The sequence below is a fragment of the Streptomyces sp. NPDC040622 genome, from assembly GCF_055593965.1.
In genome coordinates, this window is record NZ_JBVIXD010000015.1 from 1,603 (window position 1) to 59,273 (window position 57,671).

Here is a 57,671-nt window from a genome sequence, read left to right on the forward strand (position 1 = left end):
CCATATCCAACCCAAGCACACCAACAACACACCCCACCCCCCCCCCCCCCCCCCCCCCCCCCCCCCCGCTCCCCCCACCCCCCCCCCCCCCCCCCCCCCCCCCCCTCCACCTGTCGGCGATGGCCGCGCGGTACACGGCGCGAGCCGTACGACGTGAACGGCCCCTCCCCGGCAAGGACGGTGTCGTCGCTACCCCGTCCGCGCAGGGCCCCGGCTCACTCGGAGGACGGCGGCGCGTAGAAGTTCGTGGTGGCCGTCGTCATCGCCTCGACGGTGTCGGCAGGCGTGCCGTAGGCCGCGTTGGCCTCTCCCCATGCCTCGCTGCTCGCGATCAGGAGCGGTCGCGCCGCGTCGGACTCGCTCCACGCCTGCGTCGCCTCGCGGTCGAACGCTTCGCCCTCGGCGAGGTACTTCCACAGGCTGACCAGGCCCAGGTCCCAGCCGACGCCGGTGGCACCGGGACCGTACGTGTTCCAGAACGTCGGGTCCACGATGGCCACGTGCTCCAGCTCGAAGAGGGTGCGCTCCTCCCCTTCGGGCGTCAGCCGCACCTCGACCTCGCTGAACTCGCCCTCCTTGGGTTCCCCGAAGATCCAGCTGACCCGGAGCAGCCGCGGTGGCTCGCAGCGCAGCACCTCACCGCCCGCGTTGCCGTCCAGCTGGTAGTGGCCGCCGAGCTTCAAGTCGCCCGTGACGGGCAGGAACCAGCGCCCGAGGCGCTCCGCGTCGGTGCACGCCTCCCAGACATCGTCGACGCCGGCGTCGAAGGTACGACGCATGACGATGCTGCGGCCCGTGCCCTTGGGGGTCGCCGTGTCCCGCACCTGGCGGTGCATGGCGTTGATCTGGTTGGCGATGTCAGCCACCGGAAGTCTCCTCGTTCTCGTCTCTGGCAGCGCGTCCCCGCGCACCGTGGTCACCGCCCCCTTGCCGGGTGCCGCTGTCCTGCCGCCGGGCCCTCTTGCCCCGGGCGAGTTCCGTGTCGAGCGCGTCGAGACGCTGCGTCCAGAAGCCGCGGAAGTGCTCGAGCCAGGCGTCCACCTCGCGCAGCGGTGCCGTGTCGACGGCGTACAGCCGGCGCGCACCCTCCGCACGTACGGAAGTGAAGCCGCTCTCGCGCAGGACGCGCAGGTGCTGAGACACGGCGGGCTGGGAGATCGAGAACTCCGCGCGGATCGCGGCAGTCACGGCCCCGGAGGTCTGTTCACCTTCGGCCAGCAGTTCCAGGATGCGACGCCGGACCGGATCGCTCAACACATCGAATGCGTGCACGACCTCATCATGACAGCAGCCACTTATATAAGGCAAGCTTTATAAGCTGGCCGAAGCACCACGCCTTCACGGCGGGATCGCGCCACGCCCTCATTATTTGGCATGCACACACAGTCGAGGCGCAGCATGATGGGCCCGCTGTAGCTGTCTGTGTCAGGGGGACGCATGGAAGCGGCTGAACTCGCGGCGAGAGCGATGGGAGTGCTCACGGCCGTGGCCACGGGGGCGGCTGGTGGTGTCGGGCAGGGTGCCGGGACCGCGGTCGGTGATTTGGTCCGCTCCCGCCTCGCCGGTACGGAACGGGGGCGCGCTGCGCTGCGCCGACTGGACGTCGACCACGGGAACACGGCTGCGCAGGCGGAGGCCGCGAATGCTCTTCGTGAAGAGATAGAGGCGGATCCGGAGCTGCACCGCCAACTCACGTTCCACCTGTACGCGCCGAACACCCACAACAGCGACACGGTGACCATCACGGGCAGCCGGGTCTCGCGCAGCCCGATCTCGCTCGGACCGCTGACGATCAACAACACGCCCCGAGCGTGGGTCGTCCTCGCCTTCACGGGCGTACTGCTGCTGGCCCTGATCGCCTTCGGCACGTACGGCGGCGTCCAGGCCTTCACCGACGACAGCCCGACCACCACCCGGTCCCAGCAGGACGAAGACACATCACCACGGCCCTCCGCGACGCAGGACGGCACGAGCGGGGACGACAGCGGCGGGCCGCCGGGCACGCGGACACTCACGCCCGCGGAGGCCGACGCCACCCTGCCGACCAAGGAGAGTCTGGCGGACGGCTGGACGGTCTACGACGACGAACAGCACGTGGAGTCCGACGACCGGCAGACGGGCTGCTACCCGGACGGGTCGTGGTTCGAGAACGACCCCGCGAAGGACCTGCCGAGGCAGGAGGGCTACCTCAACGCCTGGTTCCGCATCTATGCCTGCCCCTCGACCGCCCGCGCAACGGACCTGTTCGACGAGCTCAAGGCAGGGTTGCCCGACAAGAAGATGCCCTTGCCGCGACTCGGCGACGAGAGCGCAGGCCTCTACGGAGGCACCAAGGCCGACGGGCTGAGTGCCACCACCCTGGTTCGCGTAGGGACCGTCGTCATCAAGCTCGACTACAACCGATTCGGCTCACTCACGGCCCACGAGGGAGCCATCACCCGGCTGACACGCCACGCCACAGGGCGTCTCCAGCGCACTCTTGCGGGCACATGACGGACCGACACCCGACACCCGACACCCGGCCCCTGTACCTCGCCTTCCCTTCGACACGACCAGCCGGTGGTCTCACGTGCGTGCGTTCAGCCGCTGGGCAAGGCGGGCGACGAACCCGGCCACGCGACCTCGTCGATCGCCAGCCAGGGGGCGGCAGCCACCGCCGTGGGCGTGAGCCCGGTGAACTCCTTGACGTCACGGTGGAGATGGGGCTGGTCGACGTAGCCGCTCGCGATGGCCGCGCCGACGGCGGTGTGGCCCGCCGAGAGGAGGCGGGCGGCATGGTCGAAGCGCACCAGCCGGGCCGCGCGTTTGGGCGTGATGCCGAGCTGGGACCTGAAGCGGGCCCACAGGCGTTTGCGGCTCCAGCCGACCTCGTCCGCCAGGCCGTCGACGCGTACCCGTCCCCGACTGCCGAGTGTCCGCCGCCAGATGTGGGCGACCTCCGGATCGACCGGTGGGCGCGGGCCCGTCCCCCGCAGCCGCCGGGTGAGGATGTCCGTCGCCGTCGTGAACCGTTCGTCCCATGACCCGGCGGCGCGCAGACGGTCCTCGGCCTGCTCGGCATCGCGGCCCCAGACATCCTCCAGGGACACCACCGCTCCGCAGAGATCGACCGATGCCCCGAGCAACGCTGCCGCCACGACCGGCTCAAGGCGGATCTGGAGGATCTCGTCCACCGGACCACTTGCCCGCAGCTCGCCCGGCAGGAGCCCGACGACGATGCTGCCGCGCCCGCGCCGGCCCTGGGCCTCATGGGTCATGCCTTCTCCGTCGCTGAGGTCGACGACCAGGGTGACGGAGGGGTGCGCGATCATCGCGATGTCCGCGGTCGTCGGAACGCGTGGACGAAAACCAGCCATGCTGATACCCGGAACCCGATCTGCCGGACGCGGGACCGCGACATCCCACGACGTCCAGTCGAGGGTGCCGGTCGGCGCCCCGGCCTGCGTGCCGGTCTGCGTGCCGGTCTGCGTGCCGGTCTGCGTCCCGATCGAGGGCATGCGGCCAGCCTAGCCTTCAGCGGAGCCCTGGCGCAGGCCGGCGTCGTCCGTCGCCGTGAAGCCGAGCAGCAGCTCGCCCGTCGCATCGGGCGCTTCGAGCAGGGGGAAGTGGCCCACGCCGGGCAGGAGTTCGACCCTGGCGTTCGGCGCCCTGTCGTACTGCTGCGCCGACGACGGCTCCCAGCGGGGGTCGGCGGCGCCGAAGATCACCAGCACCGGGACCTCAAGGGCGGCGAGACGCTCGGGCACGCTCCGCTCGGCGACGTACTCGGTGAACCGGCGGGTCATCGTGCGGAACGACCGGTAGGTGATGCCCCGTACCCCGGCGACCAGTTCGTCGGGGACATCCACCGGGCGTACGGTCGTCGCCCTGATCCCCTTGCGGATCCACGCGTCCGAGCGCACCGACCAGAGCAGCGGGCCGAGTGGCGGGCCCAGCAGCGCCCGGAGGACGGCTGGTTGCGGAAGAAGCGCGTCGAGGCTCGGTCCCGTACTGATCAGCGCGAGCGACCTCACCAGGTCGGGACGCCGCTCGGCGAGTGCGGTGATGACGTAACCGCCGCTGGAGTGCCCGACCGCCGCGACCCGCCGGAGGCCGAGGTCGTCGAGCATCGCCGCCACCCGATCCGCCTGCGCGGCCACGTCGTACGACGGTGCGGGCGGGGACTGACCACAGCCGGGGAGGTCGATCCGGATGGTCCGATGGTGTTCGGCGAGCGCGGGGACCATCGGACTCCAGGAGCCGCCCGTCGCACCGGATCCATGGACGAGCAGCAGGGGTGGCGCGTCCCGCGCACCCTCGTGGACCACGTGCATTCCGTGCGATCGCTCAACGTCGTATGTGCCCATGCGGGAATGATGCAGAGGCCGCCGACGGCCTGTCTTGTACGTATGTCCGCCTGTCTTGTACGTACGTCCGCGCGCGGGCAGCGTGCGGCACCCTCCCCCAACTCCGCTCGCCTCTCCCCGACTTGACGCCCGCATGGGTGGACGAACTCGCTGCGAACGGATCCGGTCAATGGCCTGAAGTCGCTCAACCAGCTTCACGGCGATCAACCTCCGTGTGTACCGCCCGGTCCCACCCGTCGATCACCTCGATCACCATCGACGAGAGGGACAGCCACATGACGAACCGCACGAAGAGATTCGGCGCGACGGGTGCCGTTGCGGTAGCGGCCATCGCGGCAGCGTCGCTCACAGCCCCCGCCGCGGCGGACCCCGCCCCGACCGCCTCCCCCGAGAGACACCACCACCGCTCGACCCAGCAGGCCATGGATGACGTCGTGAGAGAGGGCGTGCCCGGGGTGACCGGCCAGGCGGTGGACACGTACGGGACCTGGAACGGCACTTCGGGCGTCGGAAACCTGAAGACCGGGAAGCCGCGCGGCACCCAGGACCGCTACCGCGTCGCCAGTGTCAGCAAGACCTTCATCTCGACCGTGCTGCTCCAACTGGAGGCGGAGGGGGAGATCGGGCTCGACGACACCGTCGAGCAGTGGCTGCCCGGGGTCGTCCAGGGCCACGGCCACGACGGCAGCGCGATCACCGTACGCCAACTCCTCAACCACACGAGCGGCATCCGCAACTGGATCGTGGATCCGGAGATCCAACGAACCGTGTTCAGCGAGCAGTTCCTCAAGCACCGCTACGAGACCTGGACCCCGGAGCAGCAGGTGCGCGTCGCCATGCGTGACAAGCCGGCCTTCGAGCCGGGCAAGGGCTGGAACTACTCCGACACCAACTACATCGTGGCCGGAATGATCATCAAAAAGGTCACCGGCCACACGTACGGGCACGAGATCCGCCGACGCATCATCGAGCCGCTCGGTCTGAGCGCCACGAGCGTGCCCGGTACCGACTCACGTCTGCCGCGGCCGAGCAGCCGGGCCTATACGAAGTTTCAGGACGCGGAGGGGAAGAGGACCTATGACATCACCACGTACAACCCGTCCGTCGCGGGCGCGGCAGGGGAAATGATCTCCGACTCCGCGGATCTGAACCGCTTCTTCACGGCACTGCTGGGCGGCGAGCTGCTGCCGAAGAAGCAGTTGGACGAGATGCTGACGACGGTCCCGATGGTCGAGGGGAATCCGGATCTCCGCTACGGTCTCGCCCTCCGCCCGTTCAAGCTGACCTGCGGCAAGGAGGTCTGGGCGCACGGCGGCAGTTTCCACGGGACGGTGGCCGTCGCGGCGACGACCCGCGACGCCGACCACTCACTGGCGTTCAACTTCAACGGTGACTGGACGGGCGACTTCGAAGCGGTTCTCGACGCGGAGTTCTGCGAAAACTGACCGTGGGCCGCCTGTGGTCAGGCCTTTCCCGATGCCGTGGATGCCAGGCGTGGTGCCGGCGGCAGAGGCGCGTGCGGCAGTCAGGCTTCCAGGACCTGGACCTGGACCTGGACCTGGATCGGGATCAGGACCTGGATCGCCGGGCTCACGAAGCGTCGGGGCCCTGCCCTGGGTGGCGGTCGACCTGACGTGGATCCCTTGTCAGCCATGAGCAGCTCGCAGATCTTCTCGATCACCGGACAAGTGGCGGGCCCACCACCGGCGGATGCCGGCGGAGTCGCGCTGGCGCCGTAGCCGAGGAGCGGTGCGGCGGGCGAACCCCTGCTGGAAACCGACGCCCCTCTTATGGGTGAGTGTCCCGCCTGGGCCAGCGGGCAGACGCCGGGGATGAAGAAGCTCACTTCCTTCGAGGACACGATGGAACAGTGGATGGCGTCCCTCTGGGACAGCGTCCGGCCGCCCCGGCAGCAGCGCGGGGCAGTCGTGTCCATACTCTGCCGCGAGTGCGACGAGCGGGCTCTCATCCTGGAACGCGGCCGAACGGTGGCCCCCAACGCCTTCACCGTGGAGCTGCCGCCCCAGAGCCATACACAACTGGCGCCCAGGAGCGTCGAGTTGGGGCACTATCTGGCACATGAGGTGCACCGGCACGCCGCCGAGCAGGGATACACCTTCGCCGGGCCGGTGGAGGTGGACCTCTGCCTGACGACGGAGCCGGTCGCCGGCCGGTTCCACGTACGGAGCCAGATCTGCCCAGCCCCGCGCCACCCTGCCTGAAGACCGGCTCCCCATAGGTTCGGATGAGCCCCACCGCTTACATGCCCCCTGTCACCAGCTCTCCTGGGCGAGGTCGGGCCCGAGGATATGCCCATGGGGATGCCCGGGATCATGGGTGAGGTGGGCCGCGAGCCGGCGATCGCCGGTTCGGCGGGGCCCACGGGTGTCAGCACGAGTGCCTGCTGGCCACCCCTGCGCGGGTCACACCGAAGTGTCGGTGACTGCGCCGTCGTCCACTTCCAGTCGTCGGGTGACGCGCACAGCATTCACCAGCCTTCGGTCGTGGGTGACCAGGAGCAGGGTGCCGGTGTAGGAATCCAGGGCGGCTTCGAGCTGTTCGATGGCCGCCAGGTCGAGGTGGTTGGTGGGCTCGTCCAGCACCAGCAGGTTCACTCCCCGGCCCTGTAGCAGCGCGAGCGCGGCACGGGTCCGCTCGCCCGGGGACAGAGAGGTTGCCGGTCGCAGGACATGGTCGGCGCCCAGGCCGAACTTCGCCAGCAGGGTGCGGACGTCGGCGGGCTCCGCCTGACGGACGGCGGCCCGGAAGGTGTCGAGGAGCGATTCGGCTCCGTGGAACAGCGCCCGGGCCTGGTCGATCTCGCCGATGACCACCCCGGAGCCGAGCGCCTGTCGGCCTGCGGTGAGCGGGATACGACCGAGGAGGGCACCCAGCAGCGTCGACTTCCCCGAGCCGTTCGCGCCGGTGATCGCGACGCGGTCGGCCCAGTCGATCTGCAACGAGAGGGGCCCGAGCGTGAACTCGCCGCGCCGGATGGTGGCTTCGCCCAGCGTGGCCACGACCGCCCCGGAGCGGGGCGCGGCGGCGATGTTCATACGCAGCTGCCACTCCTTGCGCGGCTCCTCCACCTCCTCCAGCCGCTCGATGAGCCGTTCGGCCTGTTTGGCCTTGGCTGCCAGGTTCTCGCTGTTCTCCATCCGGCCGCTGCGGGCGAACTTGTTGTTGTCCCGGCCGCGGCGCTGAGCGGTGCGCACCCCTTTCTCGGCCCAGGAACGGTGCATGTTCGCCCGGTCCTGCAAGGCGGCCTTGCGCTCGGCGTACTCCTCGTACTGCTCGCGGGCCTGGCGTCGGGCGCGTTCCGCTTCCTCCACGTAGGCGGCGTAGCCGCCACCGAAGTGGCGCACCTGTTGCTGGGCGCGGTCGAGTTCGAGGACCTGGGTGACGGTTCGACTGAGGAACTCGCGGTCATGGCTGACCACGACGGCGCCCGCGCGCAGTCCGTGCACGAACTGCTCCAGCTGTTCCAGCCCGGCCAGGTCCAGGTCGTTGGTGGGCTCGTCGAGCAGGAAGACGTCGAAGCGCGACAGCAACAGCGAGGCCAGTTGCGCGCGGGCGGCCTGCCCGCCCGACAGTGACGTCATGTCCTGCTCCAGGCGAATGCCCAGACCGAGCGTGGCGGCGACGTGCTCGGCGCGCTCCTCCATGTCAGCACCGCCCAGGCTCAGCCAGCGCTCCAGACTCGTGTCGTAGGCCTCGTCGGCCCCGGCGACGCCGTCGGCCAGGGCCTGGGAGGCGGCGTCCAGGGCACGCTGGGCGGCGGCGACACCGGTACGGCGCGCGAGGAAGCCGTACACGCTCTCCTCCGGGAGACGGTCCGGTTCCTGGGGCAGATACCCGACGGTCGCGCCGGCCGGGGCCACGTGGACGTGGCCGTCCTCCGGTCGGTCGAGTCCGGCCAGGACCCGGAGCAGGGTGGACTTGCCCGCCCCGTTGGCCCCGACGAGCCCGATCACCTCCCCTGGCGGCACGACCAAGTCGAGGCCGGTGAACAGGGGAAGGTCGCCGCGGCCCGCGGCGAGATTCTTGGCGGTGAGGGTTGCGGTCATGGGGTCGCCTACCGGAAGAGGTCGGTCACCTGCGGTGACAAGAGTGCGAGGGAAGCACGCGCTCGGCATCGCGACGACAGGCGGGAGTGCGACACACCCGGCAGGAATGCGGGCTCGGACACAGAGGGCATCACCCGGCATCGAGGAGGGGCCGGGGAGAAGCGCAGAGGTCGCATGCACAACCGCCACCGTCGGCATGGCCGAGCGCGGCGGGGCAGCACGGGGACACCGTGCTGGCAGCAGGGGCACGAACCTCAGATGCGCAAAATCCACCTCAATCGGCGACAACAAGACCACCGTCAACGCTACACGCCTTCCGCACCACCAGGCCATTCCTTTTTCCGACCACGCCGGGCCGGACGCGCGCACAGCGCATGTACCCATGACCCAGGCATGACCGACGAACCCTGCCGCTCCCCAGGTTCGAACCGCGCCGAGCCAAACACTAACTGATAGCAAAATGGATTGACCCTTAAAGACTAACGGTTAGTGTTACCGTTGTCGCATGAAGAGCGCGAGGCTCGCCGAGTCCGACGGTCCTGCACCGGGTTCGCCGTCTTCCGTCGTCGGCTGGTCCCACCGCCACACCGGACGGCAGGAGGAGGAACGATGCGCACCGTGATCGTGGGAGCGGGCCTGGTGGGGCTCACCGCCGCGGCTTCGCTGCGGCAGACAGGGCACGAGGTCATCGTGCTGGAACACGCCCCGCAGGTGCGGGCTGCCGGGGCCGGCATCGGTCTCTGGCTCAACGCGCTGCGGGAGTTGGACACCCTCGGCGTCGGTGACGACGTCCGGCGCATGGGCAAGACCGTCGACGCCCGGTTCTTCGACGCCGCCGGACACCCGATACGCACGGCCGGCTACGACCCGGCCGCCCACCAGTTCCTGATGGTGCCGAGGCCGCACCTGAACAACCTCCTCGCCGACACCCTCGGCAGGGACCGGGTCCGCCTGGGAACACACGTCACCGGCTTCACCGAACACGACACACACGTGGAAGTGCACATCGCCGACGGTGCGCCACTGCGGGCGGATCTGCTGATCGGAGCGGACGGTGTGCACTCCGACGTGCGCGCCGCCCTGGTGCCCGGCAGTGCGGCGGTCGCGCATGCAGGCAACTACGCCTGGCGGGCCGTGGTGCCCTCCGGGGGCGAACGGCCGGAGGGCACGTTCGTCACGATCGGCTCCGCGCGGACCCGAGGCGGCTACACGCGGGTCGCGCAGGGCCAGACCATGTGGTGGGTCGGCCAGTTCGACGCCGGTGAACTGGTCGGCGGCAAGAGAGACCGGGCCCTGCGTCGGGCCCGCAACGTGGCCGAGTCCGGTTGGCACGACGACCTTCTGGAGATGATCGCCACGACGCCGGAGGAGTCCATCCTGGAGAACCAGATCATGCTCGTCCCCGAGCTGCCACGCTGGACCAGCGACCGGGTCGCGCTCATCGGGGACGCCGCGCATGGCCTGTCCCCGCACATCGCGGCGGGCGGCAGCCTGGGCATCGAGGACGTCGGAGTGCTGCGCGCCGAACTGGCGGGCGGGTCCGACACAGCCACCGCCCTCGCCCGCTACGAGAGCGCCCGACGTTCCCGGTTCGAGCAGGTGCGCGAGCACTCCGCCGCGGTCGAGCACGCCGACGGGGCCGCCGAATCGGCCGCACGCTACGCCGCCTTCACCCACTGGATGACCACCACCGTGCCCACCACCTGAGCGCGGCCCAGGGTCCTGCGCCGGAGCTCCGTCGGCAGCAGCGGGCAAGCGGGGGCGAGGGGGCGAGGCTCTCTTGGGCTGACTTGGTTGAGATGAAGGGCATGGCGTCTTGGCCGAACCACCGCTCCATCTGGTGGATGGGCGGGCACCTCCTTGTCGGCCCGGATCAGGAACTTCTCGAACTCCGCGGCTCTATCCACGCGGCCAGTAGCCGAAGTGCCTCTTCGGAGCTGGAGCCTTCCTCGGCGGTGTAGACGCTCAGCCGCTGGTCCGGGTCGGCGGGCAGGGTGAGGGACTCGTAGTTGAGGGTGAGCGGGCCGACGACCGGGTGCTGGAAGTGCTTGCTGCCGTGCGTGTGCCGATGCACGTCCTGGTCGGCCCACCAGCCGCGGAAGTCCTCATCCGTGATGGAGAGTTCGCCGACGAGTTCGGCCAGGAGCGGGTCGTGGGGATGGCGTCCGGCATCGCGCCTGAGCGAGGCGACGATGTCCCGGGCATGGGTTTCCCAGTGGGTGTACAGCGAGCGGGCGCCCTCGTCGCGGAACATGAACCGCACCAGGTTCCGCTCGCGGTGCGGCAGCGCGTCGAAGTCGGTGAGCAGGGCACGTGCCATGTGGTTGGACGCCAGTACGTCCAGGCGCCGACCCAGCACAAGGGCGGGGGTGTGCTCAAGGATTCGGAGCAGGTCGCGCAGGCCCGGGCGGACCGGCTGCGGACGTGTCGCCGTCCGCCGGGGCCTGTCCGCGGCGGGCTTGGCGAGCTGGAACAGATGGGTGCGTTCGACGGTGTCCAGGCGGAGCGCGCGGGAGATGGCGTCCAGCACGGTCTCGGAGACGTTCAGCCGGCGTCCGCGTTCCAGGCGTACGTAGTAGTCGACGCTCACGCCCGCCAGTTGCGCGATCTCTTCGCGGCGCAGCCCCGGCACTCGCCGGGAGCCGCCGTCGTCGGACAGGCCCGCCTGGCGCGGGGTGATCCGTGCGCGCCGGGAGCGCAGGAACTCACCGAGAGCTGTGTTGCGGTCCATGCCGTTCACGATAAGGCCCACGATCCCCGCATTGGCCGGCGAAGGGGGGACTGGCAGTCCCCCGGTCCGGCGGTCCCCGGGGCGAAGCAGACCCCCCGGAAGCCGGTCAGCGGCCTGTTCCGGTGCTGAAGTGGAACGTGTCGAGACCGGCCCGGGGCGCAGCCGCACCGGCCGGCCTCTGTCCGCACCGTACGAAGGAGAACTCCTGTGTCCGACACCAAGACAATCCTGAACACATTCTTGATCACCGGCGTCAGCACCGGCCTGGGCCGCGCACTCGCCCGCACGGCGTCGGCCGCGGGCCACCGGGTGGTGGGCACGGTACGAACACCCGCCGCCGCACGGGCCTTTGAGGCACTCCCCGGCGACGTGCACGCCCGCATCCTGGACGTGACCGACCACGACGCGGTGGACAGGGTCGTGGAGGAGACCGAGCGTGACCTGGGACCGGTCGACGTGCTCGTCGCCAACGCCGGGTACGGCCATGACGGCCTCTTCGAGGAGTCGTCGATGGACGACCTCCGCCGTCAGTTCGAGGTGAACGTCTACGGAACCGTGGCGGTGATCAAGGCCGTGCTGCCCCACATGCGGAAGCGCCGTTCGGGCCACATCATCGCCGTCACCTCGATGGGCGGGCTGATCACCATGCCGGGCCTCAGCTTCTACCACGGCAGCAAGTTCGCGGTGGAGGGCATCCTCGAGACGCTCGGCAAGGAGGTCGCCGATCTCGGCATCCATGTCACCGCTGTCGAGCCGGGCAGTTTCCGGACCGACTGGGCCGGCCGCTCGATGGTTCGGGCGCCCCGTGCGATCGCCGACTACGACGAGCTGTTCGAACCGCTGCGCGCCCGCCGCACTCGGGGCAACGGACACCAGCCGGGCGACCCGGACAAGGCCGCGGCCGCGGTGCTGCGCATGGTGGCGGCCGACCGGCCGCCGGCGCGCCTGCTGCTCGGCCCCGACGCACTGCGGCTCGTGCGGGCCGGACGCGACGCCTTCGAGCGCGACATGCTGGCATGGGCCGAGCTGTCGGCCTCCACCGACTTCGACGACGTCAGCCGGACCGCCTGACGTCACTCGCGTGTCTCAGTGCTGTTCCGGCGCGGGCCGGACCTGTCTACTTGCGCACGTGGAAGCGCAGCATGGTGACCCCGCCCGACTGGACGTTGCTGAACGGTTCCAGGTCGATCCGGCCGAGGCCCGGCGGCGCGAAGCGGACGCCATCGCCGAGCAGCACCGGCAGCACGTACACCAGGATTTCGTCGACGAGGCCGCGCTGCAGGCACTGTGCGGCCACGTCGGCGCCGAGGATCTCCAGGTTCTTGTCGCCGGCGGCACGGCGTGCCGTGGCCACGGCTTCCTCGATGTCGCAGGTGAGGAAGGTGACGTTGGGTTCCGGCTCGTCGGGCGGGCGGTGGGTGAGGACGAACAGCGCCCCACCGTCGTAGTCGGTGTTCTCGTCGGGCATGCGCTTGCCGACCTCGTGCGTACCCCGGCCGATGAGCATGGCGCCCGTGGCCGCCATGACCTCCGGAAACGTCGCCGATGTCATGTGTTCGAAGACCCAGTCCATCGTGTGGCCGGGACCGGCGATGAACCCATCGAGGGACATCACCCTGTTCACGACCACTTTGCCGGTACTCACATCCGTCATGCGTCTTCTCCAAGCAGGTGGAGGGCCGGGATCGCATCATAGGTCGGTGAGCAACATATTCTCCGGTGGTGGACACGACCTGGACCTGTCCAATGGCGCCACGGCGGTGTTCATCGACGTGCTGATGCTGGCCGTGTCCGGTCTCGCCTCCGAGGACTGGGACTTCCGCTTCGCGGCGCTGCTGACCCTGCAGGACCAGGACGTCATGGGGCGCGGTGCCGTGGGGTTCGACCTGGCGGAGTTCGACTGGGGTGCGTCGGAGCGGGAACGCGCCCGTGCGAAGGACTTCGTGCTGCGTGCCACGGCGCTTGCGGGGAGCGGACATCGCTGGGCCGAGCTGGGCTACCACCCGCCCCGCGTGCATGACTACCTGCACCGCTTCACGGCCATGGTGGAGTCCTGCACCCCGCCCGCCGACAGCAGCGCCGCACGCGGCTTCCCCGGCCCGGACGAGGCCGCAAGGGCCTCGTGCGTGCGCCACCGCGTCCTCAGCGCGCTCCCCCTCTGGGACGGATGCTTCCTCTGCAATCGGCCGCACCACTAGCCGAGCCCGACACCGTCGACACCGCGTTCCCCGACGACGCCCCCGCCCCAGCCGGCACGCTCGGCGTACGCGACTATCAGACGCCTACTGGCGGGACCCCGCCCTCCTCGAGCAGATCGTGCTGCTGCGACCGCTGCCCCGCCCCCAACGCGCACTACGAGTACAGCGTGACCATCGCCTGCATCCAAGCTTCCGCCCAGACACCGACGACGCCCTCACCGCGTACGACATCGCTGACCGGCTCCGCTCCCTGCACCCACCCCACTGGTCCGCAGCCGACATGTGAAGGCCACGACCGAGCCGTCAGCCGAGGACACTTGCTGCGCGTGCAGGGCGGTCGTCTGACGGACGAGTGGAGGGGTTCCGCGAAGGCAAGGGAGTCGTCGGCGGTCCCGCCTTACACGAACGCGCCGAAGCTGCCCTCGCCCTCCCCCGAACGGCAAGGCGATCGCCGGCCCTCCACACCCCTAGGCTGCTGCCCGATCTCGTCAGGCGTCGGCGAGGAGGGGGTCGTACGGGGTGCCCGTGCGGCGGCCCGCCATGAAAGAGAGGAAGTCGCCCACGAAGGCGCTTCTGCCATGGGCGCCGTCGGTGGTGGTGAGGTCGCGGTGGAAGGCGGTGCGGAAGAGGGTTCGGTACTCGTCCGCGTCGATGCTTCCCTTGCCGTCCTTGTCAGTGGCGTCGAAGAGGACCTCTGCGACACGGATGAGCGCGGGTCCGGCGAGGGAGGGTACGGCGATGGCGTACTCCTCGGCGCTGACGCGGCCGTCGCCGTCCGTGTCGAGGGCGGCCTGGAGTTCGCGCCACCATGCCGCGAAGGCGTCGTAGAGCCGTGTCTCCTCGGGTTCGTCCAGGTCGAGACGGGTGGAGAGCTCGCGTGCCATGGCGGCGAGGTCGGGCCAGTCGGTGTGGCCGTCGCCTGTCTGGTCCAGCACTCGGCGGAAGAACTCTTCCGCCGAGCGTCGGTTCTCTTCTGTGCGCGCCGAAGGGGCCGGGCCGGGGTGAGTGTCGCCGCTCAGTGGTGTGAGGAGGCGGAGCAGGGCCGATGCCCTCTTCATGCGGGCGCGCAGGGCGGTTGCGGTGCGGGCGCGAGGGTCGTCGCTGTCGGGCGGGAGGGAGATGGCTTCGATGATGGTTTCGGGATTGATCCAGCCGTCGGGCAGGAATCGGGTGAGCCCGGCGGCCAGGTAGGCGCCCTGCATGAGGGTCGGGGCGCCGGGCATCTCGGGCAGGCCGGCCCGGCGCCGGTAGGCCTCGGGGAGCGAGGCGACGGTGATCGCGCCGATGAGCGGACCGACGACCGCGCGGCCGGCCGCCCACAGTGTCGGTGCGCCGTCGAGCAGCGCCGGGGCGGGCAGGTGGTCGAAGAGCCGGTAGAGGATGACGCGGGCCGCCTCGGTGTTCTCCAGCTCGTTCTCGACGACCCGGTCGAAGTACTGCCAGAAGTCGTTCAGGTCCTCGGGGAGTTCCGTGGCGTCACCGTCGAGCGCGGCAAGGAACTGGCGGTACTCGACGTACATCCGCTCCATCGTGTCCTGGTCGAGCGGCTGGCCGCTCAGCCGGCACATGGTGACGGCGCTCTCAAAGAGTGTGGCGACCACCCAGGCCCGGGTCGCGCGGTCCATCGCGTCGTAGGCACGGCCGCGGAGGTCGGAGCCGCTCATGCGGGCGTGCAGCCGGTTGAGTCGGGCGGCCTCCCGTTCGCGTACCGCAGGATCGGCGTCGAACATGCGACGCATGCTGAGGAAGGTGTTGCGCAGTCGGCGCCAGGGGTGAGCAACGAAGGTGGAGTTGTCGAGGAGGGCGGCGCCGACCTGCGGGTGAGCGGCCTCCAACACGGTGGCGCGGATAATGGCCAGGGCCCAGCGCGGGTCGTCGAAGAAGGCGTTGAACTGTGATTTCGGTCCGAACAGGAAGGCCTCATCGGCCGTTCCCGTGGTGTCGGTGGTCATGACGGGTCTCCGTTCGTCCGGGCGGGCACGCCGCCGAAGCGGCGGTCGCGACGCCGGTAGGTGTGCAGGCAGGCAAGGAAATCGGGAGCCCGGAAGTCCGGCCAGAGCATCTCGGGGAAGACCCACTCGGCATAGGCGACCTGCCAGAGCATGAAGTTGGAGATGCGCTGCTCACCAGAGGTGCGGATGACCAGATCCACATCGGGGGTGTCGGGGAAGGGCAGGTGGTCCGCGAAGAGCCGCTCGGTCACGTCGTCGGCGGGCGTCCCGCTGCGGATCAGCGACCTCGCGGCCTCGACGATGTCCCGACGCCCGCCGTGGTCGAAGGCGACGGTCAGCGTCATCCCCCGGTTCTCGGCGGTCAACACCGCCAAGTCGTCAAAGTCCTGGGCCAGTTCACGGGGAATGCGCGGGTCGGCTACCCCGAGGAAGCGACAGCGGATACCCCGGGCGAGCAGCAGCGCTGCATGCTTGCGCACGACTCGGCGCACCAGACGCATCAGGAAATCGACCTCGATGCCAGGACGGTTCCAGTTCTCGGTGGAGAAGGCGTACAGGCTGAGCCACTCCACGCCGGCGGCCCGGGCCGCCTCGATGACATCGATGACGGTGGCCTCCGCGGCCCGGTGACCCGCCGTACGCGGAAGCGAATGCCGCTGCGCCCAGCGGCCGTTGCCGTCCATCACGCAGGCCACGTGCCGCGGCCCCGCTCGCGTCACCCCCTCGTCCCGCCGCTCCCCACCGGGTCCGCCAAGAAACTGTCGCCCGATCAGTCGGTCCTCCGTCACCACACGTGAGTGCGGCACGCCGTGGTCCGTCACGCCCGGCCCCGCCCCGTCCGGAGCGGCACGACCGGCCGAACCGCGCTCGGTCACGCCCGCCCTGCCTTGCCCACGCCCCACCGGCGTGTTCCCTTCCGGGAGTCTGGCAGCGCGGAAGGCCTCTGACCGGCCGAACGAGTGACCCTCACCCTTGACTCGTACGATCGAATCCGTCCGAGTGCTGGAGAGGCGGTCCAGGCCATGTATCGAAAGTGACTCTTGATCGGCCGAGCCGAATGATCACGGACTGGGGCGCTCGCGCGGCGGATTCACCACCAAGCTGCACCTGGCGGTCGAACAGGGCCAGAAGCCCATGTCGATCGTGGTGACGGCCGGGCAGCGCGGCGACTCGCCGCAGTTCGAACTCGTGCGGGGAAAGGTCCGCGTGCCCCGCGTCGGGCCGGGTCGGCCACGCGTCCGCCCTGACCGTGTCCGGACCGACAGAGCTCATGCCTCCCGCAGGAACCGCGCCCACCTGCGCCGGAGAGGGATCCGATGCACCATTCCCGACCAGGCCGACCAAGCCGACCAGGCACGCAACCGCCAGAAGCTCGGCTCCCGCAGTGGTCGGCCGCCGCGTTTCGAACCGGCCGACTACCGCGAGCGCCATGCTGTCGAGTGCGGGATCAACCGCCTCAAGAGACATCGCGCGGTCGCCACGAGATACGACAAGCTCGCCGTCCGCTATGAGGCGCTCGTGCTGGTCGCGGCTGTCGGAGAGTGGCTGCGACCAGCACCTTCGCGACGCTTGGGAGCCCATCCTTCGCCGGGCACCTCCCACCCTGACCAGGGTTCTACCCGCAGCGCGGACGTGGCGTTCGCTGAAGGGCGGCTCACGCTTGCCGGCTCAGGCGAGGTGCTTGCTGAAGAACGCGACCAGCTTGGCGACGGCGGGAGTCACGTACTGGTCGCGGTCGTACAGATCGACGTGGGTGGCGCCGTCGACGAGGAACAGCTCGGCGTTGCCGGGGCTGTCGGCGACGGCCTTCTCCGAGAACCCGCGAGTCACCGCCTCGGTGCCGGCAATCATGAGCAGCGGACGAGGCGCGATCTTGGCGACGTCGCCGAAGGAATCGAACTGGTCGAGAAGGTCCGCGCTGCGCACAACCATGTCACCCGTGGAGCGCGGGTGCCTGCCGCGGGGCGTCTTGTAGTAGTCGACGAACTCGGCCGTCGGGGCGGGGGTCTCGGCATCGGCCTTCTCCGGCAGCACGGCAAACGTTGCCGCGGGCTCGCCGGCGGCCTCGGCGCTGCGAAGGTTTCCGGCGTTCGCCACCATCTGCTGCCAGCCCTCGGGGTCAGCGTCGCGGAAGAAGCTGGGGACGTCGGTCCCGGACACGCCGGCCACAGCCTTCATCCGGTGGTCGGTCTGGGCGGCGTAGGGCACGTAGGCGCCGGAGCCGCACACGCCCATCACGCCGATACGATCGGAGTCGACCTCAGGACGGGTGGTGAGGTAGGAGACTGCCGCGCGGAAGTCCTCGGCGCGCTGGAAGGGATCCTCCAAGCCGCGCGGCATGCCCTCGGACTCGCCTTGGAAAGCGGCGTCGAAGGTCAGGACGGCGAACCCTTCCCTGACCAGGAGTGTGGCGTACGCCGCCGGTGCCTGCTCCTTGACTCCGGTCGTGGGGTGGCCGACGACGATCGCGGCGAGCGGGCCGTCCATGCCGTCGGGGAGGTAGAGGTGGCCGGCGAGCTGCAGGCCGTTGGTCGGGAAGCGGACGTCAGTCCTCATTTTCTGCTCCTGCGGGATCGTGAGGGCCGACGATCTGCGGGCCCGTGTCCACTGTCCGGCCGACGGTCCGGCGCAGGAAGGTCGCGTTGCTTCCTAGGAAGGATCTTTCCCAGGCAGAGCCTCTCCCCCGGTGCCATGCTGGAGGAGTGACTGGTTCCGCGCATCTTCGTGAGCTTGGTGAGTTCCTCAAGCATCGCCGTGGCGAGCTCACACCGGCGCAGGTGGGGCTTCCCGAGCGCACGCACACCCAGCGGCGTGTGCGGGGGCTGCGCCGCGAGGAGGTGGCTGAGCTTGCCGCGATCAGTACCGACTACTACGTACGCATCGAGCAGGGCCGACTGGCACCGTCACCGCCGGTGCTTGAGTCTCTCTCACGGGGGCTGCGGCTGGACGGCGACCAGCGGACGTACGTGGAAGGGCTGGTCGACCAGGCTGCCCGGGGAGGGCACCGCAAGACACCGCGTCGGTCCCCTCGCCCCAAAGTGCACCCGCACCTGACCCGGTTGCTCGGCCAGCTCACCAGTACCCCCGCCATCGTTTTTGGCCCACGCCTTGACATCCTCGCGTGGAACCCACTGGCAGCACAGCTGCTGTGCGACTTCGCGGCTGTGCCCGAGTCCGAGCGCAACTACGTCCGCATGGTCTTCACCGACCCGGTGATGCGCGAAATCTATCCGGAGTGGGAAGACGTGGCCCGCACATGTGTCGAGGTCCTGCGGATGGAAGCCGGAACGAATCCGACCGATCCAGCCCTTACAGCTCTTGTGGGCGAGTTGGCCGTGGCCGATCAGCAATTCCGGGTCTGGTGGGCCGAGCACCGCGTCGCGCACCAGGACTTCGGCAGCAAACGCATTACCCACTCCCTCGTCGGCGAACTCGCCCTCGACTGGGACACCTTCCGCTACGCCGGTGCACCAGAACAGCAACTCGTGCTCTGGTCGGCCGAACCCGGCACCTCAGACGCGGAACGACTGGCCGATCTGGCACACGCCACGGCCCAGAGTCCGCAACCTTCGTGAGCACCATCGCGACTGATCTCTTCGAGGAGCAGCGGACCATCACCACTCCGGCCGCTCGCTGTGCCTGCACTCGCCAACGCCCTCGCCATGAGCCTCATCGTGGCCACCCCGCCGACTGGGAATCCGCCGCCTGAGGTCTGATGGGCGACGTTCAGACCGGCCCGCTCGATCTCGCCGTACCCGCGGTGAGTTTCCATGAGCATGAGGTGGATGAACTGGGCGTGCCAGCCCCTGGCCCGTTAGGACTTCAGGCGCCCGCGGAGCTGGAAGGCGAAGGAGAACGGGCGATTGTTGAGTGCTGCGCCCAGGGTGTGGCCGCGGCCCTGAGGCATCAGGCGTCACGTCCCCGCTCGCTCTTGACCCTGACCTCGCCGTGCGGTCAGTGGGTTGCCCACGCCGTGGAAGGGAGGAAGCTCACCGGTGCGTCGAGGGCGTGTGCGGGGAGGAACACCGGTCGGTGAGCAGCCGGTCGCCTGCCCGCTGGACACAGATCACCACGCCGAGGCTCCGTGATCCGGGCTGACCGAGGTTCGCGTAGAACAGCTCAGAGAAGGGCTCGCGGATTCCGGCACGGTCGACGATCCACTGCTCGAGGTCCGAGGGCGTCCGGCCGACCAACGCGACACCGTCCGCGTAGATCTGAGGTCCTTTCAGAGCGTCGGCCGCTATTCCCCGAAGCCGCTCTTCCAGGCCGTAGTAGAACGTCAGCCCCAGCTCCCAGCACTCCCCCTTGACCGTGCCGTACCGACTCGGGGACAGGGCCGCACGTGTGTGACGCTGGGGGTTGCGCACGAGGCCCTCCAACTCGGCGGTGACTTCCTCGGGCCGCATCCCGAAACGCAGCGGTCCCACACCCTCGAACGGTTCCAGCGGCCAACGCCGCCGCCCGCTGTCCGGAAGCACATCCCACACACCCCACCGGTCGAACATTCACTCAATCCTTCATTCAAGATGCCTGCCCCACCAGCCGGCCTTCCGCATCCCGCTCCGCGGGAGTACGAGCCGGACCGGACACCGTGGTGGGCTCCATCCTCAAACAACAGAGGCAGCACGCCCCCTCGCCCTGCCCCGCGGCTCGAGAACCTCATGTGATCCGGGCGCGAGGCAAAGTTCACGGTGCGGAGAGAGGGGCGGGACAACGACGGCGACGCCCCCTACCAGCAGCCAAAGCCTTCAAGGCGCTGGCTGTCGGGAGGGACCGGCCAGGAGACGGTCCCTCCCGGTCGTTCACTTCGGCCGCCGGTCAGGAGGTGTGGCGGTGGCGCCTTCGGGCGACGGTTGCCAGCGTTGCGCCCAAGGCGATCGAGGCACCGCCGGCCCCGAGCAGCAAGCCGGTGGCGGAATCGCTGCCCGTTTCGGCCAAGGCGGCGTTCGAGACGGTCCGGTCGGCAGCGTGATCGGCTGCGTCGGGCCGCCCGGCGACCGGCCTGACCTCGCCGCCCCCGGCCCCTGAAGCGCCGGGCTTGCCGACGCTGGTGGCGGTAGCGGTGCCGGTGGGCTTACCCGCGGTCGGAAGCTCTTGCCGGTCGTCGTGCGGAGCAGGCTTGTTGTCCGGGGCCTGCGGCTCGCTGCCGAGCTCGCCCGTGACCGGCGGCTCGCTCTCCTCGACCACGATGTCGAAGTCGTAGCCCATCGCCACCGACACGCTGCGGGTGTCGTCCTCGTCGAGATATATGCCGAGCGCCTGGGCGTCGCCGTCACCTATCGGCATGCCGCCATCGACCTTCATCCGCAACTTGATGTCGGTGTGCTCGCCGGGCGCCAACCCGGCGAGCGTGGTGAGGTAACTGAGGTCCGGATCGACCGTCTTCCAGACACCAGCGTCCTCGTCGTACCACTGCAGGGTCAGCAGCTGCCACCTGTCGCGACCACGGTGATCGATGGCCGCCAATTGGGTGTAGACCTCGACCGACCTAATCGCCTGGGCAGAGGAATTGATGGCGCGGAAGGTGAAATTCTTCCAGCCGGAGCCGGGCACGACCTTGCTGGGCAGACCGTGCAACGTAGTGCTCAGTGCCGCCGCGCCCAACTCCCCGGCATCGGCTGGGACGTTGTCGGACTCCCGAGCGGGCCTGGCGGCAGACTGGGCCGAGGTGACGGACTCGGCGGTCCCGGTCGGCTCGATGGTGTCGTCCGGGGCGGTGGCGGAGGAGGACGGCTGGGTTCCGCTGCCCGGCTCCTCTCCTGCGGTCGTGTCCACGGTGCCGGGGGCTCCGGGCTGCGTGGTGGGGGCGCCGGCCGGCACCGGCCCGGCAGCGCCCGGCGTCGGCTCGGCAGGAACTCCGGCCGGAGGCGGCGTCGCCGGGCCTGTTCTTGCCTCGGGTGCCGCAGGCGCCTGGGGCGATGCCGTGGCACCGGGGCCGACCGGAGCGTCGGCTGACGGCTCTCTTTGCCCGGTCGGGGGCTCCGGGTTCCCGGGCTCCGGAGCGGGCTCCGGTATGGAGAGGGCCGGCGGGCTGACCTCTGCCGCCGCCGCGGGCGCAGCAGCCAAGAGGGCCGGGGCGGCCACCGAGACGGCAGCCAGGACTGCCATGCGTATGTGCTTCAACGGGAAACCAAATCTGTCGCTATGAGCTTGTGTGACCCATCTTTCGCTGTTGTCAAAGTTTCCACTACCTTGCATGACCTTATGGACTCATAAGCTGCGCTTCTGAGCATCGAGGTCGCACGCGGTCCTGCCATCCCGCAGCGGCCGGTCAGCCGATCGTCAGCACCGCATTGCCGCGGACGGCGCGGCCGCGCAAGTCGGTGATGACCTCCCCAGTGCGGGTCCAGTCGCGGACGGTGCCGATCTCGGGATGCAGGCGGCCGGTGGCGACGAGACGTACGAGCGCGGTGAGGTCCTCGCCGTAGCTGGTGTCCGAGGTGGTGTAGTCGAAGTGGGCGATACGGCCCTGGTTCGGGCCACCGAAGAAGTCGAAGAAGTCAAGAGTGACGGGCATGCGGCTGGCCTGTCCGAACCACACCAGCAGCCCGCAGGGAGCCAGCTTCGACAGCGCGGCGGGCAAACTGTCACCACCGACCGACTCCAGCACCACGTCATACGGACCCTCGGCATCCGTTACGGAGGTGACCAGTGCGGCGGCGCCCAGCTGCAGCAGCCGCGCGCCGCGCTCGGCCGTGGCGGTGACCGCGGTGACGGCCGCCCCCGAGGCGGCGGCCAGCTCTGTGACGTAGTGGCCCACCCCGCCGCTGGCGCCCGTGATCAGCAGTCGTCGGCCGGCCAGCGGTCCGGAGGCGCGCAGCAGCCGCAACGCGGTGATGCCGGCGAGGGGGAGGGCGGCAGCCGTGACCGCGTCGACGTTGTCGGGGAGCTCGGCCAGGCTGTGGGTGGGCACGGCGACACGCTCGGCCCAGCCGTAGGCGGGCGGGTGGGCGACCACGCGGGTGCCCACGGCAGGGCCGGAGCCGTCGTCCGCGGCCCGTACGACCGTGCCGGCGACGTCCTTGCCCGGCCGCCAGCCGGCCCAGGTGCGGTCGAGGCCGCCGTCGAGCTGGAAGGTCTCGCCGCGGTTGACCGAGTACGCCTCGACCGCGAGGACGGTTTCGTCAGCGGCGGGTTCGGGCTCGGCGGCCTCGCCGAGGAGCACGGGCTTTTCGCTGTCGGCGGGCGAGCCGGGGAGTATCGCCTTCATGGCTTCCTGCTTCCTTTCGGTGCTGTGGATGGTGCTGTGCGGTGGGCGGTTCAGTGCTGTGCGGTGGGCGGTTCAGTGCTGTGCGGTGGGCGGTTCAGTGCTGTGGACGGGTCGGCGCTGTGGCAGGCGGGGTTCAGGCGAAGACGACGGTCTTGGCGTGCAGGGTGTCGAGGTACTCGCGCACCGATGCGATCTTGCCGTCGCGGACGGTGAAGATCGCCAAGCAGTGCTGGTCGTAGTGGCCCCCGGATCTGGCCTGGGCGCGGGTGTTCCACTCGGCCAGGACTCGGTCGCCCTCGGCGATCAGCCCGTCGAAGCCGAACTCCATGGTCTCCGGGAGCAGTCGGGCCACCATCCGCGGCACGAACACGTCGAGGATCTGCTCCGGCCCGGTCCACGTACCCGACAACGGAAGGTCGCCGGCGAGGGTCCAGGTCGACTCCGGGGTGAAGAAGCCGCGCAGGGCGTCGATGTCGCCGCCCGTCAAGGTGTCCATGTAGCTCTGGACGACTGCCTTGCTGTCTTCGGTGATCTGGTTGTCGCTCATGTTCTTGGCCCTTCGCCCGGTGTTCCTGCTGACACCCAGGACACTAGGAATCACCCGCCTCCGGAGGGAAAGACCTGTCCTCGCCCATCCCAGAACCGTTCGGCATAACTGCACTTCAGCGCCGGCCCTAAGATGCCCCGCATGCCAGAACTTCGTCGCCTCCGCTACTTCCTCGCCGTCGCCGAGGAACGGAATTTCACCCGCGCCGCCGCCCGCCTGCTCATAGCCCAGCCCGCCCTCAGCCGCCAGATACGGGAACTGGAGAAGGAATTGGGCGTGCGGCTGCTGGAGCGCACCACGCAGTACGTGGTGCCCACCGAGGCCGGGCGGCTGCTGATGGAGCGCGGCCGGTCACTGGTCGACGACGCGGACCTGCTGTGGCGCGACATCCGTGGCTTCGCGGCCGGTGCGCAGGGCGGCCTGACCTTCGGCTACAGCGCCAGCACCGGATACGAGACCGCTCCCGTCCTCCTTGAGGGCCTCGCCGAGACGCACCCCGGCCTCACCGTCACCACCCAGCTCCTTGCCACGACCGAGATCGTCACCGGCGTCACCGACGGCACGCTGGACGCGGGCCTGCTGCGCTGTTCGCCGCCCACCCCTCAACTCGTACGCACCCTGGTACGACTGGAGCCGCAGGGCGTGCTCATGCACCAGGACCATCCGCTGGCCGCCCAGGACGAGGTGGCGGCGGCCGCTCTCGCCGACGAGACGGTGTTGCTGCACACCCGGGAGTCCAACCCCGGCCACTACGACGCGATCACGGCGATCCTCGACCGCGCCGGCATCAGCCCGCGACTCCGCTTCCGCCGCGTCTTCGACGCCGCCCACACCCCGGTGGCCCAGGGCCAGGCCGTGTCCATCGTCGGCGCCTCCAGCCTCCCGGGCCTCCCGACCGGCCTGGCCTGGCGTCCGCTCACCCCGGCGGCGGCGATCGAGATCCACCTGCTCACCCGCGGCGACACAGGACGCCCGGTTGTCGCCCAACTGCTGCGTGCCACCTCCCGGACCGCCCGCGCCCAGGGCTGGCTCCACTCCCCGTCCTGACCGTCCGCGAACCGGCGGAGGCCGACCAGAGGGGCGGCCACCGACCGGTGTTACTGCCGCTCGGCACAGGTGGCCTGCGGTGAGCGGTCCACCCCAACGCGCCTTCGCCAGCGGCGTCACCGCTCCATGTTCGAGACCACGCTGCGCGGCCTTGCCGCCGATGCGGTCGCCACCGCAGTCCCCCACTGTGGACGGTGCTTGGGCAACAAGGGAGCCACGCCACGGGCAAACTCCGTTCCGCCGGGCCGTCGTCACCGCGGGACTCACGGGACTCAAGGGAGCGAGGACCCGCTGAAGGACGGTCGACGTGGGATCGGCCAAGATGGGCCTGACAAGCGGTCCAGGGCCGGTGGGCATCGGGGCATCGGGGCATCGGGGCACGCGAAGTCCGCTCGGCCGAACAGACTCAGTCACTCGCGCCGAGAGTCCGCGCAAGCGCGTCGAGCGTCACGTCGACGATGGCGCGCAGCCGCTCCGTGCCTGTTCCGGCTCTGCTCATGACGGCGAGGGACTGGTTCACGGCCGCAAGGTGGGTCGCGAAGGACTCGGCAGCTTCGTGGTGCATCCGGCCCGCCTTCAGCGCGGCGCTCAGCCGGGTGTGCTGAAAGCCGATCGCCTCCCGTGCACGGGCCGCGACGCTCGCGCTCAGCACTGGGGTCGCCATGACGGTTTGGGCCACCAGGCACCCGTCGGGCAGACCGGGGTCCGCGATGCGTTCCAGGGTGATGTCGAAGAACGCCCGCGCGGCTGCCAAGGGCCGGTCGGCGGCGCAGGACAACGCGGCGTCGTACTTGTCTCCGTACCGCGTGGTGTAGCGCTCCAGGCAGCGCAGGAAGAGCGTGTCCTTGTCGCCGAGGGAGGAGTAGATGGAGCTGCGGTTGAGCCCGGTCGCCCGGGACAGGTCGTCCACCGACGTGTCCGCGTAGCCGGCCCGCCAGAACTGGATCATCGCGGCATCGAGCGCCGTGGCAACGTCGAACTGCTTCTTGCCTGCCATGCCGGAGCTCCTTTCTCGCTCTGCCGTCGTAGTGGATACCATCATTCCATCTTGAACCATTCGGTTCAAGATGAGCTAGGGTGAAGTCGTGAGCTTGGCCGGACAACCCTGCGAGCTCACAGCGCAGTGACACACGCATCCGGCTCTGGCCCGCTCACCAGCGTTGTCGTGTCTCAGGTCGCCAGGACACGAGTCTCCAGCGCCGCCCTCGCCACTCTCACCGTGCCCACCGCGCCCACCGCGCCCGTGAGCCTGGCCCTCGGCCTGCGCAGTGAATCAACCGGCGCACCAGACACCTTCAACAGACCGTCAACACACCTCAACACCGGTGGAGGACAACCATGAATGGCCCCGCAAGCGCCCCCCGCGACTCCGGCAACCCGGTCCACGACCTGCCGCTGCCCGGCCTGTCCGGTTTCGCCCACCGTTGGGTCGACGCGGGCGGCGTACGGCTTCACGCGGTTGAAGGCGGTCAGCCGGGCGGTCCAGCCATCGTGCTGCTCGCCGGGTTCCCTCAGACCTGGTGGGCATGGCGCAAGGTGATGACGAACCTGGCCGACCGATTCCACGTCATCGCGATCGATCTGCCGGGCCAGGGCCACTCCGAACGCCCGGACATCAGCTACGACACGCACACAGCCGCTGCGACCGTCCACGCCGCGGCCAAGGCCCTAGGAGTCTCGGCATACTGGCTGGTCGCCCATGACATCGGCGCATGGGTCGCCTTTTCGCTCGCCCTGAAGTACCCGAGCCGGCTGCGGGGCCTGGCACTGCTCGACGCCGGCATCCCGGGCATCACACTCCCTGACACCATCCCGACCGACCCCGAACAGGCGTGGAAAACCTGGCACTTCGCCTTCCACCTCGTGCCCGGCCTGCCCGAGACGCTGCTCGCCGGTCGCGAACGTGAGTACGTCGGATGGTTCCTGAAGGCGAAGAGCCTCTCCCCCGACACCTTCGACGACGCCGAGATTGAGCAATACGCCGCGTCCGTCGCCGCCGACGGCGGTCTCCGCGCGTCCCTGGCCTACTACCGGGACGCCGCCGAGTCGGCGCGGAAGAACCACGAAGCGCTCGCACAACAGCGCCTGACGGTCCCGGTTCTCGGGATCTCCAGCAGCCACGGCTCCATCCCCGACATGGCAGCTTCCATCAGGCCGTGGGCCGACCACACCACCGGGATCGTCGTGCCCGACGCGGGACACTTCATCCCTGATGAGCAGCCCGATGCCGTCGCCGCCGCGCTGACCGACTTCATCGCCGAAGACGGTGGAGACGATCCTGCCGGTCGGTATGCGTCTGCGCCCTCGCGCGGGCTCCCGCGCCGGCCTTCGTGAAGGCTTTCTGCACGTGACGCAACTGCTCGCCTGCGAAGTCCGGGCCCTCTCCCACGTCCATGCGGGGGCGCACCACGCCGTTCGTGACACTTCTCCTTCAGCAACTCCACGACGTACTCGCTCCCTTGGGCGTCGCGGACGGCGTGGCCCGACGCCTGTTCGCCGCCGACGGCCGGTACGCGGGCATGCAGGAGTCAGCACCCGGGAGCTGCAGGTGCTCGCCGCACTGACCGACGGCCCCAGCAGTCGGGAGGGAGAATTCGAGCCCTCCCGCCGACGGCGCCGGGCGGGTCATACGGCGCACCCCCGAGCCTGCCCCTCGTCCGGCCAGTGTGCCGCCTTCAGGGCGTCGGGGAGCACCTCGTCGGCGACGTCGCGGAACTGCGAGCCGTCGTCGACCGTCGCGTCCTTGCCGCCGTCGTGGATGCTCCGCATCGCCCGCTCCACCCACTCCGGTTCCAGGCGCGGCCAGTCCGCCGCGAGACGCCGCAGGAACATCAGGCGGAAGCGCCGTCGGGTCTCGTGGTCGTTGGGGGCGAAACTGTTGAGGGCCGTCTGCAGGCAGGTGTCGAAGGCCGCGGTCAACTCCCGTTCGGTGCAGTCCTGGTCAATGCGCAACCACAGGGCGATCATCGCGTGGACCGCCGATACGGGCGGCTCGTCACCGTCGTCGAAGAAGGTGGTGACCGCCGTGTCCCACGGGCCCGCCAGCGGTTCGAGGCCATGGGCGAAGATGTCGTCGAGAACATCGCACAGGAAGTGGGACTGCACCCGCAGCCACGAGTTCTGGTGCGCGATCCAGGAGAACCAGCCGCCCTCCCGCCGCGCGCTGTGCCGGAAGTGGTTGTCCGCGTCACGGTCGTACGTCCAGTGGGCGTCCAGTGGCCCGGGGTCGGGCTCCGGGTCGGGCCGCAGCGACAGTCTGATCTCCCGTCGGCCGCCGTCCCAGACACGTTCGAGCGCCAGCGTGGCGACCAGCCCCTCCCACGCCTCCTCGGGGCACTGCGAACGCCACAGCAGCGCGGTGGCCCGCCACGCCGATATGACGTCGTGCTCCTGCGGGAACAGCTCGCGACCGGTAAGTTCTCCCGCCGTCGCGACGGCGAGCACCAGCAGGTTCACGGAGTACCTGGCAGGGCCCGAGGTCACCGGGAGCCTGCTCGGCACGTAGTCGTCGTACCGGGTGTCGTGCCGTGCCTGCCCGACGTGCCGGAACAGGTCGAGCAGTACGTCGCGCACGCCGTGCCGACGCGACTCGGGCAGGGCGCGCAGCCGTTCGCAGGCGAAGGAGACGGTGGTGCCGCGGGTGGTCAGGGGCATGAAGGAGAGCAGGGCGTGCAGGAACGCGTCGTCGATCACGGCGGGCCGGGTGCGGCGCGCAGAGGAGCTCGACGCGGCCACCAGATCGTCCAGTTCCTGCGTGACGAGCCGGGCGACCAGGTACTCCCCGAAGGTGGCGTGCAGGAATTCGTAGGTGCGCAGGCGCAGGCCCTCGCGGTTCGCCCGCGACTCGTGGACGAAGTAGAACCGGCCGAGCACGATGTCCGCCGCGCCCAGCGTGGCCCGCAGACCGGGTGCGGCGCGGGCCCGGTGGGCGTCCGGGGCGAGCGCGGACAGGTCCGCGTCGAGTTCGGCCACGCCGATCCATTGCCGTCCGCGGTTGAACATGGCGAACGCGACCAGCGACAGCTGGGCGAGCTGGCGTTCCACCGCCGCGTCGAGCTCTTCCTCGGCCAGGCCCGCGGCGCTCTTGCGGACCTCCCGGGCGGCGAAGCTGGTGAGCAGCTGTTCGTAGAGCTCCCCCTCCCCCAGCGACGCGTCGCGCCGTTGCAACGCGTTGCCGTCGGCGTCGTAGAGCGCGAGCATCAACAGCAACAGCGGCTGGGATGCCAGGGCCCGGTACCGCAGGGCCACTTCGGGCTCCAGAGGGCGCAGATCGCGGGCGGCGAAGCCGGTGGCGTTGGTGGCGTTCCACATCCGCAGCCACCAGGTGACCTGGGCGTCGCTGAACGGTTCCAGGCACAGGGCGAGCATGTCCTCCGCGGGCCGGGCCCGGTCGGCGACGGCGGTGCGGCTGGTGAGGACGACCACGGCGGGCCGCCCCTGGGCCGCCTCGCGCCGCTGGAAGTCGCCGGCCTTCTGCAGATAGTCGCTCTGGCCGACGCCCGTCGCCTGGAGCAGTTCGTCGAAGCCGTCGAGCAGGACGACCGGGAGCGCCCCCGCCCCGCGCCGCACCAGCTCGGGCCAGGTCACGGCCTCTCCGGTGGTCGACCGCACGGCCTGCTCGATCTGAGTCTGCAGATCCGCCTCGGCGGCCGCGTCACGCAGTTCCACGCGTACGACGAGGAAGTCCGCGGGCGGCAGTCGTGCCGCGAGGACGTGGGTGAAGACGGACTTGCCCGACCCCGGCTGGCCGAGGACGACCAGCGGGGCACGGACGGCCCGCGGCGAGGTGAGGTGGCCGAGCAGGAAGTGGTCGAGATCCTCACGGACCCGCTGTTGGGCCCACCACGCCTCCTCGCCGAACCGGTCGGCGGGGCCGACTTCGGCCACCCGGAAGTCCGGGCTCACGTACGCCGTGCCGAGCGCCGGGAGGCTCAGTCCGTCCAGGACGTCCCGCGAGGTGAGGATGGGCCGGTCGAGGGCCGCTGAGTGGGCGCGGGCCAGCCCGGCGAGCCAGGGGTCGGGCGTCCGGTGCGCGGCAAGCTCGGAGAGCGCCCGGCCCAGCTCGTCGAGGCCGGCCCGCAGCGACCGGAGCTGGGTCCGCGTAGCCTGGTGGTCGATCAGGTTCGCCCAGAAGGCGACCTCCGGGAAGTCCAGGGCGAGCTGCCGGAACAGCTCTTCGTACCGGGCGCAGGCCCGGCCCGGCAGACCGTTGGACAGCGTGTGTTCCAAGCGGTGCCTGCGGGTGTCGTCGAGCCCGTCCCAGACGGCGAGCCCGGCCACGAAGCGGGTGACCTCGCCCGACAGCCGCCGGTAGAAGCCTCCGAGCGTCGTGAGGGTCTCCTCGTACGACCGGTGGGCTGACGGTATCGGTACGTCCGACCGCAGCAGGGCGTCGGCCAAGGCGTGCAGGCGCCGGGAGTCGGACCGCTCCCCCGTGGCCAGCGCCGCCTGTTCGGCGCGGCTCAACTCCAGGTCCCGTACCGTGCAGGCGAGTTCGGCCTCGGCCAGCACCTCGAAGTAGGCGGAGAGCACCACCACCGCGTGGGCGGCCGCCAGCCGTTCGCCGCGCTCGAATCGGGAGAGGCCGCGCGCCCGTGCGCCGAGGCCGTGCACGAGGCCGACGCCGAGCCGGGAGAGCTCGCCTCTGACGTCGAACAGGCCGGCGGCGAACCCCGCCCCGGTGGCCGTCGACGCGAGCAGCAGCCCTCCGGTCAGCCGGTCGAGCGCGGCGACGGTGGCGTCCTCGCGGCCCCCGAGCAGCCGGACGGCGTCCTGATAACTGAGCCCCACGCGTCTGCCCCCCCCCGGCGCCGGTACCGACCTCACCGACCAGTCTCCTGGACGGGCCCCTTGATCCCCACCCCCGAACCGCCATCGGCACCTTCGGCCGCCGACGTGGCGCTGAGGGTGAACTGCGCTGTCGCGAACGGCTGAAGTGCGGGAGGCCGACACCGCGCCGTCCGTGGTGCGGTCCCCGACGTGCGCTCGCGGAGCCCACCGCAGCTCAACAAGCCCGGGCAGCCTCAGGTTTCGTCGAGCCGCGCCAACTCGATGGCGTACAAACGGCGCTTGTCGGGCGGAGTACCGCCCTTGGGATCCACACCGCGATCAGCACACACGGCGAACACGAGGTCACCGAGACAAAAGGTCTCCAACAGGTGCTTCTCGGGCAGCGTGAGGACCGGACCCTTGCGGCCCGTACTGGGATCGATCCGCACAAGCTTCGCGCCCTGACCGTTGACCTTGGCGATCAAGGGAGCATCAGGTTGCGCGCTACGGCCACCCCTGTCGAAGCGAGGGCTGAACAGTCCTTTGTGGCGCCAGCGTTCGGTGCCGGTACGGGGGTCCAGGCCCAGCAGGGTGTTCGTCTTGGTCTTCGGGTCCCACTGGTTGACCACCACGATGTCGCCATGGACGAAGGGGTAGCCGTTGGATGTGGACCACAGCTTCTTGCCGTCGGCGGATGACCAGGCGCCCTCCGTGCCGAGCAGCAGTTTGTGCTCGGGCACGACCTGGACCTCGCCGAGGTCCTTGTACGTAGAGACGGTGTTGCCGTCGGAGGCGTCCAGGACGGTCAGGCCTGAGCTGCTGGTGAAGAAGAGGCGGCCGTCCACTTCGCCGGCGAAGGAGGGGCCCCCGCTCGGATTGGCGGCCTCTGCGTACGTCCAGACCCACTGTTCCTTGCCGGCCACCTTGTCCAGCGCGGTCCATGGACCTTTCCAGTCTCGAACCAGCAACAGCCCTTCGGCCGACTCCAGCGCGGTGACCTGGGCACCGTCACCTTCCAGAGGGTAGCGCCAGCGCACCTCCCCGGTGGCGTGGTGCAGTGAGTAGACGTAGGGCCCCATGCCGACGTAGACCGTTTCGGGGGCCAGCTCCGGGAAGGCGCCTCCCGTCACGTCGTCGTCCCCGAGCGGATCGAACACCCAACGGCTGTCCCCGGTTTCCGGTTCCAGACAGCGCAGTTCCCCATGGTTGGCGGTGACGTACAAGGTGTCCTTCGTCATCGGGTACGTCCCGTCGATGTCGTCCGCGCCGCGCCAGCGCTCCTTGCCCGTTCGTGCGTCGTACGCGACCAGTTCGGTCTCGTTGTCGCCGACCAGCAGGACGGAGCCCGCCAGCGCGTCCGGGGTGTACGTCGTGGGCTTGCGCCAGCGGTACTTCACATCGCCTCCGCCGCCGCCCTTTTCCGTGTCGGAGGGCCCGCCGCCCTGGTTGCCGCCTCTGTCCAGGACCTTGGGCACCACGACGATCGCCGTCGTGGACACCGCGACCACCCCGACCGCGCCGAACAGCACAGTGCGCCGGCTGACCGGTCGTCCGGGCTCCGGCACGGGCGGCAGCGCGGCAGGGGCCGGGCCCCGCACGGCCGTCTCCTCCGCCCCCAGTTCACGCGCGATCGCCCCGAGTCGCGCCGCGGTCTCCGCCGCCGAGTCGGGTCTGTCGTGCGGGGACTTGGCCAGGAGAGCGGACACCAGCCGATCCAGCTCGGCGGGCAGCCCCGCTCTGCGCGTGGAGGGTGGCGGCGGAACCTCCGAGGCGTGCGCGACGATCTGCGCCAGCACCTCACGATCACCGAACGGCGTGTCCCCGGTGATCAGTTGGTACAGCAGGCAGCCCAGCGAGTACAGATCGGAGGCCGCACCCACCTCCTCCCCCCGCGCCTGTTCCGGGGACATCCAGGGAGCGCTGCCCAATACCCCGCCCGCCTGACTGAGTCGGTCGAGGCCGAGGTCGCGATGGAACCAGGCGATTCCGAAGTCGAGTACGCGCACCGTGCCGTCCGGACCGAGCACGGCGTTGGCGGGCTTGATGTCACGGTGGACGATCCCCGCCGCATGCGCCGCCTCCAAGGCGAAGCAGATCTGCCGGGCCCAGTCCAGGGCACGCGCCGGCGCGGGCAGGCCTTCGGCGGTCAGGACGCGATCCAGGGCGCGGCCGGGAGCGAGGGCCATCACGATGAAGAGCGTGTCGCCGTCCCGCCCGAAGTCATGGACGGTGACGACGTGTTGATTGTCGGACAGGCCGGCCGCGGCCCGCGCCTCTCGTTCCAGGCGGGCCGCCGCCTGCTCGGTGACGCCGGGTCCGGCGACGGTCTTGACGGCGACCTCGCGGTGCAGCACCAAGTCCTCGGCCCGCCACACGACGCCCATCCCACCCGCACCCAGCCGCTCGACCAACCGGTAGCGCCCGGACAGCACGGTATATGTCACTGAACCCTCCCCAACGCTCCGCGACCCCCTGTGCAGGTACGCGCTGTACGCGGTCACTGGTTCCGCCAGGTGAAGGCTACGACTTCCTGAACGATCGGTGGCCCTCAACTCCGAGATGGCACCGCGTAGTTGCGAAGGTCGGGGTGCGCAGCAGGAATGCCGACGCGGTGGCCCCAGCCGGCGGGCAGCTCACCCTGACCGGTGGAGCCGTGACGGCCCTCATACGTCTTGCCGCAAGCCGTTGTAATGTTTATTGTTACGACGAGGTTGGAGGGTCGAGAGATGCGAGGTCCGAGGTGAGCGCCAACAGCAGGCTGACCATCGCAGCACATGCCCTCACATGGATAGGGCTGTATCAGCGGCGCGGCCACGAGGTCGCCACCTCCGAGCAGATCGCGACGAGCGTCAACACCAATCCCGTGGTGATCCGTCGCCTCCTGGCAGAGCTGCGCAAGGCCGGCCTCGTCGACTCGCGGCGAGGTACAGGAGCAGGCTGGACGCTCTCCCGGGACCTGGTGTCGATCACCCTGCTCGACGTCCATGAGGCGATCGCCGCCGGGCCGATCTTCGCTCTGCACCGCTCGACGCCCGACCCCGAGTGCGTCGTGGGACACGGCATTGGACCGGCTCTCACCTCTGTCTACGACGAGGTCGAGGCCACCCTGCGCAGGGAGTTGGCGAAGACCACGCTGGAGGACGTCCTGCGGGACGTACTCAAATCCGCCTAGGCCCCACCCGGCCTCAGTGGTGGCACGTCTCTGCGGCCGTCAATGTAACCAAAATAGTTACCTCGAGGATTCGGAGAACCCCATGGGACAGCTGGACGGCAAGACCGCCCTGGTGACCGGCGGCTCCACCGGCATCGGCCTGGCCATCGCGCACAGGTTCGCCGTCGAGGGAGCGACGGTCTACCTGACCGGCCGCCGCGAGGCCGAACTGAACACCGCTGTCGCGCAGGTCGGCGGCCGCGGGATCGGCATCCAGAGCGATGTGTCGCGGCTCGACGACCTCGACCGGCTCTTCACCGAGATCACCAAGCGCAGCGGCAGCCTCGACATCGTCGTCGCCAACGCCGGCGTCGGGGACTACAGTCCGCTCGGCGAGATCACCGAGGAGGAGTACGAACAGACCACCTCCATCAACCTCAAGGGCACGATCTTCACCGTCCAAAAGGCCCTCCCCCTGCTGTCGGCCGGCGCCTCGGTGACTCTGCTCTCCTCCAGCGCGGCCCTGCGCGCCGCCCCGGGCCTTGGTGTCTACGCCGCCACCAAGGCCGCGATCCGCAGCCTCGCCCGCACCTGGGCCGCCGAACTCGCCGGCCGCGGGATCCGGGTCAACGCCCTCACTCCCGGCCCCGTCGAGACCCCCGGCGGTGACGAGCTGCGGGCCGCGTTCCCGCCGGGCGATCAGCACGCCGTGGCCGAGCCCGCCGCACCGACCCCGCTCGGCCGCGTCGGTCGTCCCGACGAGGTCGCTGCCACCGCCCTCTACCTGGCCGGAGACCACAGCTCCTTCACCACCGGCGCGGAACTGCTCGTCGACGGCGGAGCCACCCAGCTCTAAAGGTGCCGTGAGGCGAATAGCGGCGTACTGACGGACTGCCCTGGACCGGGCCGCCGCACCCGAAGGGAGGAAGTCGCGCCATACCGCACCACGCTGTGGCCGCACTTCGTTCCCGGCCACAGCGAAATCGCGCTGGAGCGGATCATCGTCGACGGCGGTGACATACCGCTGCTCACCTCTACGAGGACACACTGCCCGTCGACCAAGCGTTCAACATCGGCTGAGGCCGTGCACAGCCGGGCCTCCGCCAGGGAAAACGGACGAGGGCGGAGGGCCGAACGTCACCGTGACGAAGAGGCCGTCCGGGCCGCGATGAACGGTGGCGCGATACTGTCGGCGCGTATTCGGTTTTTGATACGCGGACGATATGTGCCCGCTCGTAATATCGAGAGCATGCGTGTATTGATCGTCGAGGACGAGCCCTATATGGCGGAAGCCATCCGCGATGGCCTGCGCCTGGAAGCAATCGCGGCCGACCTCGCGGGCGACGGCGACACCGCCCTGGAAATGCTGGGCGTCAACAGCTACGACATCGCCGTCCTCGACCGCGACATCCCCGGACCTTCCGGTGACGAGATCGCCAAGCGCATCGTGGCCTCGGGCAGCGGCATGCCGATCCTCATGCTGACCGCGGCCGACCGCCTCGACGACAAGGCGTCCGGCTTCGAACTCGGCGCCGACGACTACCTCACGAAACCGTTCGACCTGCGAGAACTCGTCCTCAGGCTCCGGGCGCTCGACCGCAGGCGTGCCCACAGTCGGCCTCCTGTCCATGAGATCGCGGGGCTGCGGCTGGACCCGTTCCGACGCGAGGTCTACCGAGACGGCCGTTACGTCGCGCTGACCCGCAAGCAGTTCGCCGTACTCGAGGTCCTCATCGCCGCCGGCGGTGGTGTCGTCAGCGCCGAGGAACTTCTTGAGCGCGCCTGGGACGAGAACGCCGACCCGTTCACCAACGCCGTCCGCATCACCGTCTCGGCGCTGCGCAAGCGGCTCGGCGAACCGTGGATCATCGCCACCGTGCCCGGCGTCGGCTATCGCATCGGAGGCGACAGTGGATAGGTCCCCCGGCCTCAGCGTGCGCCTCAAACTCACCCTCAGCTACGCCGGATTCCTCATGCTCGCCGGTGCCTTGCTGCTTGCCGCCGTGAGCTGGTGGCTCCTGCGAGAGGGGTGGTTGCAAACCAACGAAGAAGGGTCATGGAGAGCAACTCCCGGCACCACCTTCGTGCGCGGTTTCGCTCCCATCGCGGCCGCGGTCATGGTGTTCCTCCTGGTGTTCGGCCTCCTCGGAGGATGGGTCCTCGCCGGCCGTATGCTCGCCCCCCTGACCCGGATCACGGACGCCACCCGTACCGCCGCGACAGGTTCTCTCGCGCACCGTATCCGGCTGCCAGGACGCCAGGACGAATTCCGCGAACTCGCCGACGCCTTCGACGCGATGCTCGAACGGCTCGAAGCACACGTGACCGAGCAGCAGAGATTCGCGGCCAACGCCTCGCACGAACTCCGCACCCCACTGGCGATCTCGAAGTCACTTCTCGACGTGGCCCGCACCGATCCCTCGCACGACACCGGCGAAGTCCTCGACCGCCTCCAAGCCGTCAATACCCGGGCGATCGACCTCACTGAAGCATTGCTCCTGCTCAGCCGAGCCGGCCAGCGTTCCTTCACCCGAGAACCGGTCGACCTGTCCCTCATGGCGGAAGAAGCCACCGAAACGCTGCTCCCCCTCGCGGAAAAGAACGGTGTCACCGTCGAGACCCGCGGCGACATCACACCCACGAGCGGATCGCCGGCACTCCTGCTGCAACTGACCATGAACCTCGTGCACAACGCGATCGTCCACAATCAGGCCGAAGAGGGCATGGTGTGGGTGACCACCAGCGCCCACCCCGGCACCGTGATGCTCACGGTCGAGAACACCGGCGCGAAACTGACTCCGCACCTGGTCTCGACGCTCACCGAACCGTTCCAGAGGGGCACCGAGCGCATCCACGCCGATCAGGCGGGCGTCGGCCTCGGCTTGGCCATCGTCACCACCATCACGCGCGCACACGACGGCACCCTCACCCTCACCCCGCGCGACACCGGCGGCCTGCGTATCACGGTGCAACTGCCCGCGCTGACACATCAGCAGCCGTGATACGGACCCGCCACCGGCTGGAGGACGACGCACTCAGCAATGCGTGTCGGGGGCACACGAGCTGAGGCCACGGGCCACCGCGGCAACGTATCGGCAGCGTATCGAAAACCGCATACGGGCCGGCAACACCCGCTTTCCTTGAATGGAGGCATGACCTACAGCGAACCAGTGGGAATCACCGCTTTCGGATGCGGGCCGGACGAAGCCGAACGGTTCCGGGAACTGGCGCCCCGATGCGGAGTGACGCCCACGATCACAGAATCCGCGGTATCGGAGGAGACCGCCCATCTGGCCTCGGGAAACCGGTGCATCAGCGTCGGACACAAGACCCGGATCACCCCTGCGACACTGCATGCGCTGAGCCGGGTCGGCGTCTCCTACATCTCCACGAGAAGCATCGGGTACGACCACATCGACGTGGACAGCGCAGCCCGCGTCGGGATTTCCGTCGGGAACGTCCGCTATTCCCCCGACAGCGTCGCCGACTACACGGTGATGATGCTGCTGATGGCGGTGCGCCACGCCAAGCACACCGTCCGCCGCGCCGATGTGCACGACTACCGTCTGCACGACGTGCGGGGGAAAGAGCTGCGCGACCTGACCGTCGGCGTGGTCGGAACGGGGCGCATCGGCACGGCCGTCATGGAGAGACTCCACGCCTTCGGATGCCGGATATTGGCGTACGGAAATCGCGCCGCTGAACCCGGCGATCCCGGCGCCCCCGGCGACGAGGTGTCGCTCGATGAACTGCTGAGGTCGAGCGACGTCGTCACGCTCCACGCGCCGCTCAACGCCGAGACGCACCACCTTCTCGACCGTGAGCGGATCCGGCGGATGAAACCCGGCGCGTTCGTGGTCAACACCGGGCGCGGTGCCCTCATCGACTCGACCGCGCTGGTCGCGGCACTGGAGGACGGACGCCTGGGTGGTGTCGCCCTCGACGTCGTCGAGGGCGAGGAAGGCGTGTTCTACACCGACCGACGGAACGCGCCCATCGACAGCAAGCCACTCCTGCGGCTGCAGGAGATGCCGAACGCGTTCATCAGTCCACACACCGCGTACTACACGGACCGTGCCCTGACCGACACGGTCGAGAACTCGCTCACCAACTGCCTGGAATTCGAAAGCAGGAATCAGTATGCCTAAGGCCAAGCTTCAGGTCGGCATCCTCTTCGGCGGCTGCTCGGAGGAACACCTCATATCCATCAAGTCCGCGCAGGAGATCGCGCGGAACCTCGATCCGGACACGTACGAGCCGTACTTCATCGGAATCACGCGCAGCGGCGCCTGGATACTCTGCGAGGGCCCCACCGCGGACTGGGAGAGCAACGCGCACCGGCCCGCCGTGCTGTCCCCGGACCGAGGCGTGCACGGCCTGCTCGTCCTCGATCAGGGCAAGTACGAGACGATCGGCCTGGATGTCGTGCTGCCCGTCCTGCACGGAAAGCTCGGGGAGGACGGCGCCGTCCAGGGCCTGCTCGAGCTGTCCGGCATCCCGTACGTGGGCTGCGACGTCCAGAGTTCCGCGCTGGGCATGGACAAGTCCCTCGCCTATGCCGTCGCCGCCGGCGTCGGCATCGCCACGCCGAACTTCCGCACGGTAGCGGCGGGCGACGACATCGACGCCGCACAGCTCACCTATCCCGTCTTCGTGAAGCCGGCCCGCTCGGGATCGTCCTTCGGGGTCAACAAGGTGGCGCATGCGGAGGAACTGCCGGCCGCGCTGGACATCGCCCGGCGGTACGACACGAAAGTCCTGGTCGAGGAGGCAGTCGTCGGCAGCGAGGTCGGCTGCGCGATCCTGGGCGGGGGAACGGACCTGACCGCGGGAGAGGTCGACCGCATCGCCCTGTCCCACGGATTCTTCCGAATCCACCAGGAGGACGAACCCGAGACCGGCTCCGACAATTCGACGCCGATCGTCCCTGCCGACATTCCGGCCGAGTCCCGGGCACGCGTCCAGGAAACGGCGAAGGCCGTCTACCGCGCCCTGGGCTGCAGCGGGCTCGCCCGCGTGGACCTGTTCCTCAAGGACGACGGGCAGGTCGTACTCAACGAGGTCAACACCTTCCCCGGCATGACTTCCTACAGCCGCTATCCGCGGATGATGGCCGCCGCCGGGGTTCCGTTGTCCGCGGTGATCGACCGCCTGGTGGCCGGAGCACTTTGCCAGCCCCTGACCCCGACGGAGCCGGCCGATGCGTAACGACTTCGTCTTCATGGACGAGTTCATGCCCGGGGTCCGCTGGGACGCCAAATACGCCACCTGGGACAATTTCACCGGAAAGCCGGTCGCCGGATATCTGGCCAACCGCATCGTCGGCACCAGGGCCCTGTGTGCGGCGTTGCAGACCGCACGAGAAGAGGCGTCCGCGCACGGCTTCGGCCTGCTCCTCTGGGACGGCTACCGCCCGCAACGCGCCGTGGACTCTTTCCTGCACTGGTCGCAGCAGCCGGAGGACGGCCGCACCAAGCACCGCCACTATCCCCATATCGACCGGCCCGAGATGTTCGAGAACGGATATGTGGCCGCCAGGTCGGGCCACAGCCGCGGCAGTACCGTCGACCTGACGCTGTACCACCTGGAAAGCGGTGATCTCGCCGCCATGGGGAGCGACCACGATCTGATGGACTCGGTCTCGCACCACGGAGCGGAAGGAATCTCGCAGGTCGAGGCGGACAACCGCAGGTGTCTTCGCTCCATCATGGAGACCAGCGGATTCAGCTCCTACGCCTGCGAATGGTGGCATTACACGCTCACGAACGAGCCTTACCCGGACACCTACTTCGACTTTCCCATCACACAGGTGAGCCTGGGATGAAGACGGCGAGGCTCCGGCGGTCCGGCCGGAGCCTCGGCCCGCCACCCGGACGCCGAGCGGCGCGGGCGAGCGGCGAGCCTCACCAGAGCCGGCCCACCACGTATCGCCGGCGTATCGAGAACCGCATACGCGGCGGCAACACCCCGCCTCCTTCACTGGTGCCATGACTCACAACCAGCCGCCCCTCACCCCGCTTCCCGTCCCCCTCCCCCTCTCCCTCGCCGATATCGCCGCGCTCGTCGGCGGCCGGGTCACGGGTGACGCGACCGTCACGGTGAGAGCGCCGGCCGTACTCGACAGCCGGCACGGCGAACCGGGCGGCCTCTTCGTCGCCATGGCCGGTGAGCACGTCGACGGCCACGACTACGCCGGCCGCACCCGTGCGACCGCCGTGCTGGGCTCGCGGCCGACGCCGTTGCCCACCGTCGTCGTCGACGACGTACCGGCCGCACTGCAGACACTCGCCGCCCACGCCGTGGCCCAGCTGCGCGAGCGGCTGACCGTCGTCGCGGTGACGGGCTCGCAGGGCAAGACCAGCACCAAGGACCTGCTGTCCGTGGTCCTTTCGGGCGCCGGGCCGACCGTCGCCACACACGGTTCGTACAACAACGAACTCGGCGTGCCCCTGACCATGCTACGCGCCGACGCGCACACCCGCTTCCTCGCCCTCGAAATGGGCGCCCGCCACCTCGGCGACATAGCCCACCTCACCGGTCTGGTCGCACCCGACATCGCGGTCGTGCTCAACGTCGGCCAGGCCCACATCGGGGAGTTCGGCTCGCGCGCGGCCATCGCACGGACCAAGGGTGAACTCGTGCGCGGCCTCGCACCCGGGGGCACCGCCGTCCTCAACGCCGACGATCCCCGCGTCGTCGCGATGCGCGCGCTGACCGACGGGCCGGTCCTGACCTTCGGCCGCGCCGAACACGCCGACGTGCGCGTCCAGGACCTGGTCCTGGACCACATGGGCCGGCCGGCCTTCACGCTGCGCACCTGCGACGCCTCGGCCCGTGCAGCGCTACCGTTCGTGGGCGCCCACCAGGCACTCAACGCGGCGGCCGCCGCCGCGGCGGGACTCGCGGCCGGCATCCCCCTGACCACCTCGGCGGTGGCCCTCAGCACCGCCTCCCTGTCCAGGTGGCGCATGGAGCTCCGCACCCTGGCCTGCGGCGCGACGCTGCTCAACGACTCCTACAACGCCAACCCCGACTCCGCCCGGGCCGCCCTGGACGCACTCGCAGCCATCGCGGGCCGCCGTCGTATCGCCGTACTCGGTGCGATGCTCGAACTCGGTGCCGACAGCGAGGCCGAACACCGGGCGGTGGGCGCGTACGCGGCCGCGCGCGCCGACCTGGTGGCTGTCATCGGGGCTACCGCCCGTCCCGTAGCCGACGCAGCGGGCGAACGGGCGATCACGTTCACCGACAACCAGGCGGCCGTCGCCCGGCTGCGCGAGATCCTGACCGACGGCGACATCGTCCTCGTCAAAGCGTCGCGCGGCGCCCGCCTCGACGAGGTGGCCGCCGCGCTCCGGTGACCGGGCGGGACGGACTCAGCGCTCGCGCCGCCGCATGTACAGGTCGAACGCGCGGTACACCAGCGGTCGCAGCGGCAGATCCCACTCCCCCACGTACCGCACCGCCCGCCCTCCGGTGCCGGCCTTGAACCGGATCAGGCCCACATGCGGATCGGCGGCGTCGAGCGTCGGCGTGATGCCCCGCAGGTCGTACACGTCGCAGCCCACCGCCAGGGCATCACGGATCATGGCCCACTGGCACGCGTGGGAACCGCGCACCTCACGCTTGGCCGTCGACGAGGCGCCGTACACGTACCAGGCGTGCACACCGACCCGTACCAGGATCGCGGCGGCCACCAACTCGCCCTCGTGGCGCGCGAGATAGAGCACGATCCGCCCGGGGTCCTCGGCACTCAACTCCGCGAACATCGTCTCGAAGTACGCCGACGGCCGCGGCCTGAACCGGTCGCGTGCCGCGGTGTGCACATAGAGCTCGTGGAACGCCGCGAGGTCCGACGCGGCACCGACCGTGACCTCGACCCCCGCCTTCGCGGCCTTCTTGATGTTGCGGCGCCACTGCTGGTTCATGGCCTTCAGGACGTCGTCCTCGGACCGCCCCGCCAGTGGCACCTCGTACGTGAACTGCGGCTGCCCGGCCCCGAACCCGTCCTGCGGGCTCTGCGGCAGCCAGCCGGACGCCCGGAGCCGTCGGCTCACTTCGGCTCCGACCGGATCCACCTGCCCGTCGGGCAGTCCGGTGAGCCGCCGCACCCCCGGATCGGCCACGCCATCCTTGACCCGCGCCGCACCCCAGGTGTGCGTCCGCACCGGCGGACACAGCCGGATCGCGAACGCGCCGCGGGCCTTGAGATGGGACGCCAACGGGTCGAGCCACGCACCGATGTCCCCGGTCCAGTCGATGTCAGGACCCCACGGCAGATACGCGAGCGTGTACCGCGAAAGACCCGGTACCGGCCGGTGAAGGACAAGCCCCGCCCCCACGAGCCGACCGCCCTCGAACCATCCGAGCGACTCCCTGCGCCACTCCGTCTTCACCCGCCCCCACGCCGGGGTCTGCGCGAAGTTCACCGACCGCCGCGCCCGCACGAAGGCCAGGTGCTCGGCGTCGCTGATCGGCGCGACGGTCAGCTTCAGAGGGAAGGACATGGGTGCCGGTTCGGGGTATGACATGACGTCAGTCAATGCGGCCCTGTGTTCCCGGCGCGTATCCGATTTTCGATACGCCGACGATATGCTGACCGCTCGGGCACTCCGCGCCGCCACGGAGTCGACACTGCCGGCCCCGGTGCGCCGCCGCGGGAGCTCTTCCGCGAACACCGCCACCGGCACCGGCCGGTGGCGACAGGATGGCCGCATGAACCAAGAGGACGCGGGAGCGGGCGGACGGCCCGTGGTGGTGAGAGTGCCGGTCGAACCGGTGGAGGCCGCGGTGGAAGCCGATGCGCTCGATGCCGTTCAGCAGAACAGCGGCCTGGGCGTGCGCGGCCCCGTCTTCGGAGTGGCCGCCCAGGGAGCGGCGGACGGACCGTGCTGGCGCGTGGTGGCCGAGGTGACCGACGGCTGCGCCCAGCAGGCCCGCGACGCGCTGAACTCGCTGCTGTGGCACCGGGCCAAGGACGACGCCCGGGACGGGCCGCAGCGGCGAGCGCTGCTCGCCGCGGTCGCCCGCCTGGAACGTGAGCGCGTCGACGAGCTCACGGTCCTCGGCACCCGCTACCGGGTCGTGCGGGCCGAGGAGTACGTCGCCCTGGACGAGAGCGGCGACATCGAGCTGCCGCGCCCCACCGACCCGGAGCCCCTTGCCCCCGACTGGACCAGCGGCGCCACGGGCCCCCGGCCCGACGAAGGGCTGGTCCTGGATCCGGACGCCCCCCTCACTCCCGCCCTGGCCGTCGAACGTCTGTCGCTGCGCGACCTGGCGTACAAAGGCACCACCCGGTTCCCCGCCGCCGTGCTGCACGACTCCCAGCGGGCCCTGGAGACCCACCCCGACGTCCTGTTGCTGCCCGCGACGTTCGCCGTCGTGAAACGTGACAGCGCCGACACCGCCTGGACGCCCGGCAGCACCTTGCTCGCCACCGCCCACGACGCCCGCAGGAGCCTGGACTTCTGCCTGGTCTGGATGGTGCCGCGCCAACGCGGCCTCCTGCCCATGTACGGCCGGCACGAGATGGACGCGCGCACCGTGGTCGCCGAGGGCACTGACCCCGCCGTCCCCGAACTCGTCGCGTACGCCGCGGCCGCGGACCGCCTCCGCGCCGGGCGGCTCAACCAGGTCGAGGTGAACGGTGCCGTGTCCCGGATCGGCCGCATCCGCCGCCTGCTGCGCTGGGGGCCCGACGGCCCGGAGGGCCCCCGCCCCTCCGACGTCGACAGCCACGCCCCCGGCCAAATCCATCCCCGTCTCGATGAGGACGGCGTCATTCACTTCGACGACGAAGAATCCGATTCCCCCGAGTAGGGCGTCCGTGCATCTCGGGCATCAACTGGCCTTCGGCACAGGTGCGATTGGGCTGCCCTCGCGGACCCGTACGACACTCCGTGCAGGCATCAAAAGCCAGCCCCGGCCCCGGTCAGGCCGCCTTGGCGTCGTCACCGGCCAGGAAGGGATGCAACAGCGTGAGCAGGGCGCGCGGGCGGTGAAGCGGAATGATGTGGCCGCAGTCTTCGATGACGTGTCCGGTGAGATCGTCGGTGACCGGGCGGAGCTGGCGTTCCAGCGCAGCACCGACGGGCCGGGCACCCACCGCCATCGTCGGCATCGTCAGGCGGGCGGCGGCGACCGCCTGCTCGATCTGTACCGCGCTCTCGGGCAGCGCCCGGTAGTACGAGAACGCGCGGCTCAACGCCTGGCGGCCGGTGTACGCGCGGACGAAGGCGTCCCGGAGGGCCGGGCGCACTCCGTCGCCGAGCGTGCCGGCGCGCAGGAACCAGTCGACGTAGGCGGCCTCGTGGCCCTCCAGCACGGTCTCGGCAAGGCCGGGGGCGGCGGAATGGAAGCCGAACCACCACGGCGGCCCGTCGGCGAGGACGTCCTCGGCACCAGGCAGCGTGCCGAGAAGGGCCTCCATGACGACCAAGCGCCGGACGAGACCGGGGCGGCGCAGGGCGAGGAGGAGGGCCGGCGCGGTTCCCGCGTCGATGCCCACCACCACGGCCGAGGACACGTCGAGCGCGGTGAGAAGCGCCGCGGCGTCCTCGGCCAGGGTGCCCGCGTCGTACCCGGAGGTGGCCCGGCTGCTCGCGCCGAACCCTCGCAGGTCCGGCGCGATGACGCGGTAGCGGCCGGACAGGTCGGCCATCACGTCCGTCCACAGCTCCCAGGTGTGCGGGAAGCCGTGCAGCAGCAGTACGGCCGGACCCGATCCGCCGAGAGCGACGTTCAGTTCGACACCGTTGACGGGGACGCGCCGCAGTTCGGGCATGGAGGGGCTCCAGGTGCGTGGTGAGGAATAGTGACCAGGTCACGGTAGGGAACTATCCTGGTCCGTCCAAGACGGCACTTTCCCTTCAGGTGGTGAGCCCTGAGTGACCACATCGAGGCCCGACGGACCCGGCCGACGGCCCGGTGAACGGGGTGATCTGCTGGATCCGCGCTGCCCGGTCCGCCAGTTGCTGGACCGTATCGGCACCAAATGGACGTCGATGGCGGTCAAGGTGCTGGCCGAAGAGGCTCCGGACGAGCTCCGTTTCGCGGAACTTCGGCGCCGTATCCCTGGCATTTCGCAGAAGATGCTGTCCGTCACCCTGCAGAGCCTGGTCCGCGACGGCCTGGTCGCGCGCCGAGTGGAACCCACGGTGCCGCCCGCCGTCCACTACCGGCTCACCGAGCTCGGCCTGTCCCTGGAAAGACCGCTCGCCGCCCTGCGGGCCTGGGCCGAGACACACATGCCGGAGATCGACCGCAGCAACCAGCTCGCCGACGAGTCACTCCCCGGCTAGGGCGTGGGTCGACTGCGCTGGTCGCGCGATTCCCGCCACGGGTGCCGGTGAGGCCGAGGAAGGCTTCGTGGACGTCGTCGTGCCGACCGCAGCGGATGCGCAGGCGGCGGAGGCAGTGCAGTCAGGTGATCGTCCGCTCGACGACCCGACGGAAGTTGCCCCAGAACCGGAAGTCCTGGGCGAGGCCGACACCTCGCACTTCACACGTCGACAATTGGCCCGAGCGTGTCCAACCAGACATCGAAGACGAAACGCGTGTCGTTGGGACCGCCCTCCAACCACCACGTGCTCACTGTCGCAATGCCGTCAGCAATCTCTTCGATCGTGCACTGGATGCTGGTCGGGCACGGATAGGGCGAGCTCGGCAGGAGCTCTCCGTCGAAGTAGGCGGTCTTGCCGACCAGTTGGTGAGGACGGTCGTAAGCGTCGGCGAACTCCACCAGGATCAAGCCCGGTTGGGGATCGTCGGTGAGCCAGCAGACAGCGGTGGCAGGCAGTTCGCAACCATCGCCCGTGCCCAGATTTGATCCCATGGCCGGACATTACCAATTGGGTGTCGCACGGGGCCATAGGTGCGACGGCGCCCCGGTCCACCACCACGACCTTGCAAGGCCCAGGGCGGCAACTCCGGCCGTCGCGCCGGGCCATGTGAGAGGTCTCGATCGCGTGCAGCAGGCTGTCGCGAGCATCCTTCTCCTGTCCGTCCTTGGCATGGATCTCGATGAGGACGGTCATGGTGTCCTGGCTGTCCGGTGCTGTCTCACTCATCATCCGGTCGTTGCAGGACCGGAGAGGGGTGCGGTGAGTCAGAGTGAGACGTGAAGACACACTCGACGCAGGCGCACCTGCGGTGGCACCGCCAGACCACCGGCAGCGAGCAGCGGAGCGCCGCGCCCATCCGCCCCGGCAACCTCCACAGGGCTGCACCACCACCTCGCCGTCATTGGTGGAGCGCCGGGAGGGCTCGGCACCGCCGTGGTGATGGTGTTTCCAGTCGGGCGCAAGGCACGTTCTGTCAGTACCGGACGTTAGATTCCGCTCCCAAGGGCCGTCATCAAGGCGGCCACCCGTACGGGAGGGCGCTCGAATGAACCGGGGAACTGTGAACAACGGGCTGGGCTGGATAGCCGATGCCTACAGCACGAGCTTCACCCTCACACTCAGCGAAAGCCTCTCGCCGTCCGAACTGCTGCACCGCATCGGCGCCCAAGAGCGCCACATTGTTCCGCTCACGCGCTCGGCAGCGTACGAACTGCTGCTGAGGGATGAGGAGGACCACATCAGTGATCTCGACTTCCTGGACTGGGAAGACGAAGCTGCGGTTGCCCATCTGACGAGCGCCGGTTTTCTGCCCGCTCCCCCGGACACCATCGTGCGAGCGGGCTCTGCGGCCGGTTGGGCTTATGCGCTGGAGGAATTCCACTGCCGTACCGGTACGTATCTGGCGGCGCTGTCCGAGCGGGGACGGGCGTTTTGCGTGCACCGCAACGCGATGGGCTTCAGCCGCGTCAGTTATGCCTGCCGCGGTGAGACGGTGACGTCCTTCGAGCCCGACCTGCCGCACCTCACGGACGGTACTCCTGCCGAGGCAGCACTCGGCTTCGTGCACGACGACGACGAACTGGGCGATGTCGCGTTCCTGCGGTTCCTGGAGGCCGAGCTCGGCTTCTGTATCCCCTACGAGGAGACGGAGGCAGAGCTTCCGACAGCCGCCTTCGCCTAGGGAACCCCTCAGTCCGTCACGGTCCGTCCGGTTCACGTCCTGATCAGTGGAGAAAGTCCTCCCGGATCTGCCCGAACAGGTGCCCTCCGGGTAGTCACGACGGCCGGGTTACGACGGTTAATGTGCGCAAGTGACTGACGTGATCATCCTTCACGGAGCCTGGCACCAGCCCGCTCACTACGCCGAACTCGCCACCCTGCTGCGCGCGCGGAATCTGTCCGTGGAGGTGCCCGATCTCTACGGGCTGTCGCTCGCCGAGAGTACCGCGAGGGTCGAGACCATCGTCTCCGGCTCGTCGGGACCGCCGGTGGTGGTGGGGCATTCGTTCGGAGGTGTCACCGCGGGGACGGTCCGTGGTGCTGCCGCGTTGGTCTTTCTCAACAGCTGGATTCTCGACGTCGACGAATCCCCGGCCCAAATCCTGGCGGGGAACCCAGGTGGGCCCGGCGAAGGGTTGCTCGCACTGCCGGACGCGGACGGGCTGCTCCGCCTGGACCCGGATGATGCCCGGGCCAAGCTCTACGGCGACATCGACGAGCCGGCGGCCACCCGGGCGGTGGAGTTGCTGCGACCGGAGCCTCCGTCGATCTTCGACGCCACGCCTACTCACGTGAGTTGGCGGGACACTCCGTCGACCTACCTCCGCGGGCAGCGGGACCGGACCATCGCCACACCCCTTCCGGACCGCTTCGCCGGGCGTTGCTCGCGCACGGAAGTGTGGGACACCAGCCACTCTCCCTACCTGGCCCGCCCGGCCGCCGTGGCCGACCTGATCCAGCGCCGGCGTGCGAGCGCTGATCACGGAGATTGAGCCCGACCCAGGAGTCACTGACCGGACCAGGTCAGCATGTCTCCGGCGGGATACGCGACGTCGACCGGTCTTCCGTCGGCGAGTTCGAGCAGGAGTGAGGGGGGCAGAGCGTCGCTCCGGTATGGCAGCCTCGCAGCCTCATGAGGCTGTGTCCGAGCGATCGTCTCGCCGGAGCGGCGAGGTCCTGATCGCAGGCCGATGTCATGCTGAGCGGTTCTTCCTTCTCCTGGTGTACTTCCGCCCCCGAGCGTCTCAGCAGCGCCCGGGGGCGGACATCCTGACCACCACCGCCCGTCCAGCTCACGCTTCGCCGGACGGGACCCCGTCCAGGTGTAGTGGGACGGGTTTTTCTACGAGTTTTTCTACGAGGCCGTGAGGTCCGGGTCCACCTCGGTACCCGGCAGGGGCGGCGCCTCGGTGATGTCGAGGAACACCTGATCGGCCTCCGGCCATCGTTCGGCCACGCCGGCCTTGATCCGCTCCATGACGAGTTCCACTACCTCGCTGTCCCTGCCGGGCGCGAGGTCGATGCGCGCGGCGACGAGCGTCGAGTCCATGCCGAGCCGCATCGTGAGCAGCGTCGCGACGCGGTCGATCTCGGGCTGCTCGGCGAGGAAATGGCATATTTCCTCGCGCAGTTCGGGGTCGATGGACTCGCCGATGAGCTGCTTCTTGGCTTCCTTGCCCAGGCGGTAGGCCACCGCGATGAGCAGCAGGCCGATCGCCATGGAGGCGGCCGCCTCGTAGACGACTTCGCCGGTTGCCATGTGCAGGCCCATGCCGATCATGGCGAGGGTCACGCCGAGCACGGCGGTGCCGTCCTCGGCGATGACGGTGCGCAGGGCCGGGTCGGAGCCGATGCCACCCTCCTGTCGCCGCACCTGCCACAGCGCGCGGACCAGGGAGGCGCCCTCGGCGAGGAAGGCGACCCCGAGTACGACGAGCCCGATGATGTAGCCGGTCGTGGTTTCTGAACTCTCGGAGCTCAGTGCCTCGACGCCCTGGAAGATCGAGAAGCAGCCGCCGGTGACGAAAATACCGACCGCGGCGAGCAGCGACCAGAAGAAGCGCTCCTTGCCGTAGCCGAAGGGGTGCTGAGGGTCGGCCGGTTTACGGCTGCGGCGCAGGGCGGCCAGCAGGAAGACCTCGTTCATGCTGTCGGCGATCGAGTGGGCCGCCTCGGAGAGCAGTGCGGGCGAACCCGCGAAGAGTCCGCCCGCCATCTTGGCCAGGGCGATGACCAGGTTCGCAGCGAGCGCCACCCAGACGGTGGTCTTCGTCTCCTGATCCTTGTCCTTGCCCTGATGCTTGTCCTTGCCCTGATGCTTGTCCTTGCCCTGATGCTTGTCCTTGCCCTGATGCTTGTCCTTGTCCTGGCCCTTGTCCTGATCCTTACCCTGGTCCTTGCCTGTCGAGGGCGTGTTGCTCGGAGCCTGCTCGTTCGGGGCTGGCTCGCCTGGTACTCGCTCGGCCGATGCTGGGGTGCTCGACGCTTGCTCGGTCGGCGGCTTGGCGGTCATCTGGCCTCGCAGTTCTGGTGGCTCATCCGGGGACTCAAAGGTGCTTGCAGGGGGCCGGCACGCCGTTCGGGTACCCCGGGGCTGTGACTCCAGACGAGCATGAGCCTTCGTTGCGGACGTGGACCGCCGGCACGAGACGACCGAGACCGCGCGGACCACGGGCCGGCCGGGTGAGCTCAGCCTCGGAGTTCCGTCCGGGGTGAATCGTCTCCACTGAGAGATCAGGGTCAAGAGACGGAACGAGGGACTCGTATGCGACAGCGACGAGGTGCTCTGGCGCGGGGCCGGCCTGAAGGGCGATCACGTACTCAATGAATTCGGCGTGGGTCAGGCTCGGAACACGTTGCCGCAACAGGTGCATGGCGATGATCCGATCTTGGTCGGCCGCCGCTCGGCGGAGCTCGTCATGTAGATCATCGACGGCCGTGCGCGTGGGCTGCCTCCGGATGCGCCTGCGGTAGTCGGCCTCCCACTCGCCGGTGGCGCAGGAGAACGGCCCGATCTGGTGCAGGCCGCCGTCGATTCGGTCAACCAGATAAGGGACGTTTCCGCCCAGAAGCTGTCCCGGGTCCCCGGTCTGGAGTATGCGTCCTGCCCCCGGGCACGGGCGTCGGCGAGGAACGCCGGGCACGAAGCCCCGATCGCCGCCTGATTCCTGAACCTGGTCCACTGGAGAACTCGCGCAGGGAAGGCCGGACCGAACTCCCCGCCCCTCTGAAGTGGGACCTGAGCAGAGTCGTCGCAGCCGCCCGACACCACCCGGAACGGCCCGCGCGATTCCCGGACGGGCTCGTGACGCGAAGGGAGATGCCGTCGTTGAAGCGGGTACAGAACCGCGGACCCGGGTGCACCCCCGCAGACTGGGCCCCGTGCGGGCGCGACGGCCCCGACCGGCCTCCTTGGGATCCGGTCGGGGCCGTTGCCCGTTCGGGCCCGCCGCCTGGCGGCAAGGACCGGCCTGAAGTCCTCCCCGTACGCGTGGCTGGTCACGTGGGCCGGCTTCTCCAGGTGCCGGGCGTGCAGCCCGGGCGGGCAGCGCCGGCGTCCGCTCGGTCCTTCTCCAGGTGCCGGGCGTGCGGCGCGGTCGTCCGCTCGGTCCGGCCGCTGCTCCAGCCGGGGTGTCGGGGCGACTGTGAAACCGTCAGGTCTGCCGGCCGTCGAAGCCGTCCGTCGGCTCGACGGACCAGGGCAGGGCGCGAACCGGCACGGCGTGCTCCGCGGGGAACCGCGCTCGCTCGACAGTGGACCGTCACGGTCCTGGACCGTCACGGTCCGCCATGGGAGGCGCCGTCGGTACCTCCCATGCGCAGTACGGGCCAAGAGGCGGCGAAGCCGCGTCAGGTCTGATTGTTCGTCGCGCGGGTCAGGTTGTCGCTCGAGTGCGCGAGATAGCGTTCCAGCAGCTCTTCGGCACGGGTCGTGTCACCCTTCCCCAGCGTTTCCAGCAGGGCACGGTTGCGTTCGAGGTAGGGGCTGTGCAGCGCCTGCGGATCGTCCAAGGCGTGGAAGGCCAGACGGAGTTCGGCCAGGACCGTGCGCATGGCTTCGTCGATGCGGGGGCTGCCGGCCAGGGCGACGAGTTCGCGGTGGAAGTGGAAGTTCGCGGTGCCCAGTGCGTCCCAGTCCTCCTGCCGGGTCGCCCGCTCGCCGTCCTCGACTGCTTCGGCCAGTCCGCGAAGGTCGTAGGGCGGGGCCCCCAGCGAACGGACGACGGCGCATTCGACCAAGAGGCGCACGTGGTAGATGTCGGCGACGTCGGCCGGGCTCGGACTGCGCACGAAGACGCCTCGGTTGAGCTCGTGGACCAGCAGGCGCTCGTGGGACAGGAGTCGAAACGCTTCTCGCAGGGTGTTGCGGGAGACGTCGAGGGCGGTGCAGATCTCGTCCTCCGACAGTTTTGCGCCAGGCTTGAAGTGTCCCTCTCCGATGCGCGTGCGCAGCAAGTCCGCCACCCGCTCGGAGATGGTCGACCGCACCAGCAGGTATTTGTCGTCGGCCAGGTGCTTCGCCTGACTGCTCATGGGTGCCCCTTCCGCAGACCTCTTGGCTGACCATATGACACCCCTCCCAGCGGAACAATGACGCATCCTCTTGTCGGATTGTTCACCAATCCTCTACGGTGACGAACCATCAACTCGCGGCTCCAGAAAGCACTTTGAGAGGTGCATGGCCATGAGTACGAGTTCTCCCTCGCCGGACAAGGCCACCTCCGAGCAGCAGGCCGCTTCCCGGGGTGAAACCACAGCATCCGAACGCGCCGATCAGGTGCACCGGCCGCTCGATCACCGCCGGTTCGCCTGGTTCCACGAGCTCGGCCCCGACGGGCGGCGGGCCTTCGCCGGCGCGTATGGCGGCTATGGCCTGGACTCCTACGACTTCTACGTGCTGCCGCTGAGCCTCGCAGCCATCGGCGCCTACTTCGGGCTCGGCAACGGCCAGACCGGGCTGCTGGCCACGGTGACCCTGCTGGTCTCCGCGGTGGGCGGTGCCTTGGCGGGCGTGTTCGCCGACCGGGTGGGCCGGGTGCGCGCACTGGTCTGGACCGTCAGCGTGTACGCCGTCTTCACGGTGGCCTGCGGTTTCGCGCAGGACTTCGGAACCCTGCTGGCCTTTCGGGCCCTGCAGGGTCTCGGCTTCGGCGGGGAATGGGCGGTCGGCGCGGTCTTGGTGGCGGAGTACGCCTCGACAAGGCACCGCGGCCGCACCCTCGGCTGGGTCCAGTCGGCCTGGGCCGTCGGCTGGGGGCTGGCGGTGATCACCTACACCGTGGTCTACCAGCTGGTCGACGACGACCTGGCCTGGCGGGTGCTCTTCTTCACCGGCGCGCTCCCCGCGTTACTCGTGTTCTATGTCCGGCGCAGCGTCAAGGACGCTCCCGTCGCCGCACAGCGCCTCAAGTCCGCAGGCCCGGTCCGCCCGCTCGCCTTCGTCGCCATCTTCCGCGGCCCGCTGCTGCGGACGACCCTGCTGGCCGGTCTGCTGTCCACGGGCGTCCAGGGCGGCTACTACACGCTGGCCACCTGGATTCCCAAGTACCTCCACGACGAACGCGGCCTCTCGGTGACCGGCGTCGGGGGGTTCCTCGTCGTGCAGATCATCGGTGCCTTCTCCGGTTACGTGACGGGCGCACACCTCGCCGACCGCATCGGCCGCCGGCCGACCATCCAGACCTTCGCCGTGCTGTCGGCCCTGTGCGTGCTGTGCTACTCCCAAGTACCCGGAGACTGGGACGAAGTCTCCCTGCTGCTCGGCTTCCCGCTGGGATTCTGCATGTCGGCGATCTTCTCCAGCTTTGGATCCTTCCTCGCCGAGCTCTACCCCACCGAGGTCCGCGGCACCGGACAAGGCTTCACGTACAACACGGGCCGGGCCGTGGGAGCCGTCTTCCCCACCCTCGTCGGCTTCCTGTCCGACAGCTGGGGCGTCGGCGGCGCCCTCGGGTTCGCCGCCGCGGGCTACGCGCTGGCCTATCTCTCGCTGCTGGGTCTTCCCGAAACGCGCGGCACCGAACTGCTCTGAACAGGCCGCGCCCCTGTGGGCGCCCGCCCTCATGCCATGGAGGACAACGGAGGCTTTCCATGCATCAGCCCCTACCTACGCGCGGATCACGGCAACGCTTTCCGGCCTTCCGCGGATCACGTGACTTCCTGCCCGTCTTCCGGAAGGCGGTGGCCCCTTCCCGGACCGAATGGCGGAGCCTGCGGCACAAGGTCCTGCCCGCACTGCTGCTCGACACCGCGGACGAGGCCTTCGCCGACGAGCTCCTGAACAAGCTCGCCTTCGTCCTCGGCCCGGAACAGAAGCTGGTCGCCTACACCCGGCTCCCCTCACGGCCAACCGCCCCGGCACCCCCTCACACACAGTTGCCCTCACTGGCCCTGTGCGCGGGCGCCGGCCTGGACGGGGTGAGTCCACTGCGGGTCGGGAAGCTGCGGCTGAGGACCTTCCGGATCATGAAGGACCTCGTGGAGCGCGCTCGGGCGGTGCAGACCCCACCCGAGACGGCCGAAGGCGATCTCCGCCTCCTGGAAGAGAAGCCGCTGCGCGACCACGTCTACTCGCTGCGCGCCCACAGCGGACTGCTCGGCGCGTTGACGAGGATCAGCTGCGCGGAATCCGCCCCTGTGGGCGGCTGGCTCGACAAGGTCTGGCTCGTGGTCGGCGAGCCCATGTTCCACACCTTCCCCCGCTGGTGCTGGGCGAACTGGTGGAGCTGGCGGCTCATCCGGTCCAGGCGCAGCTGGCTCGTGTCCTGGCGGGGCATCGATGCCTCGGGCCGCTTCTTCGAGTGCATGAGCAACCTGTTGACCCTGCAGGACGGCGGCCCACAGGGGCAGTTGGAAACCCTGGAGGAACTGCTGTTCCGCGCCCTGGTCGCGGACCTGGCCCGCGCCAGGCCGGGCCGGTTCGGTGCCTGGGCCCGCCGCCGCAGGTCACGGCGCGTGGTGCTCTTCGACCTTCCGCCTGCGGGCACACCCGGGGCGGAGCTCACGCGGCGTTTCCTCGACACGTACATCAAGGTCGGTGCCGAGGCGGGAAGCGCCTCCCTGCTCCTGGTGGGCGCCGGGCATGCCAACGCCTACGCGAAGGCGGCCTGGCCGCGCTGCCAGGACTTGAATGACGCGGCGGACCGGCTGATCGCGGACGCCGCCCCGAGCACCCCGCCGCCTCTGGTCGTGACCGCGCGACGGCCGCCTCCTCCAGCCCCAGGTGAGGCACCTGAACAGGGGGAGCGTCTGCATCCGGCCCCCGTGAAGAACTTCCGCTGGGGGCCACGGGCAGAAGTGATCGGCGAAATGGCTGCCGGTGGCCTGGCCCTCGCCGTGCTCTCCACGCTCTTGTACGGGTGGGTCGTGCCGCCGGCCCAGCACTGCCTGGACGGAGCGCTGGTGAAGGGGCAGGCCGATCCGGACACAGTGCCGTCGGCCGGGGATGAGGGCAAGAGCCCTCACGAACAGTACGACGAGGCCATCAAGGCGATCAGAGGCCTCAATGCCAAGGCGCTCACCGCACAGAAGAAGTTCCACAAGCCGGTGCGCCGGGTGGTCTACCTGGGCGGAGGGGTGGATCCCGACCCGGACCAGGTGGTCATGAACGGGATGATCCCCGAACTGCGCGGCATCCTCCTGGCCCAGGAGGAACTGAACCGACTGGCGTCCGAGGACGCGGACCGGATTCGGCTGTACGTCGAAGTCCGCGACACCGGACGCAAGTTCAAGAACGTCGTACGGCACGCCCGCGACGTCGTCCGGGATGCCGAAGCCAACAAGGAGCGGCAGGACAGCAGGACCATCGTCGGTGTCATCGGGTTCCGGGAGAGCCGGGCGCAGACCAAGGAGGCCGCTCGGATACTGAGCAACGGGAAGGTTCCGGTGATCGGAACGACGGCCACGGCGGACGCGATGCAGAAGGCCGGTGACTATTACCGGCCGATGTCCCCGGACAACAGTCGGGAGACAGCCGTCGTCGCGCAGTTCGCCCGGCACGGCAACATCATCGAAACGCGCCCCGGACGCTGCCAGACGTCGACGCGGGCCCTCGTGGTCAAGGACCCCAATGACCTCTACACCCACGAACTGGGCGCCAAGTTCGTCCACAACTTCGGCGGGGGTACGGAGACCTGGGCCTTTCCCGGTGGCGAAGGTACGGATGTCTCGGCCCAGGACACCGCCCAGCACGTGTGCGACGTCGTCAAGGGAGACCGCCGCACCGTCGTCTACTGGGCCTCTCGCGTCGACAACTTCATCAAGTTCGTCAACGCCTACGGCCCCGACTCCGGCTGCGCCGGCATACCTCTGACGGTGATCGGCAGCAACGAACTCACCAATGCCGCACTCAGCGGCGAGTACTTCGACAAGACGTGGCTGCGGCTCTACCACACCGTGCACGTGCTGCCCGACGGGCATCCCGACGAGAACGGCCAGGCCAAGGACTTCATCGCGCGCTACATCCGCCGCTACACCGATCGGGATCGCTGGATCAACGACGGTCATGTGGCCCTGGCACACGATGCCATGAAGGTCCTCTCCTCAGCGGCGGACAAGGAGTACACGAGCGTGAACGCCGTCGACGCGGAGGGCGTCAAGTCCAAGCTCGACGAAGGACTCCGGTTTGAGGGCGTCAGCGGGGAGATCCGCATACCGGCGCGGCACGGATCCAGTCCCCCGCTGGACAAGGCGCTCGTCGTCCTCCATCACACTCCGCAAGGACAGAGGTTGGTCCTGCACTGTGGCGCCTTCAAACAGAACGATCATGGTCCGGTCACTCGTTGGGGTCCCGGCGGACAGTACGAGTGCCCTCGGGACGAGCAGTAGCGGACGGGCATCCGTCACAGGCATGGACCAACCGGAAGTCGGCACTTACCCGCCCTCGCCTCGGCATCGCCCGCCCCGCTGCCCGGGACGGGCGATGCGAAGGGCCTGTACGCCCGACAGGCGGGCGGCGAGCTCTCCGGGCTAACCGGCGTCGACGACCCTGCCGAGGCTCACGAGGCGCCCGGCTGCGTCTGGAATCCCACCACCAGACCGTGCGGGAATCGGCGGCGGCCGTGCGGCAACTGCCGCCGCGAGGAGGCCGGCAGGAACACCGTCTTCGAAGCCGCCCCGTCGGCTCTCCCGCCGGAGAAAACCCCGTACCCGCTCAGCCACCTGGACGCCCTGGAGTACGAGGCGGCGCACATCTTCCGCGAGGTGGCGGGCGAGTTCGAGAAGCCGGGATCCTCTTCTCCGGCGGCAAGGACTCCATCGCCATGCTGCACCTGGCGCGCAAGGCGTTCGCCCCCGCGGCGGCCCCCTCCCCTTCCCGCTGCTACACGTGGACACCGGGCGCAACTTCCCCGAGGGCCTCGCCCACCGCGACCGCGTGGTCGCCGAACAGGAGGTTCCCCTCGGGGTACATCACTTCGTCCACCGAGGAGCTGAGCCGGGGTAAACCTTCGCGGCAAGCGCCAAGGATGACTGGCTCTGCGTGCGAGATCGGGCTGTCCGCATGTCCGAGGCGTGTCCGGGCGCGGCCGCTTCGCCGTCAGTCGCCGAGCACGGAGCCGAACTCCCGGTCGGTGAAGGTGAGCCCGAAGTCGTCGGCGCTGAAGGACTTGTTGCCGGTCCGCGACAGGCTCTCCCCCGAGGCGGGAATCACCCAGTTCGCGCCGTCGGAGGCGGAGCCGGCGTTCACGTCCTCACCGCGGGCCGCGACGACGAGTTCGGCGTGGCCGTCACCGTTGGCGTCGACGAGGGAGACATCGGAGCCGAAGTAGTCGTTCGCCTCGGCGGCACCGGGGACCCCGGCGTACGACTCGTAGCGGACATTGGTGCCGAGGTCGACGCCGTAGTCGCCACCCTTCATGACATAGGCGGAACCCGTGCGCTTCACCCCGTCGACGGTCTCGTACGGCGTGCCGACCGCGATGTCGTCGATACCGTCCCCGGTCATGTCGCCCACGGCGAGGGCCGAGCCGAAGCCGTCGCCCGCCTCGTCGGTGCCGGGGATGCCGTAAGTGTTCTGGCTGTGGTCGACGGTGTCGACCTTGCCGGGGCCGTCCGGGTGGCCGTAGCGGATGGTGACGTAACCGGCCCCGCCCGAAGGGTCGTCGACACCGTCCGGGAACAGCCCGGCCTGCCCGGTGATCAGGTCGTCGTGACCGTCGGCGTTGATGTCTCCCACGGCCGCCGCGGCGACGTACGCGCCCCTCGACAGGTTCGACCGGTAGGTGACGCCGCCGGGGCCGCCGGTGTAGTACCCGAGCCAGGGGCAGACGCTCGCGTCGCACTCGTCCGCCGAACCGACGACGACAAGGCCGTCACTGCCGGACCCGGTGAAGTCGCCGGTGACGAGGGACCGCGCGGACACGTCGGCGAGGCCGCCGGTGACGGCCGTGGGCGCGGCGGGCGCGGTGCGCGAGATGCCGTCCGCGTAGGTGAGGATTTTCCGGTCCGCCAGGACGGCGAGGTTGGCGCCACCGTCACCGTCGAGGTCACCGATGGCCACATCCCGACCGAAGCCCGGTACGTCGGCAGTGTTGGAGAGCGCCGTGGCGGTCTTCCCGAGGCCGCCCGAACCGCCCCACAGGACAGTGACGGCACCGGCGTTGGTGTGGCCGGTGACCGCCTCACCGGGGGCGGTGACGACGAGGTCGTCGTAGCCGTCGCCGTCCACGTCGCCGCTCGCCGTCCGGGCACCGAAGCGGTCGCCCGCCTCGGACACTCCGGGCACATCGGCGGAGCTCTGGCTGAGGACGACGGCGCGCGAGGTCGAGGTGCCGGCGGCGGAGCCGTAACTGACCACAAGGCTGCCCGCGTTCGTCCGCCCGCCGACGACGGCCTTCGGGGTGGCGGTGACGACGTCGGCGTAGCCGTCGCCGTTGAAGTCGTACGCGGTCGCCTTCCCGGTCGCGGTGGTCTCCCCGGACGCCCCGGACGCCGTGGGGGCGAGGGTGGTGCCGGTGGCTGCCGCTGCCGCTATGGACGCGGCGATGGCGACGGTTCGTACACGCACGGTTCCTCCACGATGACGGGGTTCATCATGGAGACACCTGTGGCGTACGAATAGTTGTGCGCCGCCCGAGGTCCGAGCCGAGGCGCCTCGCCGTCAGGCGACGGGTTCCCGGTCGGTGGGGTGGCAAGTGTGCCGCCTGCGCTCCTGTCGTTGTCGGCGCTTCTGGTGGACGCGGCTGAGGGAATGGACGAAATGGGCACTTCGGGTTGGTTCAGACCTGGCGTGAAGTAGGCGCGACCGACCGAGATTCCGGGGCGTGGTGAGAGAGTCGGTTGATGCCCTTCGTCGTCCCCGCCCTGCCGCCCGGCTACCGTTCACGGTCCGCGAGCGCCCATGACGTCCCTGCGCTCCACGCCCTGGTCACGGACTGCGATCGGGAGGTGTACGGGCGAGTGCAGAGAGACGTCGGGGCCGTCGCCGCACATCTCGCGCGGCCGGGTCTGGTGCTGGAGCGGGACACCGTGCTCGTCCTTGACCGGGCGGGGCGTCTGGTGGCCCGGGCCTGGGTGGACCGGCGCTGCGAGATCGACGTGCATCCGGCGCATCGGGGCCGGGGGCTGGGCTCGGCACTGCTGATGTGGGCCCATGCGCGGGCGCGCCAGACCGGTGGCCACCAGATGGTGCAGACCGTGCCGGACGCCGATGCCGAGGCGGTCGCGCTTCTGGGCTCTCACGGGTACGAACCGCTGGTCACGTCGTGGCTGTTGGAGTTCGCCATGCGGGACGAGCCCTCGGTGCCGGAGCCGCCGACGGGCGTCACAGTGCGTCACTTCCGGAGCGGCGACGCACCCGTAGCGCACGTA

49 protein-coding genes and 2 pseudogenes (1 of these 51 running past the window's edge) are annotated in these 57,671 nt (G+C 69.6%); 26 read left to right on the plus strand and 25 right to left on the minus strand.

The features are described from left to right. Positions 1 to 215: 215 nt before the first annotated feature. Together ACZ592_RS34695 and ACZ592_RS34700 are read right to left on the minus strand one after the other, a co-directional pair. Positions 216 to 866 (minus strand): SRPBCC family protein, encoded by a 651-nt coding sequence (locus ACZ592_RS34695; protein ID WP_471585690.1) that lies wholly within the window; start codon positions 864 to 866, stop codon positions 216 to 218. After that, positions 859 to 1,272, minus strand: a complete 414-nt coding sequence (locus ACZ592_RS34700; protein ID WP_471585691.1) for an ArsR/SmtB family transcription factor — start codon at positions 1,270 to 1,272, stop codon at positions 859 to 861. The genes ACZ592_RS34695 and ACZ592_RS34700 overlap by 8 nt, the downstream gene beginning before the upstream one ends. Positions 1,273 to 1,437: 165 nt before the next feature. On the opposite strand from ACZ592_RS34700, the gene ACZ592_RS34705 reads away from it, so the two are divergent. Continuing rightward, entirely contained in the window at positions 1,438 to 2,493 is a 1,056-nt protein-coding gene (locus ACZ592_RS34705) for a hypothetical protein (RefSeq protein ID WP_471585692.1), read from the plus strand. Between the two features lie 86 nt (positions 2,494 to 2,579). Here the strand turns inward: ACZ592_RS34705 and ACZ592_RS34710 are convergent, their stop codons facing one another. The 3 genes from ACZ592_RS34710 to ACZ592_RS34720 all read right to left on the minus strand — a co-directional run bounded on the left by ACZ592_RS34710 (position 2,580) and on the right by ACZ592_RS34720 (position 4,677). Continuing rightward, complete coding sequence (locus tag ACZ592_RS34710; RefSeq protein ID WP_471585693.1) at positions 2,580 to 3,497, minus strand: AraC family transcriptional regulator; 918 nt, start codon at positions 3,495 to 3,497, stop codon at positions 2,580 to 2,582. A 9-nt stretch (positions 3,498 to 3,506) separates the two neighbouring features. Further along, positions 3,507 to 4,346: an alpha/beta fold hydrolase gene (locus ACZ592_RS34715; RefSeq protein WP_471585694.1), complete on the minus strand. Its 840-nt coding sequence runs from the start codon at positions 4,344 to 4,346 to the stop codon at positions 3,507 to 3,509. A 184-nt stretch (positions 4,347 to 4,530) separates the two neighbouring features. Next, positions 4,531 to 4,677, minus strand: a complete 147-nt coding sequence (locus tag ACZ592_RS34720; protein WP_471585827.1) for a hypothetical protein — start codon at positions 4,675 to 4,677, stop codon at positions 4,531 to 4,533. On the opposite strand from ACZ592_RS34720, the gene ACZ592_RS34725 reads away from it, so the two are divergent. Then, positions 4,622 to 5,791 (plus strand): serine hydrolase domain-containing protein, encoded by a 1,170-nt coding sequence (locus tag ACZ592_RS34725; protein ID WP_471585695.1) that lies wholly within the window; start codon positions 4,622 to 4,624, stop codon positions 5,789 to 5,791. The genes ACZ592_RS34720 and ACZ592_RS34725 overlap by 56 nt on opposite strands. 80 nt (positions 5,792 to 5,871) lie before the next feature. On the opposite strand, the gene ACZ592_RS34730 is transcribed toward ACZ592_RS34725, so the two are convergent. Continuing rightward, complete coding sequence (locus tag ACZ592_RS34730) at positions 5,872 to 6,027, minus strand: hypothetical protein (protein ID WP_471585696.1); 156 nt, start codon at positions 6,025 to 6,027, stop codon at positions 5,872 to 5,874. A 151-nt stretch (positions 6,028 to 6,178) separates the two neighbouring features. On the opposite strand from ACZ592_RS34730, the gene ACZ592_RS34735 reads away from it, so the two are divergent. After that, positions 6,179 to 6,568, plus strand: a complete 390-nt coding sequence (locus tag ACZ592_RS34735; protein WP_471585697.1) for an FhaA domain-containing protein — start codon at positions 6,179 to 6,181, stop codon at positions 6,566 to 6,568. Between the two features lie 201 nt (positions 6,569 to 6,769). Here ACZ592_RS34735 and ACZ592_RS34740 read toward each other — a convergent pair whose 3' ends face one another. Next, positions 6,770 to 8,413 carry an ABC-F family ATP-binding cassette domain-containing protein gene (locus ACZ592_RS34740; protein ID WP_471585698.1) on the minus strand — a complete coding sequence of 548 codons (1,644 nt, stop codon included), beginning with the start codon at positions 8,411 to 8,413 and terminating at the stop codon, positions 6,770 to 6,772. Between the two features lie 489 nt (positions 8,414 to 8,902). Between ACZ592_RS34740 and ACZ592_RS34745 the strand changes: the two genes are divergently transcribed. Beyond that, entirely contained in the window at positions 8,903 to 10,120 is a 1,218-nt protein-coding gene (locus ACZ592_RS34745; protein ID WP_471585699.1) for an FAD-dependent monooxygenase, read from the plus strand. A gap of 166 nt (positions 10,121 to 10,286) precedes the next feature. Here the strand turns inward: ACZ592_RS34745 and ACZ592_RS34750 are convergent, their stop codons facing one another. Then, positions 10,287 to 11,144 carry a helix-turn-helix domain-containing protein gene (locus ACZ592_RS34750; RefSeq protein WP_471585700.1) on the minus strand — a complete coding sequence of 286 codons (858 nt, stop codon included), beginning with the start codon at positions 11,142 to 11,144 and terminating at the stop codon, positions 10,287 to 10,289. A gap of 207 nt (positions 11,145 to 11,351) precedes the next feature. Here ACZ592_RS34750 and ACZ592_RS34755 point away from each other — a divergent pair, with 207 nt between their 5' ends. Continuing rightward, positions 11,352 to 12,215: an oxidoreductase gene (locus ACZ592_RS34755; protein WP_471585701.1), complete on the plus strand. Its 864-nt coding sequence runs from the start codon at positions 11,352 to 11,354 to the stop codon at positions 12,213 to 12,215. 46 nt (positions 12,216 to 12,261) lie between these two features. On the opposite strand, the gene ACZ592_RS34760 is transcribed toward ACZ592_RS34755, so the two are convergent. Beyond that, positions 12,262 to 12,798, minus strand: a complete 537-nt coding sequence (locus ACZ592_RS34760) for a dihydrofolate reductase family protein (RefSeq protein WP_471585702.1) — start codon at positions 12,796 to 12,798, stop codon at positions 12,262 to 12,264. A 46-nt stretch (positions 12,799 to 12,844) separates the two neighbouring features. Between ACZ592_RS34760 and ACZ592_RS34765 the strand changes: the two genes are divergently transcribed. Next, a complete protein-coding gene (locus tag ACZ592_RS34765; protein WP_471585703.1) occupies positions 12,845 to 13,342 on the plus strand; it encodes a hypothetical protein in 498 nt (165 codons plus the stop codon). A gap of 488 nt (positions 13,343 to 13,830) precedes the next feature. Here ACZ592_RS34765 and ACZ592_RS34770 read toward each other — a convergent pair whose 3' ends face one another. Then, positions 13,831 to 15,294 carry an oxygenase MpaB family protein gene (locus tag ACZ592_RS34770; RefSeq protein WP_471585704.1) on the minus strand — a complete coding sequence of 488 codons (1,464 nt, stop codon included), beginning with the start codon at positions 15,292 to 15,294 and terminating at the stop codon, positions 13,831 to 13,833. Next, positions 15,291 to 15,977: a polyprenyl diphosphate synthase gene (gene uppS / locus ACZ592_RS34775; protein WP_471585821.1), complete on the minus strand. Its 687-nt coding sequence runs from the start codon at positions 15,975 to 15,977 to the stop codon at positions 15,291 to 15,293. The genes ACZ592_RS34770 and uppS overlap by 4 nt, the downstream gene beginning before the upstream one ends. Before the next feature lie 367 nt (positions 15,978 to 16,344). Between uppS and ACZ592_RS34780 the strand changes: the two are divergent. Further along, positions 16,345 to 16,842 (plus strand): annotated as a pseudogene (locus tag ACZ592_RS34780) (transposase); the annotation flags it as partial. A 120-nt stretch (positions 16,843 to 16,962) separates the two neighbouring features. Here ACZ592_RS34780 and ACZ592_RS34785 read toward each other — a convergent pair. Beyond that, positions 16,963 to 17,850 (minus strand): alpha/beta hydrolase, encoded by an 888-nt coding sequence (locus ACZ592_RS34785; RefSeq protein ID WP_471585705.1) that lies wholly within the window; start codon positions 17,848 to 17,850, stop codon positions 16,963 to 16,965. Positions 17,851 to 17,996: 146 nt separating this feature from the next. Between ACZ592_RS34785 and ACZ592_RS34790 the strand changes: the two genes are divergently transcribed. After that, complete coding sequence (locus tag ACZ592_RS34790; protein ID WP_471585706.1) at positions 17,997 to 18,869, plus strand: helix-turn-helix domain-containing protein; 873 nt, start codon at positions 17,997 to 17,999, stop codon at positions 18,867 to 18,869. Between the two features lie 414 nt (positions 18,870 to 19,283). Here the strand turns inward: ACZ592_RS34790 and ACZ592_RS34795 are convergent, their stop codons facing one another. The 4 genes from ACZ592_RS34795 to ACZ592_RS34810 form a co-directional block, all read right to left on the minus strand. After that, a complete protein-coding gene (locus ACZ592_RS34795) occupies positions 19,284 to 19,721 on the minus strand; it encodes a hypothetical protein (protein WP_471585707.1) in 438 nt (145 codons plus the stop codon). A 391-nt stretch (positions 19,722 to 20,112) separates the two neighbouring features. Next, complete coding sequence (locus tag ACZ592_RS34800; protein ID WP_471585708.1) at positions 20,113 to 21,069, minus strand: hypothetical protein; 957 nt, start codon at positions 21,067 to 21,069, stop codon at positions 20,113 to 20,115. A 496-nt stretch (positions 21,070 to 21,565) separates the two neighbouring features. After that, the gene (locus ACZ592_RS34805; RefSeq protein WP_471585709.1) at positions 21,566 to 22,504 is read right to left on the minus strand and encodes a zinc-binding dehydrogenase; all 939 of its coding nucleotides are present in this window, start codon (positions 22,502 to 22,504) and stop codon (positions 21,566 to 21,568) included. A 133-nt stretch (positions 22,505 to 22,637) separates the two neighbouring features. Continuing rightward, a complete protein-coding gene (locus tag ACZ592_RS34810; protein WP_471585710.1) occupies positions 22,638 to 23,051 on the minus strand; it encodes a nuclear transport factor 2 family protein in 414 nt (137 codons plus the stop codon). Between the two features lie 141 nt (positions 23,052 to 23,192). On the opposite strand from ACZ592_RS34810, the gene ACZ592_RS34815 reads away from it, so the two are divergent. Further along, a complete protein-coding gene (locus tag ACZ592_RS34815; RefSeq protein ID WP_471585711.1) occupies positions 23,193 to 24,098 on the plus strand; it encodes a LysR family transcriptional regulator in 906 nt (301 codons plus the stop codon). Positions 24,099 to 24,504: 406 nt separating this feature from the next. On the opposite strand, the gene ACZ592_RS34820 is transcribed toward ACZ592_RS34815, so the two are convergent. Beyond that, complete coding sequence (locus tag ACZ592_RS34820) at positions 24,505 to 25,095, minus strand: TetR/AcrR family transcriptional regulator (protein ID WP_471585712.1); 591 nt, start codon at positions 25,093 to 25,095, stop codon at positions 24,505 to 24,507. 341 nt (positions 25,096 to 25,436) lie between these two features. Between ACZ592_RS34820 and ACZ592_RS34825 the strand changes: the two genes are divergently transcribed. Beyond that, positions 25,437 to 26,432 (plus strand): alpha/beta fold hydrolase, encoded by a 996-nt coding sequence (locus ACZ592_RS34825; protein WP_471585713.1) that lies wholly within the window; start codon positions 25,437 to 25,439, stop codon positions 26,430 to 26,432. Positions 26,433 to 26,723: 291 nt separating this feature from the next. Here the strand turns inward: ACZ592_RS34825 and ACZ592_RS34830 are convergent, their stop codons facing one another. Together ACZ592_RS34830 and ACZ592_RS34835 are read right to left on the minus strand one after the other, a co-directional pair. Continuing rightward, the gene (locus ACZ592_RS34830; RefSeq protein WP_471585714.1) at positions 26,724 to 29,888 is read right to left on the minus strand and encodes an NACHT domain-containing protein; all 3,165 of its coding nucleotides are present in this window, start codon (positions 29,886 to 29,888) and stop codon (positions 26,724 to 26,726) included. Between the two features lie 233 nt (positions 29,889 to 30,121). Beyond that, a complete protein-coding gene (locus ACZ592_RS34835; protein ID WP_471585715.1) occupies positions 30,122 to 32,311 on the minus strand; it encodes a protein kinase domain-containing protein in 2,190 nt (729 codons plus the stop codon). A 296-nt stretch (positions 32,312 to 32,607) separates the two neighbouring features. Here ACZ592_RS34835 and ACZ592_RS34840 point away from each other — a divergent pair, with 296 nt between their 5' ends. From ACZ592_RS34840 to ACZ592_RS34875, 8 genes are all read left to right on the plus strand, one after another. After that, positions 32,608 to 33,039 carry an Rrf2 family transcriptional regulator gene (locus tag ACZ592_RS34840; RefSeq protein ID WP_471585716.1) on the plus strand — a complete coding sequence of 144 codons (432 nt, stop codon included), beginning with the start codon at positions 32,608 to 32,610 and terminating at the stop codon, positions 33,037 to 33,039. An 82-nt stretch (positions 33,040 to 33,121) separates the two neighbouring features. Continuing rightward, entirely contained in the window at positions 33,122 to 33,874 is a 753-nt protein-coding gene (locus tag ACZ592_RS34845; RefSeq protein WP_471585717.1) for an SDR family NAD(P)-dependent oxidoreductase, read from the plus strand. Between the two features lie 393 nt (positions 33,875 to 34,267). Continuing rightward, a complete protein-coding gene (locus ACZ592_RS34850) occupies positions 34,268 to 34,936 on the plus strand; it encodes a response regulator transcription factor (protein WP_471585718.1) in 669 nt (222 codons plus the stop codon). Continuing rightward, positions 34,929 to 36,020, plus strand: a complete 1,092-nt coding sequence (locus ACZ592_RS34855; RefSeq protein ID WP_471585719.1) for a sensor histidine kinase — start codon at positions 34,929 to 34,931, stop codon at positions 36,018 to 36,020. The genes ACZ592_RS34850 and ACZ592_RS34855 overlap by 8 nt, the downstream gene beginning before the upstream one ends. 150 nt (positions 36,021 to 36,170) lie before the next feature. Beyond that, complete coding sequence (locus ACZ592_RS34860) at positions 36,171 to 37,166, plus strand: D-isomer specific 2-hydroxyacid dehydrogenase family protein (RefSeq protein WP_471585720.1); 996 nt, start codon at positions 36,171 to 36,173, stop codon at positions 37,164 to 37,166. Beyond that, entirely contained in the window at positions 37,159 to 38,226 is a 1,068-nt protein-coding gene (vanA, locus tag ACZ592_RS34865; RefSeq protein WP_471585721.1) for a D-alanine--(R)-lactate ligase, read from the plus strand. Before ACZ592_RS34860 ends, vanA begins: the two co-directional genes overlap by 8 nt. Next, positions 38,219 to 38,842, plus strand: coding sequence for a D-Ala-D-Ala dipeptidase VanX (vanX, locus tag ACZ592_RS34870; protein ID WP_471585722.1), 624 nt, complete (start codon positions 38,219 to 38,221; stop codon positions 38,840 to 38,842). The genes vanA and vanX overlap by 8 nt, the downstream gene beginning before the upstream one ends. 163 nt (positions 38,843 to 39,005) lie before the next feature. Further along, positions 39,006 to 40,379: a UDP-N-acetylmuramoyl-tripeptide--D-alanyl-D-alanine ligase gene (locus ACZ592_RS34875; RefSeq protein WP_471585723.1), complete on the plus strand. Its 1,374-nt coding sequence runs from the start codon at positions 39,006 to 39,008 to the stop codon at positions 40,377 to 40,379. A gap of 15 nt (positions 40,380 to 40,394) precedes the next feature. Here the strand turns inward: ACZ592_RS34875 and ACZ592_RS34880 are convergent, their stop codons facing one another. Next, on the minus strand, positions 40,395 to 41,549 hold the full coding sequence (locus ACZ592_RS34880; protein WP_471585724.1) for a lipid II:glycine glycyltransferase FemX: 1,155 nt from the start codon (positions 41,547 to 41,549) through the stop codon (positions 40,395 to 40,397). A gap of 184 nt (positions 41,550 to 41,733) precedes the next feature. Between ACZ592_RS34880 and ACZ592_RS34885 the strand changes: the two genes are divergently transcribed. After that, entirely contained in the window at positions 41,734 to 42,840 is a 1,107-nt protein-coding gene (locus ACZ592_RS34885) for a DUF5954 family protein (protein ID WP_471585725.1), read from the plus strand. Between the two features lie 112 nt (positions 42,841 to 42,952). Here the strand turns inward: ACZ592_RS34885 and ACZ592_RS34890 are convergent, their stop codons facing one another. Further along, positions 42,953 to 43,804, minus strand: coding sequence for an alpha/beta fold hydrolase (locus ACZ592_RS34890; RefSeq protein WP_471585726.1), 852 nt, complete (start codon positions 43,802 to 43,804; stop codon positions 42,953 to 42,955). 103 nt (positions 43,805 to 43,907) lie between these two features. Here ACZ592_RS34890 and ACZ592_RS34895 point away from each other — a divergent pair, with 103 nt between their 5' ends. Further along, positions 43,908 to 44,321: a winged helix-turn-helix transcriptional regulator gene (locus tag ACZ592_RS34895; protein WP_471585727.1), complete on the plus strand. Its 414-nt coding sequence runs from the start codon at positions 43,908 to 43,910 to the stop codon at positions 44,319 to 44,321. Positions 44,322 to 44,521: 200 nt separating this feature from the next. Here ACZ592_RS34895 and ACZ592_RS34900 read toward each other — a convergent pair whose 3' ends face one another. Then, positions 44,522 to 44,854, minus strand: a complete 333-nt coding sequence (locus tag ACZ592_RS34900) for a hypothetical protein (protein WP_471585728.1) — start codon at positions 44,852 to 44,854, stop codon at positions 44,522 to 44,524. A 569-nt stretch (positions 44,855 to 45,423) separates the two neighbouring features. On the opposite strand from ACZ592_RS34900, the gene ACZ592_RS34905 reads away from it, so the two are divergent. Beyond that, positions 45,424 to 46,044, plus strand: a complete 621-nt coding sequence (locus tag ACZ592_RS34905; protein WP_471585729.1) for a DUF6461 domain-containing protein — start codon at positions 45,424 to 45,426, stop codon at positions 46,042 to 46,044. Positions 46,045 to 46,174: 130 nt separating this feature from the next. Beyond that, entirely contained in the window at positions 46,175 to 46,855 is a 681-nt protein-coding gene (locus ACZ592_RS34910; protein ID WP_471585730.1) for an alpha/beta hydrolase, read from the plus strand. A 362-nt stretch (positions 46,856 to 47,217) separates the two neighbouring features. Here the strand turns inward: ACZ592_RS34910 and ACZ592_RS34915 are convergent, their stop codons facing one another. Beyond that, entirely contained in the window at positions 47,218 to 48,375 is a 1,158-nt protein-coding gene (locus tag ACZ592_RS34915) for a cation diffusion facilitator family transporter (RefSeq protein ID WP_471585731.1), read from the minus strand. Between the two features lie 1,337 nt (positions 48,376 to 49,712). Then, complete coding sequence (locus ACZ592_RS34920; RefSeq protein WP_471585732.1) at positions 49,713 to 50,396, minus strand: GntR family transcriptional regulator; 684 nt, start codon at positions 50,394 to 50,396, stop codon at positions 49,713 to 49,715. 151 nt (positions 50,397 to 50,547) lie between these two features. Between ACZ592_RS34920 and ACZ592_RS34925 the strand changes: the two genes are divergently transcribed. The 3 genes and pseudogenes from ACZ592_RS34925 to ACZ592_RS34935 form a co-directional block, all read left to right on the plus strand. Continuing rightward, positions 50,548 to 51,894 carry an MFS transporter gene (locus ACZ592_RS34925; protein ID WP_471585733.1) on the plus strand — a complete coding sequence of 449 codons (1,347 nt, stop codon included), beginning with the start codon at positions 50,548 to 50,550 and terminating at the stop codon, positions 51,892 to 51,894. Positions 51,895 to 52,043: 149 nt separating this feature from the next. Next, on the plus strand, positions 52,044 to 54,689 hold the full coding sequence (locus ACZ592_RS34930) for a type 1 periplasmic-binding domain-containing protein (protein ID WP_471585734.1): 2,646 nt from the start codon (positions 52,044 to 52,046) through the stop codon (positions 54,687 to 54,689). 333 nt (positions 54,690 to 55,022) lie between these two features. Then, positions 55,023 to 55,290 (plus strand): annotated as a pseudogene (locus ACZ592_RS34935) (phosphoadenosine phosphosulfate reductase domain-containing protein); the annotation flags it as partial. Positions 55,291 to 55,398: 108 nt separating this feature from the next. Here the strand turns inward: ACZ592_RS34935 and ACZ592_RS34940 are convergent. Beyond that, positions 55,399 to 56,868, minus strand: a complete 1,470-nt coding sequence (locus ACZ592_RS34940; protein ID WP_471585735.1) for an FG-GAP repeat protein — start codon at positions 56,866 to 56,868, stop codon at positions 55,399 to 55,401. Positions 56,869 to 57,143: 275 nt separating this feature from the next. On the opposite strand from ACZ592_RS34940, the gene ACZ592_RS34945 reads away from it, so the two are divergent. Then, positions 57,144 to 57,671 carry the 5' portion of a GNAT family N-acetyltransferase gene (locus ACZ592_RS34945; protein WP_471585736.1) on the plus strand. The gene runs 387 nt beyond the window's last position, so 528 of the gene's 915 nt are visible here — the first part of the coding sequence; the start codon lies at positions 57,144 to 57,146; its stop codon lies off the right edge, out of view.

Coding starts and splice junctions, on each gene's coding strand:
- ACZ592_RS34890 (WP_471585726.1), bottom strand. CDS start 43,804: ATGCCCGAACTGCGGCGCGTCCCCGTCAACGGTGTCGAACTGAACGTC.
- ACZ592_RS34740 (WP_471585698.1), bottom strand. CDS start 8,413: ATGACCGCAACCCTCACCGCCAAGAATCTCGCCGCGGGCCGCGGCGAC.
- vanA (WP_471585721.1), top strand. CDS start 37,159: ATGCCTAAGGCCAAGCTTCAGGTCGGCATCCTCTTCGGCGGCTGCTCG.
- vanX (WP_471585722.1), top strand. CDS start 38,219: ATGCGTAACGACTTCGTCTTCATGGACGAGTTCATGCCCGGGGTCCGC.
- ACZ592_RS34815 (WP_471585711.1), top strand. CDS start 23,193: ATGCCAGAACTTCGTCGCCTCCGCTACTTCCTCGCCGTCGCCGAGGAA.
- ACZ592_RS34915 (WP_471585731.1), bottom strand. CDS start 48,375: ATGACCGCCAAGCCGCCGACCGAGCAAGCGTCGAGCACCCCAGCATCG.
- ACZ592_RS34875 (WP_471585723.1), top strand. CDS start 39,006: ATGACTCACAACCAGCCGCCCCTCACCCCGCTTCCCGTCCCCCTCCCC.
- ACZ592_RS34720 (WP_471585827.1), bottom strand. CDS start 4,677: ATGGCCGCTACCGCAACGGCACCCGTCGCGCCGAATCTCTTCGTGCGG.
- ACZ592_RS34880 (WP_471585724.1), bottom strand. CDS start 41,549: ATGTCATACCCCGAACCGGCACCCATGTCCTTCCCTCTGAAGCTGACC.
- ACZ592_RS34900 (WP_471585728.1), bottom strand. CDS start 44,854: ATGGGATCAAATCTGGGCACGGGCGATGGTTGCGAACTGCCTGCCACC.
- ACZ592_RS34925 (WP_471585733.1), top strand. CDS start 50,548: ATGAGTACGAGTTCTCCCTCGCCGGACAAGGCCACCTCCGAGCAGCAG.
- ACZ592_RS34770 (WP_471585704.1), bottom strand. CDS start 15,294: ATGACCACCGACACCACGGGAACGGCCGATGAGGCCTTCCTGTTCGGA.
- uppS (WP_471585821.1), bottom strand. CDS start 15,977: ATGGACGGCAACGGCCGCTGGGCGCAGCGGCATTCGCTTCCGCGTACG.
- ACZ592_RS34735 (WP_471585697.1), top strand. CDS start 6,179: ATGAAGAAGCTCACTTCCTTCGAGGACACGATGGAACAGTGGATGGCG.
- ACZ592_RS34820 (WP_471585712.1), bottom strand. CDS start 25,095: ATGGCAGGCAAGAAGCAGTTCGACGTTGCCACGGCGCTCGATGCCGCG.
- ACZ592_RS34725 (WP_471585695.1), top strand. CDS start 4,622: ATGACGAACCGCACGAAGAGATTCGGCGCGACGGGTGCCGTTGCGGTA.
- ACZ592_RS34785 (WP_471585705.1), bottom strand. CDS start 17,850: ATGAGGACTGACGTCCGCTTCCCGACCAACGGCCTGCAGCTCGCCGGC.
- ACZ592_RS34760 (WP_471585702.1), bottom strand. CDS start 12,798: ATGACGGATGTGAGTACCGGCAAAGTGGTCGTGAACAGGGTGATGTCC.
- ACZ592_RS34920 (WP_471585732.1), bottom strand. CDS start 50,396: ATGAGCAGTCAGGCGAAGCACCTGGCCGACGACAAATACCTGCTGGTG.
- ACZ592_RS34845 (WP_471585717.1), top strand. CDS start 33,122: ATGGGACAGCTGGACGGCAAGACCGCCCTGGTGACCGGCGGCTCCACC.
- ACZ592_RS34885 (WP_471585725.1), top strand. CDS start 41,734: ATGAACCAAGAGGACGCGGGAGCGGGCGGACGGCCCGTGGTGGTGAGA.
- ACZ592_RS34710 (WP_471585693.1), bottom strand. CDS start 3,497: ATGCCCTCGATCGGGACGCAGACCGGCACGCAGACCGGCACGCAGACC.
- ACZ592_RS34810 (WP_471585710.1), bottom strand. CDS start 23,051: ATGAGCGACAACCAGATCACCGAAGACAGCAAGGCAGTCGTCCAGAGC.
- ACZ592_RS34705 (WP_471585692.1), top strand. CDS start 1,438: ATGGAAGCGGCTGAACTCGCGGCGAGAGCGATGGGAGTGCTCACGGCC.
- ACZ592_RS34715 (WP_471585694.1), bottom strand. CDS start 4,346: ATGGGCACATACGACGTTGAGCGATCGCACGGAATGCACGTGGTCCAC.
- ACZ592_RS34750 (WP_471585700.1), bottom strand. CDS start 11,144: ATGGACCGCAACACAGCTCTCGGTGAGTTCCTGCGCTCCCGGCGCGCA.
- ACZ592_RS34805 (WP_471585709.1), bottom strand. CDS start 22,504: ATGAAGGCGATACTCCCCGGCTCGCCCGCCGACAGCGAAAAGCCCGTG.
- ACZ592_RS34860 (WP_471585720.1), top strand. CDS start 36,171: ATGACCTACAGCGAACCAGTGGGAATCACCGCTTTCGGATGCGGGCCG.
- ACZ592_RS34825 (WP_471585713.1), top strand. CDS start 25,437: ATGAATGGCCCCGCAAGCGCCCCCCGCGACTCCGGCAACCCGGTCCAC.
- ACZ592_RS34850 (WP_471585718.1), top strand. CDS start 34,268: ATGCGTGTATTGATCGTCGAGGACGAGCCCTATATGGCGGAAGCCATC.